The sequence below is a fragment of the Rhodoferax sp. RT5P35 genome (assembly GCF_056521385.1).
The window spans coordinates 1-57,495 of record NZ_JBWMAX010000012.1; the positions used below are offsets into that span (position 1 = coordinate 1).

Genomic DNA, 57,495 nt, shown 5'->3' on the forward strand with positions numbered 1-57,495 from the left:
CCAACCACCTGATTTTTCTGCACAAGGGCTGCATCGAAGAGCAAGGCGTGCCCCGCGAGGTCCTGACCCAGCCCAAGAGCGAGCGGCTGCAGCAGTTTTTGTCGGGTAGCTTGAAGTAAGTTTGCTGCCTGCGCAGAGGTTGCAGGAGCGGCTTCTTATGATTTAATAAAAATCAAGTGAAATTCCATTTTTATTAGTCATAAAAATAATAACCTCCAATGCGTGACATGAAGACCTCCAAGCCGGGCAAGTCCAGCAAGCGCGCCACCATGACCGACATCGCCACCCAGGCGGGGGTGTCGCAGTCCACCGTCTCGCTGGTGCTGAACGCCATGACGGGCACCAAGCTCTCCAAGGAAACCCGGCAACGGGTACTGCGCATTGCCGAAGAACTGGGCTACCAGTTACCCGAGGGCCGCAAAGCCACTGCGGCCGACACGGCCCCTTCGCCCAGCATGCCACCCAAAGACGCACGTCGCCTTATCCTCTACCTGGTGGACGAAATATCCACCAGCCCGCACCCCGTTGTGTCGGTCGATGGTGCCAAAGACGAAGCCTGGAACCAGGACACGCTGGTGGCGGTGTTTGCCACCCGCTCCAATGCCGACATAGAGTCGGCGGTGCTGGCGGCCATGCTGGCCAACCCACTACTGGCAGGCGTGGTGTATTCCACCATCTTCACCCGCCAAACCGTGCCACCTGCAGCCCTTTCGGGCGTGCCCACGGTGTTGCTGAACTGCTATGTCCCCGAGGGCACCGAGCCACACTTCTCCTCGATCGTGCCGTCGGAAGTCGTGGGCGGCACCACGGCCACCGAGTACCTGGTGCACGCGGGCCATAAACGCATTGGCTTCATCAACGGCGAGCCCTGGATGGACGCAGCCAAAGAGCGTCTCAAAGGCTACCGCCGGGCTCTGTCCAGCGCCGACATTGCCTTTGACGAAACCCTGGTGCGCGAAGGCGACTGGCAGGTCACCACCGGCTTTGACTGCACCCTGTCGCTGATGCAAAACGCCCAGCCCCCCAGCGCCATCTTCTGCGCCAACGACCTGATGGCCGTGGGCTGCCTGGAGGCTTTGCACAGCCTGGGCCTGAACGTACCCGCCGATGTCTCGGTGATCGGCTACGACGACCAGGAAATCGCCCGCCACACCCACCCGCCACTGACCACCCTGGTCTTGCCCAACTACGAGATGGGCCGCCTGGCGGTGGAGTTGCTGCTAGACGAAGCCAACGGCATGCCGCACCGCAAACGGCGCATCAAGGTCGAAGCGCAACTGGTGGAACGCGGTACGGTCGGGCCGCCGTCCACCAATTTATAACTTCTTGGAAAATAATTAATAATATTAGTAATAACACTAATGAAACAATGCAGGTTCATTCATACCATGCGTTGTCTTCATTCGATTGACCGTTTGGAGACTCTGTTTAACCACACAAAAAAGAGGCTCCATGCGCTCCAACTACACCCTTCTGGCCCTGGCTCTGGCCGCCACCTATTTCTCTGGCGCAGCCGCTGCAGACGCACCCAAGGTAGCCCAGAAAGCCGCCTACAAAGTCGGCTTTGCCCAAACCGAAAGCAACAACCCCTGGCGCCTGGCCGAAACCAAGAGCTTCCAGGACGTGGCAGCCTCTTGCGGCTGGCAAGTCATCTTTACCGACGCGGGAGGTTCTGCCGCCAAGCAGGTGGCTGACATTGATTCGCTGATTGCCCAAAAGGTCGATCTGCTGGTGTTCCCACCGCGCGAAGACAAGCCGCTGATCCCGGCCGTGATGAAGGCAAAAAAGGCGGGCATCCCGGTGATCCTGGTCGATCGCGATGTGGACCACAAGCTGGCCAAGCCCGGCGTGGACTACATCACTTTCATTGGCTCGGACTTCATCGACCAGGGCCGCCGCGCAGCCGATGCACTGGTGAAAGCCACCGGCGGCAAAGCCAACATCATCGAGCTGGAAGGCAGCACCGGCGCGTCCGCCGCCACCGACCGCAAGAAGGGTTTTGACGCCGAAATCGCCAAGCACCCCGGCATGAAAATCGTGGCCTCGCAGTCTGGCGACTTCAACCGCGACAAGGGCCGCCAACTGGCGCAAACCCTGCTGCAAGCCCACCCAGAAGCCAACGCCGTCTACGGCCACAACGACGAAATGGCCGTGGGCGCCATCACCGCCATCGAAGCCGCAGGCAAGGTACCTGGCAAGGATATTTTTGTGGTCTCCATCGACGGCCAGCGCAACGCCCTGGATGCCATCATCGCGGGCAAGATGGTCGCCACCGTGCAATCCTCGCCCTACTTTGGCGGCATCGGTTGCAAGATCGCCCAGGCCTCGGCCAAGGGTGAAAAGATCCCTGCCTGGGTGAAGGTAGAAGACAAGATCTACGACATCAGCAACGCCGCAAAAGACATCGCCGAAGGCTTCTAACCCCGCCTTGCTCCTAGCCAGTGGGTGCGCGGCGCAATACCGCGCACCCTGCGAAGTTGTCTTCACCCAGGAAGTTGAATCTGTGTCTATCGCCTCTGCGCCGCTGCTGTCCATGCAGGGCATTTCCAAATATTTTGCGGGCGTACCGGCCTTACGCGATGCCTCTCTGGGCCTGCAGGCCGGTGAGGTGCACGCCCTGATCGGCCAGAACGGCGCGGGCAAATCCACCATGATCAAGGTGATGACGGGGGCCTACGCCCTGGACGGCCCGCAGGACGCGGGCCGCATCCAGTTCGAGGGCCGGGACGTCCACTTCAAGTCGCCCAAACAAGCCCGCGAAAACGGCATCAGCACCATCTACCAGGAGATCAACCTGGTGCCCTTTGCCTCGGTGGCGGAAAACATTTTTCTAGGTCGCGAACCCAGGCGCCTGGGCCTGATCGACTGGCCACGCATCCACCGCGAGGCGCAGCAGGCCGTGGCATCGGTCGGCCTGTCGGTCGATGTACGCCAGCCGGTGTCCAGCCTGTCCACCGCCGCCCAGCAAATGGTGGCAATTGCGCGTGCCGTGTCGGTCGATGCCAAGCTGGTCATCATGGACGAGTCCACCTCCAGCCTGGACGACCGCGAAGTCGAGCTGCTGTTTGGCGTGATCCGCCAACTCAAGGCCGATGGCCGCACCGTCGTCTTTGTATCCCACCGGCTGGACGAGCTCTACGCCATTTGCGACCGCGTCACCGTGATGCGCGACGGCCAGACAGTACACGTGTCCCCCATGGCCGCCATCTCCAAGCTGGACCTCGTGACCACCATGCTGGGCAAAGAACTATCGGCCGCGCACGGCTCTGGCGCTGCCCGTACACCCATTGCCCACCAGACCCCGCTGCTGCAAGCCCGGGCCTTGCAAGCCGCCCCCAAACTGCGTGGCATCTCGCTGGATGTGCAGGCGGGCGAAACCGTCGGCCTAGCCGGGCTACTGGGCTCGGGCCGCACGGAAACCATGCGCCTGCTGTTCGGTGCCGACCAGCCCGACGGCGGCACGCTGCGCTTCAACGGCCAGGCCGTGGCTTTCCACGCACCGGCCGATGCCATCGCCCAGGGCATTGCCTACCTCTCGGAAGACCGCAAGATCGAAGGCATCTTCCCTGATCTGTCGGTGCGCGAAAACATGACCATGGTGCTGCTGCCGCAACTGGCCCAGCTGGGCATCGTCAACCGGGCGACGCAGATGCAGGTGGTAGACCGCTTCATCGCCCAGCTCGGCATCAAGACCTCTGGGCCTGAGCAACCCATCAAGGAACTCTCAGGCGGCAACCAACAAAAAGTGCTGCTGGCGCGCTGGCTGGCGCTGTCGCCCCGGCTGCTGCTGCTGGACGAGCCCACGCGCGGCATTGACGTGGGGGCCAAGGCCGATATCGCCAACCTGGTCCACGCACTGGCAGCCAAGGGCATGGGCATCTTGATGTCGGCCAGCGAGCTGGAAGAACTGGTCAGCATGGGCGACCGCGTGGTGGTGCTGCGCGACGGCAGCAGCATTGCCGAGATCAGCGGCGATGCCCTGAGCGAGCAGTCCATCATGGCCGCGATTGCCGAAGGCCGCAGTACCCTGGGGGCCGCCGCCCATGGATAAGCTCAAAACCGGCCTTCAACACGGGCTGAAAAACGGCGGTGCCTTGCTGGCACTGGCACTGCTGGTGGCATTCAACCTGGTGTTCACCGAGAGTTTTCTCTCACTGCAAACCCTGAACGTCAATCTCACCCAGGTCACCACCATCGTGATCGTTGGCGTGGGCATGACGCTGGTGATCGCCACCGGCGGCATCGACCTGTCGGTCGGCGCGCTAATGGCAATTGCGGGCACCCTGGCCCCGTTGATCTTCCAGGCCCTGCCCGGCCCACTGGGTTTGGCGCTGGGCATCGCCGTGCCGATCTTGGTGGCGACGGCCTGCGGCTGCTTCAATGGCTGGCTGGTGACCAGTTTCAACATCCAGCCCATTGTGGCCACCCTGGTGCTTTTCATCGCTGGGCGCGGCGTGGCGCAGGTGCTGACCAATGGCAACTTGCTGGCCTTTGCCAACGACGGTTTTGCCGTGCTGGGCAAGGGCAAGCTGCTAGGCGTGCCGGTGCAGGTGCTGCTGATGCTGGCCATCGTGCTGGCCGCGTCCTGGATGCTGCGGCGCACCGTGTTTGGCCGCTTCATCGTCGCCACCGGGGCCAATGCCCGGGCCGCGCACCTGTCGGGTATACCGGCGGCGCGCATCAAGGTGGCGGTTTACGCCCTGTGCGGTGCGCTGGCCGGGCTGGCCGGGCTGATCACGGTGTCGATCAACGCCTCATCCGATGCCAACCAGAACGGCCTGGGCATGGAGCTGGATGCAATTGCCGCCACCGCCGTGGGCGGCACGCTGCTGGCGGGTGGGCGGGCCAACATCTTTGGCACGCTGGTCGGCGCGCTGATCATCCAGTTGATGCGCTACACCTTGCTGGCGCACGGCGTGCCCGACGCAGCCGCCATGCTGGCCAAGGCCGCCATCATCGTCGTCGCCGTATGGGTGCAAAAGAAATGATAAAAAACAAAGAACTTTTAGGTGTCTCCACCGCCGTCATCCTGCTCATGCTGCTGGGCGCGCTGCGCTACGAGAACTTCTTCAGCGCCTATAACTTGCTGGAATTTGGCCGCTACAACACCATGTTCGCGCTGATCTCCATCGGCATGGCGTTTGTGATCATGGCTGGTGGGATTGACCTGTCGGTGGGCACCGTCGCCGCGCTGGCCTCGGTGGTGTCGGCCCTGGTGTCGCCGTACAACGCGCTGGGCGCGGTGCTGGCCGGCACGCTGGCAGGCACGCTATGCGGCTGCATCAACGGGCTGATGGTGTCGCGCCTGCGCATCCAGCCCTTCATTGCTACCCTGGCTATGACGCTGGCGGCCCACGGCTTGGCGCTGCTGCTGGCGGACAACCAGGCGGTGTCCCCGTCGTACGACACCGGCTTCACCGAGGTCGGCCAGGGCGACCTGCTGGGCGTGCCGGTGCCCATGTGGATTTTGCTAGTGGTGCTGGCGCTGGCCGGGGTGGCGCATGTCTACACCGCGTTTGGCCGCCACACGTTGGCCATCGGCGGCAGCGAAGAAGCCGCCAAATTGATGGGGCTGAACGTGCACAAAAACCTGCTGCTGGTCTACGCGCTGTCGGGCACGCTGGCCGGGCTGGCGGGCGTGCTGCTGGCGGCCCAGGGCTCAGGCCAGCCCAACGAGGGCATGGGCTGGGATCTGTTTGCCATCTCGGCGGTGGTGGTGGGCGGCACGTTGCTCAGTGGCGGCGCGGGCTCCATTGCCGCCACCATGGTCGGCGTGGTGCTGCTGGGGTTGGTGTTCAACCTGCTGAATTTTGAGAACGGGCTAGGCCAGTTCACCCTGTCGTCGTACTGGCAGTCGGTGGTGCGCGGCGTGTTCTTGTTGGTCGTGGTGCTGATCCAGGCCCATGTGTTGAAAAAGAGAGGCCGCTGATGCGCTTGAGCCCCACCGAAATCGACACCCACGTCGAAACCTTCAACCGCGACGGCATGGTCATGCTGCGCGACCACTTTGCCCCCGAGGTGCTAGCCGCCTGGCGCACGGCATTTGCGCCCCTGCTGACCGCGCACATCGAGAGCGAAAAAGATGCCCCCAACCGGGGGAGCCACCGGCACTACGTCACACTGCCCTTCAGCGGTCTGTTTGCCGACCCGGCCATCCACGCCGACCCGGACGTGCTGGCCATCGTGGAGCGCGTTGCCGGGGCCAACCCGGTGCTCTGCCAGCTGGCCACCGACACGCCGCTGCGCGGCTCCGACTACCAGCCCTGGCACCGCGACACCCCGCCGCTGTTCGAGGAATGGGGACGCGAAACCCCGGCCTTTCAGCTGGCCGTCAACTTCGCCCTGTGCGAAGTAACCCCCGACAACGGCCCGCTGGAAACCACGCTGGGCACCCATTTATTAGAAAGAAATCAGGCTCTAGCCCAGATAGAGTCTACACAAGCAGCTATACAAAGTGTAGTAATGCGACTGGGCGACGTGCTGATCCGCGATGTGCGCCAAGTCCACCGGGGCACGCCCAACCGCACCGACCAGCCCCGGCCCATGGTGGTGCTGGGCTACAGCCGCCGGTGGCTGCACCGGCCCGAAGTAAATATCCGCGTACCGCAGCACACCTGGAACCACCTGCCCCCGCGCAGCCAGCAGTTGCTGCGCTTCAACCCCATCGTGGCCGACGGCGATGCACCGCTGGACAACTACCGCCAGTTCGCCTACTAAGCCATGCACGACACCCCCAATCTGGTGTGGCTGCACGCGGGTAACACCCACCTGGCACTGGCCCCGGCCATTGGCGGTGCCATCGCTGCGCTTTACACACTGGACCAGCACAGCCCGCTGACGGACCCGCCCGATGCCTTCCATTGGCTGCGCCCGGCCACCCCCGCGGCCCTGCAGGCCCGCGACCCGCTGCGCATGGCCAGCTTTCCGCTGGTACCCTGGTGCAACCGTATCCGCGACGGCCAGGCGCAGGTGCTGGGGCACCGCCTGGCCCTGCCCAACGCAGGCGGCAAAGAGCACGCCCTGCACGGCCTGGGCTGGCAGGCCGCATGGACGGTGCTGGAGCCCACGGCCAGCACCGTGGCGCTGGAATTTACCCACCCTGGCGGAGCCTGGCCCTGGTCCTTCACGGCGCGGCAGCAGTTCCATTTGACGGCCCAAGGCCTGCACTGCACGCTTTCGCTGCGCAACGACGGCACTGCCCCCATGCCCGCCGCGCTGGGCCACCACCCCTACTTCCCCCACCGTCCCGGCACCCGGCTGCGTTGTGCGGTACAGGCCATGTGGGAGTCGGATGCCGACCTACTGCCGCTACGCCTGGGCAAGCCCGACTTTTTGCCCGCGCTGCGCCAGGGCATGACGCTGGACGCGCTGGACCTGGACAACAACTTCACTGGCTGGGACCGCCGGTTTGCCATCACTTGGACCGCCCAAGCCCGACAGCTAACGCTGGAAGCCGATGCGCCCCTGGATTACTTTGTGCTGTTTTGCCCGCGTGGAGCCGACCACTTTTGCGCCGAGCCGGTCAGCAACTGCACCGACTGGCTGAACCGCGGCAGCGGGCCCGAGGTGGGTGGCAACACGCTGGCAGGCGGAGCCACACTGGCCAGCGGTTTCCGCCTGGCCTGGACCGATCTGGACCCACCTGGATAAAGCACCCGCCCCGCCCTGGGCAATATTTTTCAGGCGAGGGCGGCATCCGACCAGTCCATGATGAACGCGCGGGCATGCGCTGCATCCATCGGCTTGGCAATCCAGTAACCCTGGGCTTGGGCGCAGCCCATGCGGCGCAACAGTTCGAACTGGGCGGCGGTTTCCACGCCCTCGGCGGTGGTCTCCAGGCGCAGGGCCTGAGCCAGTTGGACGATGGTTTGCACAATCGCGGCGGCGCTGCTGTCGCCATCGGCGGCACCCAGAGTGCTGAGAAAAAAGCGGTCGATCTTGAGCTTGTCCAGTGGAAAACTGCGCAAGTAGGCCAGGCTGGAATAGCCAGTGCCAAAGTCGTCCAGCGCCACCCGCACGCCCTTGGCACGCAGCGCATGCAGCACTGCCAGCGCGGCCTGGCTGTCGCACATCAAAGTGGACTCGGTGATCTCCAGTTCCAGCCGGGTGCTGGGCAGGCCGCTGTGCTGCAAGGCGCTGTCCACCACCGCCAGCACATCGGCATTGGCAAACTGCACCGCCGATAGATTCACCGCCACGCGCAAATGCGCAGGCCAGCCCACCGCATCCATGCAAGCTTGGCGCAGCACCCAGGCTCCCAGCGGCACAATCAGCCCGCTTTCTTCGGCCACGGTGATGAACTCCAGCGGGGACACCAGCCCGCGCAGCGGGTGCTGCCAGCGCACCAGCGCCTCAAAGCCCAGCAGCGCACCGCTGGCCAGATCCACCTGCGGCTGGTAGTGCAGCACAAATTCACCGCGTTGCAAGGCCAGACCCAGATCGCTCAGCACGGCCAGCTGCTGCTGGGCGCGCAGGGCCAGGGCCGGGTCAAAAAACCGCAGGGTGCGGCGGCCTGCGGCCTTGGCGGCGTACAAAGCCATGTCGCTCACTTTCAGCAACTGCTCGGCGGTGTCGGCATCGGCGGGCGCAAAGCCCACGCCGATGCTGGCGTGCACCGCGACACGCTGACCGTTGGCCATCCACGGCAGGGCCAGCGCGGCCTGTAGCTGCGCCCCCAGGCGCTCGGCCTCGGGCCGCTCCAGCGCGCCGGGCAGCAGCAGCGCAAATTCATCGCCACCCAGCCGCGCCAACAGCGCCAGTGGGTCCAACACCGACTGCAAGCGCTGGGCCACCTCTTGCAGCAACTGGTCGCCCACAGCGTGGCCCAGCGAATCGTTGACGGTTTTGAAGTTGTCCAGGTCCAGCAGCAACAAGGTGCAGGGCGCGACGGCTGCCGCCGGGGCAAAGTAGCCCGCCAGCCGCTGGCCGAACTGGTAGCGGTTGGCCAGCCCGGTCAGGGTGTCGATATGCGCCAGGCGGGCCATTTCCAGCTCGCGCTGGCGGGCAGCGGTGATGTCCGAGCCCACACCGCGCCAGCCCTGCCACCGGCCCGCACCGTCGTGCAAAGGTTTGGCGGTCAGCGACCACCACTGCAACTGCCCGGCCACCCGCGCGGGTACCACTACGTCGCGAAACGGTTGCCGCTGCGCCAGGCAGTCCTCCAGTGCCCGGAACATTGCGGCATGCGCGGGCACCATCTGCGGAGACAGGGCCGCCAGCCGCCGCACCAGGGGCTGGCCTTGCAGTTCGGCCGACGGCACGCCCATGGCCTGGGCCAGGCGCTGAGACACATGGCGCAGACAGCCTTGGCAATTGGTCTCCCATAGCCAGTCGCTGGCGTGCTCTTCGAAGTCGTTCAGCAGCAGGCCGACAAGTTGCTTCTGGCGTTCGATCTCGGACTCAAACTTTAGCCGGTTCAGAAACATGCGCGAGGTCAGCAGCGTGGTGCTCCACACCATCAGGGCGTAAAACACCAGCAAGCCCATCAGGTAGGTGTACACCGGCTCCACGCGGTTAAAAAACAGCAGCGCCACGCCGCTACACAAGATGCAAGACCACACAATGGCGGCCTGCGGCAGGCAGCTGTACATCCAGCTACCCATCCCGATCAACGCGGCCAGCACGGCGGTGAGCAGCAGGCGACCGTCGCCATCGGTGGCGGCGTACAAATAGCCCGACACCGACACAAGCGCCAGCGCCGACGCCCCAATGCCCGCCACAAACAGCCGTACCGTGCGCAATGACACGGGTGTCGACGGCCGCACTGCCCGGCGGGTCCACCACAGCCAGGCATTGCCCAGCGCGATAACCGCCACCAACAGGGTCCAACCAAGCAGCACCTGGTGGCTTACCTGACCCCAGAAAACACAGGCCAGCACCAGCGTACTGATCAACGTGCCAATGCTGCTCATGGGCAATTGCCGCACCACCACATGGAACTGACGGCCACGGTAGATGGCCGCCTGTTCCGCCGTAGCAGCAGGGTCGCGCCAGCAGGCAACCAGCCAGTCAGTCAACGGAAAGTTAGCCATGTGCAAAGGTCATGATGGCCCAGTGTAAACAGCTACCGGCGAACCAAACCGTCCAAAACCCCGGGCTGAAAATACGTGCCCACATAATCGGCCAGACCGTTAAATACCGCATCCAACGTGGGCACTTCAGCCCCGAAAAGGGCTTGCAGCGCGGCTGGGTCTTCCAGCAGGCCGTGCAGGTACAGGCCCAGCACATTGCCCGCCGCGTTTTGCCAGGCCAGGCCGTCGGACAGCACCGCCCGGGCCACATCGCCGCCCTGGGCCATGGCCACGTGCTGCTGGGTCTGGCCGTGGTGGATTTCATAGCCCGCCACCGCCACGCCGGCCAGCGCTGCCCAGGGACCTGTCATGCCATGCGCAAAAGTAGCACGGCGGTGCTGAACCGTTTTTTGCACTTCAAACTGGGTGACCAGCGGCAGCAGGCCTAAGCCCGGTGCATTACCGTCGATGCCGTGCAGGTCGATCAGCGCCTCGCCCAGCATCTGCAGGCCGCCGCAGATGCCCAGCACCGCGCCGCCACGTGCCGCGTGCGCCGTGATGGCCGCATCCATCCCCTGCTGGCGCAGCCAGGCCAGGTCGCCACTGGTGTGCTTGGAGCCGGGCAGGATGATCCAGTCGGCCCCGGCAAGATCCGCCGGGCTGCGCGCCCAGACCAGGCGCACGCCGGGCACGTTTTTCAGCGGCTGAAATTCGTCCAGGTTGCTGATGCGCGGGTAGGCGATGACGGCCACCGTACGGGTCACGGTGCCGCTGGAACGGCTGCGGTCATCAAAGACTCCATCTTCTTCGGGCAGGCCGTGCTGCCACCATATCGGCAGCGTGGCCACGGTGGGCACGCCGGTCAGGTCTTGCAGCATCTGCGGGGCCGGGGCCAGTAACTTGGCGTCGCCGCGAAACTTGTTCAGCACAAAGCCGTGCAGCAGCGCCCGGTCTTCGGGCGGCAGCAGCGCCCAGGTGCCGTACAGGTGGGCAAACGCACCGCCCCGGTCGATATCGGTGACCAGCAGGCAGCGGGCATCGGCATGGCGGGCCACGCGCATGTTGACGATGTCGCTGCTGCTGAGGTTGATCTCGGCGGGCGAGCCCGCGCCTTCGATCACCACCACATCGTATTCGGCCCGTAGTTCATCCAGCGCTTGGGCCACCACCGGCCAGACCCGGGCACTGCGGCTGCGCCAGTCCATGCCGGTCAGCTCCGAATTCACTTCGCCCAGCAGCACCACCTGGCTGTGCGTGTCGCGCTCGGGCTTGAGCAACAGCGGGTTCATGCGCACCTCGGGTTGGGTACCGGCAGCCAGCGCCTGGAAGTACTGGGCGCTGCCGATCTCGCCGCCGTCCACAACACGCGCGTTGTTGCTCATGTTCTGCGCCTTGAACGGTGCCACCTTCAAGCCCTGGCGGGCGTAGTAGCGACACAGCGCCGTTGTCAGCCAGCTTTTGCCAGCGCCGCTGGTAGTGCCCAGCACCATGGTGCAAGCAGCGAGGGTCATGCCGAGGGGTGGTTCATACAAGCTACCGGAAAGGTTGAAATTTATAAAAAATACGGGTCTAGCGCAATCAATACCTACGCTATTAGCTATTTATTCAATAGCAAAACCGCCGATGGTACAGGCAGGTGCCCAGCGCTTGAACACGATTTTTACAGGCTGACACAGGTCTGCCACAACTAAAGAACAGAATTTCTGTTTATCCCCACCCAAGACAAGGACTTTCCCATGACCTCAATCGACCGCCGTTTCATTCTCAGGGGGGCCGCTGGTGTGGGGCTGACCGCCGTCTTTCCCGATGCCATCCAAAAAGCCCTGGCCATCCCTGCCAACGCGGTGACCGGCACCATCCAGGACGTGCAGCACATCGTGGTGCTGATGCAGGAGAACCGCTCGTTCGACCACTATTTCGGCACGCTGCGCGGCGTGCGCGGCTTCAGCGACCCGCGCGCGGTGCGCCTGTATGGCTCGGGCAACTCAGTGTTCGAACAGCCCAACCAGAACGCTGCGGGCGTGACGCAATCCCCGCCCACCGTGCTGCCCTTCCGCCCCGCCGGTGCCGACCTGGGCCTGGCGTTTCTGGCCGATCTGGCCCACTCCTGGAAGGACGCGCATGGGGCCTGGAACGGTGGCCGGTACGACAAATGGGTGCAGAACAAAACCAGCAAAACCATGGGTTACCTGCAGCGCAGCGACATCCCCTACTACTTTGCGCTGGCCGATGCCTTCACCGTGTGCGATGCCTACCACTGCTCCATCATGGCATCCACCGACCCCAACCGCTACTACCTGTGGAGCGGCTGGTCCGGCCAGAACGGCACCCTGGGCGCCGACGGCGCGGCCACCGGCAGCACCCCCGGCAAGGTAGTGCTGGGCAGCAATGGCAACGGTGCCGCGCCCTACGGCCCGGTGGTGACCAATGCCGAAGCCGGCTACAACTGGCGCACCTACCCTGAGCGGCTGCAAAGCGCCGGGGTCAGCTGGAAGATCTACCAGGACATCGGCGTGGGCCTGACCGCTGCCGGTTACTGGGGCTGGACCGGTCAGCCCTACATCGGCAACTACGGCGACAACTCGTTGCTGTACTTCCAGCAGTACCAGAACGCCGTGCCGGGTGAGCCGCTGTACGACCGCGCCCGCGTCGGCACCAACATCTACAACAACGGCGCGTTCAACAACGGCGCGCTGTTTGACCAACTGCGCAGCGACGTGCTGAACAACACCCTGCCCCAGGTGTCGTGGATTGCCGCGCCCGAGGCCTACACCGAGCACCCCAACTGGCCGACCAACTATGGGGCCTGGTACGTCAACAACGTGCTGGCCGCGCTGACCGCCAACCCCACCGTCTGGGCCAGCACCGTGCTGATCATCTGCTATGACGAGAACGACGGTTTCTTCGACCACGTGGTGCCGCCCACCCCGCCGATGACGGCCGCGCAGGGCCAGTCCACCGTCAGCACCGCCAATGAAATCTATCCCGGCAACGGCAGCGCCACCTACGCCGCAGGCCCGTACGGTCTGGGCGCACGGGTGCCGATGCTGGTAGTGTCACCCTGGAGCAAGGGCGGCTGGGTCAACTCCCAGGTGTTCGACCACACCTCCATCGTCCAGTTCATCGAAAAGCGCTTTGGCGTGACCGAGCCCAACATCACCCCGTGGCGGCGTACCGTCTGCGGCGATTTGAGCTCGGCGCTGGACTTCTCGATTGCCAGCGCCACCGCCTCGCGCCTGCCCAGCACCGCTGCCTACGTGCCCCCGACGGCCGACAGCACCAGCGGCAAAACCTACCCGAATCTGCCGGTCGCCCCGCCCGCCAACCAGAGCATGCCGGTACAGGAACCCGGTTCCCGCCTGGCCCGTGCCCTGCCCTACCAGCTGCAGGCCACCAGCGTGGTGAACGCGGTCAACCAGAGCATTGGCATCAGCTTCAGCAACGCTGGCACGGTGGGCGCGTGGTTCCATGTGCGCACCGCCAATGGCGCGTTGGCTGGTGGCTCGACCGGCCCCTGGGGCTATACGGTCGAGGCGGGCAAATCGTTGTCCGACACATGGACCCCGCCTGCCGGTTCCAGCGCGTACGACCTGGCGGTGTACGGCCCGAATGGCTTTCTGCGCAAGTTTGCGGGCAGTCTGGGCGCAGCGGCGGCCAAGCTCAACGTCCAAAGCCTGTACGACACGACCAGCGGCGGCATCTCGCTGGTAGTGACCAATGTGGGCACCGCGCCCACCACCGTGACCGTGACCGACCAGTACCAGCGCAACGCCTCGCACCAGACCGTCGCCCCCGGTGCCAGCTTCCGCTCGGACTGGACGCTGCAGACCAGCGCCCGCTGGTACGACCTGCTGGTCACCGCCAGCACCGATGCCAGCTTCGCCTGCCAGTGCGCCGGCCACGTGGAAACCGGCAAGCACGGTGTGAGCGACCCGCTGCTGTGAACGTTTCATCCCTCTTATTGCACCTTTTTCACCCAGGACACCCCATGCTTTCCAAACTCCCCACCCTGCTGCGCCAGGCCAGCCTGTGCCTCGCTTTCACCACCCTGTTCGCCACCGCCCTGCCTGCCGCCCAGGCCTCGGTGGTCTACGACAACCTGGGTGCAGCCACCAGCGGCGCCGACCCGCTGTACAGCTATGGCCCCCTGGCCAATTCGTTCAGCACGGGTGCCGATGGCGGCACGCTGCGCGGCGTGCAGGCCCTGCTGATGAACCTGGGGCCCGACATCGTCTCCGACATCCATGTCAGCCTGTTGGCCAGCAACGGCACGCTGCCCGGCACAAGCCTGGTTTCGCTGGGCAGCCTGTCCAGCGCCAGTGTGTCTTCGGCCGGGTTCCAAGCCTACAGCTTCGCGCCGCTGGCGGCATTCAACCTGGCAGCCAACACCCGGTACTGGGTGGAAATCACCGTTGCCGGTATCAACGCCATCGAATGGGCGTTTGCGTCCGACCTGTCGTTGACCGGCGTTGCCAACGAGTTCTCGTACAGCAATGCCTTTGGCGTGAGCCCCAACGCCAGCGCAGCGCTGGACGGCTTCGGCCCCTACCAAATGGCGGTGCAAGTGCCTGAACCCGGGTCGCTGGCCTTGGTCAGTCTGGGGCTGGTCGCGGTGGTGTGGATGCGCCGCCGCCGCGCAAGCCAGTCTTAAAAATTAGACGAAACAGGGCTCTGGCGTAATATCTACTTGCGCTAGTAGCTATAAATAATAGAGCAATCCATCAGCCGTTCGGCAACAAGCCATCTGCCCGGCTGCGGGTTAGTTCCACGGTGTCGGCATTCAGCCGGTCGTTCAAAGCCAGCCGTGCTTCAGCCTGCGCTACGGTAAAGCCCCAGGCGGCCTGGTGGCGAGCCACCAGGCGCTGCATGGCCACGTCCATAGGCACATCCAGGTACCAGCAAACATCCAGCAAGCCTTCCAGGTTCCAGCTGTGGTCGCGGTGCAGCAGGTACAGGCCTTCCACCAGCACCAGCCGGGTGGCCGGGCCGATGGCCACCGCATCTTCTTGCGGGTCGCCCACGCTGTGTTCGAACTCGGGCCACAGCACCGGTGCGGCACCGGCTTGCAAAGAAGCCTGGCGCAGCGCGCCGATACGGGCTGCCAGCGCGGAGGGGTCAAAGGTCCAGGGCGCGCCGCGCCGGGCCAGGGCCGCTGCCGGGTCGGGCATCTGCGCCAGCGCCGCACGGCTCAGGTGGAAGCCATCCATGCCCAGCGCTTGCACCGTGCCCGGCCCGGCCTGGGCGTTGACCTCGGCGGCGAGTTGGGTGGCGATGGTGCTTTTGCCAGAGCCCGGCAAGCCGACGATGCCAACAATGGTGCGGCGGGTGGGGTCGGCTTGCAGTAAAGCCAGAAGTTGGGCGGCGGGTTGCGAGATGGTAGGAACAGTCATGGGGCTGATTTTCGCCGCTGTTCCAGATCGCGCAGCGCGGCTTCAAAGGTGTCGAACCGGAAGCGGAAGCCCTCGGCCAGCAGGCGCTGCGGCACCACCCGCTGCCCGTCGGTTAGCAGCGTGGCCTGCTCGCCCAACAGCAGCTTGAGCACCACCGCAGGCACCGGCACGGCCAGCGGGCGGTGCAGCACTTTGCAGGCGGTGCGGGTGAATTCCCGCTGGGTCACGGGCCGCGGCGCGGTAAGGTTGTAGGCCCCTGTGGCGGGCGCGCTATCGAGCTTGGCCAGCAAAAAGGCCACGGCGGCCAGCACATCGTCCAGGTGCACCCAGCTCAGTACCTGGTCGCCCGCGCCCATCTGCGTGCCCACGCCGAGGCGAAACGGCTGCAGCATCTGCGGCAGCGCGCCCTGCTGGCCCAGCACCACACCCAACCGCACGGTGGCCACGGCCACGCCATAAGCGGCCATGCCCTGGGCCGTGTGTTCCCAGCGCTGGCAGAGTTCGGACATGAAAATCGGCTGCGGCGGCGCACCTTCGCCCAGCGCCCCCGGGTCGTCCACCGCCTGCACGCCATAAAAACCAATTGCCGAGGCCGACAGCAGCCAGCGTGGCTTGTGCGCTGCATGGGCCACCCAGTCCACCAGCGCCTGTGTGACCCCGCTGCGGCTGGCGTGCAGTACCTGCTGGCGGGCGGACGACCAGCGCGGGCCCAGCACCGGCTCACCCGAGAAGTTCAAGATCGCATCCACCGGGGTGTCTTGCAGCTCCGCCAGGTGGGTGATGCAGCGCACCGCCTGGCCGTACATCTTGCGGCCCTTGTCGATGTTGCGCACCCACAGCGTGAGGCTGTGGCCTTGGGCCAGCAGCATGCGGCACAGGGCCTGGCCTAAAAAACCGGTGCCGCCGGTAACGAGAATGTGGAGGGGAGACATAGCGTGCTCAGGGTTAAAAATCCATGGTTGAATCGCCCATATGGACTCTGCATTCTCTGCCAACTACCGCTTTCTCGCCCGCTACAACCGCTGGTTCAACCAGCGCCTCTACGCCGCCTGCGACGGGCTCAGCGACACAGCCCGCCAGCAAGACAGCGGCGCGTTCTTTGGCTCCATCCACCGCACGCTGAACCACCTGTTGGTGGCCGACCAGGCCTGGCTGCGGCGCTTTGTGGATTGCGGCACGGCGCACGGTGCCAGTTGGCCGGTGCTCACCGATGCCATCCGCATGCCGCCCCAGCACCCGCTGAACCAGCCCCTGCACGCCGACTGGACCGCCCTATGCGCCCACCGCGAAGCGCTAGACACCGCCATTGAAGCTTGGCTGGCCGATGCGCCTGCCGGTATGTTGGGCTGGACCATGGCCTACGCCAACTCGCAAGGCACGCCACGCCAGCATCCGCTGTGGCAGGCGCTAACCCACTTCTTCAACCACCAGACCCACCACCGCGGGCAGGTCACCACGCTGCTGTCGCAGCAGGGGGTGGATGTGGGGGTGACGGATTTGATTGCGCTAGTGTAGATTTGAAGAAAATCCGGCTCTGGCGCAAATACTACCTGCGCCACCAGCTACTGATTCGATAGCTCGATGTCCGCCCAACCCAAGCACTGACCCGACCCGCAAGCGATTGGTGTAGCCTGCCAGATCCATGCGCGGGTGGTACACCGCGTCGCCACGCTGACCCTGCACGCCGACCTGCTGGTCTGGGTGCAGTCGGGCAGCAAGACCGTGCACCGCGCACGCGGCAGCTACCAGTGTGTGGCCGGGCAGCTGCTGATGCTGGCCAAAGACAGCGTCTGGGATGTGGTGAACGACCCTGCACCACAACTGCGCTACCAGGCCTGCGTGCTGCAGATCGCACCCGAGATGGCGGTCGACTTCCACCAGCGCTACCCGGCCCTGGCCGGTAGCGCCCGCCCGGTGCTGGCCCAGGTGCTAGCGGTGGACGACACCCTGGGCCTATCTCTGCAAGCCGTGGCCGATTCTGGCCGAACGCGGCTGGATGTTCCCTCCCAACAGCCAGCTGAGCACCGCTGACCGGGTGCGCCGCGTGGTCGCCGGGCGCCTGCATGCAGCCTGGAACGCCGAGGCAATCGCCCAGGCCCAGCACACCAGCCCCAGCACCCTGGCGCGTTAGCTGGCCAAGGAAGACAGCAGCATTGCCGCCACGGTGCGCGAAGCCCGGCTAGAAACCGCACTCGGCATGCTGCAGACCAGCGAACTGCCGGTAGGGGGAATCGCCCAACACTATGGCTACGCGTCACACAGCTGCTTCGGCGCGGCCTTCAAATCGCGCTTCGGATTCGCGCCCTCGCTGTTGCGCGAAACGGCATAAAAGCTGCACGGTTCGGGCTAAACACTTCTGCGGCTTCGGGCGACAGTAGCGCCTTGTTTTCACAAGGAGTTATTTGTTCCCCCGCTTGTTCCACCACGCCGCCACGGCCACCCTGTTGCTCACCAGCCTGGCCGCCCAAGCCGACACTTTCACCCTCACCAGCCCCGACATCGCCGAGGGTCGCAGTCTGCCGGATGCCCAGGTCTTGCAGGGCTTTGGCGCAGCGGCGGCAACCAGTCACCGGCCCTGCAATGGCAAGGTGTGCCCGCCGGCACGCAAAGCCTTGCGCTGACGGTGTACGACCCGGATGCCCCCACCGGCTCGGGCTGGTGGCACTGGGTGGTCTACAACCTGCCAGCCAATACCTTCGGCCTGTCGGCCCAGGCCGGCAGCGGCAAGGGTGGCTTGCCAACTGGCGCGGTGCAAGGCTGTACCGACTTCGGCACACCCGGTTTTGGCGGCGCCTGCCCGATAGGGTCGGCGTGGAAGCCGGAGACGATGTCCAGCTCCACCTCGGGCCAGCGGTGGCCATCCTGGCCTCCCTGAAAACACTGGGTGCCGAATGGGTAGAGATCGACGAGCCCACCCTCGATCTAGACCTGCCCGATGCCTTGCGCCACGCGTTTGAGCCCGCCTACTGGCAACTGGCACGCAGTGGGGCGCAACTGCTGCTGTCCAGCTACTTCTCGCCCCTGCAAGACAACCTGCGCCTGGCCTGCCAGTTGCCCGTGGCCGGGCCGCACGTTGACGCAGTGCGCGCCCCGGAAGAACTGGTCGGCATCACCGACTGGCTGCGCGCGCACAAAGTGCTGTCGGTCGGCCTGGTGGATGGCCGCAACATCTGGCGCACCGACCTGGATGCCGCCCTGGCCCGCCTGCGCCCGGTGGTCGACAAGCACCGCGGCCCGCTGCGGCTGGCGCCGTCGTGTTCCTTGCTGCACGTACCCTACAGCCTGGGGTTGGATGCCACACAAGACGCGGAAGTAGGCACCTGGCTGGCGGACGCAGTAGAAAAGCTGGCCGAGCTGCGCACCCTGCAAGCCGTGCGGGATGGCCAGGATGCCAGCGCAGCACTCGCGGACAACCGCGCCGCCTGCCTGTCACGCCGCACCAGCCCCCGCGTGCACCGCGCAGGCTGGGCGGCGTACCTCGACTGGGCCACCCGCGCCTTTCGCACCACCGCCAGCGGCGTGCGCGACAGCACGCAAATCCACACCCACATGTGCTACGCCGAGTTCAACGACATCCTGCCCGAGATCGCCGCCATGGATGCCGACGTGATCACCATCGAGACCAGCCGCTCGGGCATGGAATTGCTACAGGGCTTTGGCGACTTTGCCTACCCCAATAGCATCGGCCCTGGCGTGTACGACAGCCATTCCCCCCCGCGTGCCCACGGTAGAAGCCATGGTCGCGCTGCTGCGCAAAGCCGCAGCCGTGGTATCCGTGGAGTGCCTATGGATCAACCCCGACTGCGGGTTGAAAACCCGCGGCTGGATTGAGACGCAGGCGGCGCGGGTGCTGCGGTTGCCCATACACACCATCGACACCGGAAGCTGCCACTGCAGAGCAATTCGCTGGAAAGCCGGTATCGGCCTCGCGGCGGACACTGTGTAGTATTGTGTAGAGGCCTAACCTCTTCAGTCCCGATCGGAGTCCACCATGCGTGCATATCTTTTCGCTGCCATCGTCTTCGCAAGCTCACTGGCCCATGGACAGATGACACCGTCACGCCTCAGCGAGGCGGCTCAAGCGGCTCCAGACCTGAAGTTCCCCGAAGCTGCAGCGCTTACTTTTCCTTCCGCGCCAGAAATGGCCATTTACAAGCCTGCAGGCTCTGGCCCCTTTCCCGCAGTAGTGCTGGTGCACCAGTGCCACGGGCTGCGCCTATCGGCCAAAAATTGGTCCAACACGTCCATGCTGACGTGGGCGAAAGAAGCAGTTGCCAGGGGGTTTGTGGTTCTGGTTTTAGACAGCCTCGGGCCCAGGGGTGCCGATATGGTGTGTGCGGGCGCCAAGGGGGGCGTTAATCTGCCGCGAGGCACCCTGGACGCGCTGCAAGCCGCCGAGCATCTTCGCAAGTTTGACTTCGTCGATCCCGATAGAGTCTCGCTCATCGGCTTCTCATGGGGCGGGATAGTCGGCCTTCTCGCTAGCAGCAAGATGTGGGCGGACACATTGTTGCCCGGTCGGCGCTTCGCGGCAGTTGTCGCGCTCTACCCAAAATGCAGCCCGGCAACACCCCCGAATGAAAGGCCGTTTGACCTGGTCAATTCAGACATCGACCGACCGATTGCAGTGCTGGGGGGCGAGAAGGACATTGATCAGCCGGCGAGTGATTGCGTCTCGCGTCTGGAACCACTGAAGGCATCCGGCGCGCCGCTGGAATGGACCCTCTACCCGCAGGCCACGCACTGCTGGGATTGCGAATCGCTCGATGGCTTCAAGTCCCAGACACCACGGGGAGAGTCTGTCATTCGGTACGACCGCAACACCACCCAGAAGTCTATGGACCAGGCATTCGGGTACGTGTCTCGTGCCCATGCATCCAAAGTGCCAGGCTCCTAAAAATCGGCCACCCCAGCTTCGTGCCCGCAGATTGCAATGGGTAGCCCTGCAAAAACGCTATCAAAAAAATAGCTTTCAGCACTTTAGGCTTAAATTTTCTTTAGCGGACATGCATCCACCATTGCGCACTCGGTGCGTAGCGGCATCAGCTTTCCGTGCGTGAACACGCTCTTAAAACGTTTCCCATTCACCGGAGTCCACGTCGCTGGTCTTCTTGGCGGGCTTGGCTGGGGCAGGCAGTCGGGTGGTGGGCGCGGCGGTCTTTTTGGGTGCTGCAACCTTGCTGGCGGGTTCTGGCTTGCGCGCCACGTCCGTGTTGAGAGCGGCGGGTTTTGCGGTGTAGCGCTGCGGCGCGGCGACGGGCTGGGTGCGCGTGGCCGCCCCGGTGTATGCGCCTGGGCTGAGCTTGAAGAAAGCCACCGACTGCACCATGCCATCGGCCTGGCTCTTGAGGCTGCTGGCGGCGGCGGCCATTTCTTCGACCAACGCGGCATTTTGCTGCGTAGCTTGGTCCATCTGGGTCACGGCTTCGCCCACCTGGGCAACGCCCGAACTTTGCTCACTGCTGGCGGCGCTGATCTCGCCCATGATGTCGGTGACGCGGCGGATGGAGCCCACCACTTCCGCCATGGTGGCACCGGCTTTGTCTACCAGCGCCGTGCCATGGTCTACCCGCTCAACGCTAGCGCTGATCAGACCCTTGATTTCTTTGGCGGCATCGGCCGAGCGTCCGGCCAGGCTGCGGACCTCGCTGGCTACCACGGCAAAACCCCGGCCCTGCTCGCCTGCGCGGGCAGCCTCGACAGCGGCATTCAGCGCCAGGATGTTGGTCTGGAAGGCAATGCCGTCGATCACGCCGATGATGTCGGCGATTTTCTTGGAACTTTCGTTGATGCCCTTCATGGTTTCCACCACCTGGCCCACGACTTCACCGCCCTGGATGGCCACCGTGCTCGCGCCTTGCGCCAACTGGTTGGCCTCGCGCGCATTGTCGGCGTTGTGCTTGACTGCGGAACCCAGTTGCTCCATGGAGGCAGCGGTTTCTTCCAGCGCCGAGGCCTGCGACTCGGTACGGCCGGAAAGGTCGTGGTTGCCCTGGGCAATCTGGATGCTGGCTGTGGACACACTCTCGGCATTGCTGCGTACCTGGCCCACGGTCTTCACCAGGCTTTGCTGCATGCGCTGCAGGGAGGCCAACAACTGACCGACTTCGTCGCGGAACTCCACCGCAATGGTCACGCTCAGGTCACCTTCGGCCACCCGGTCAGAGGCCTCCACCGCCTGGCGCAAGGGCTGGGTAATGGAGCGGGTGATGAGGTAAGCGGCAGCGACGCTGGCCATGACCGCCAACACCGCAAAAGTCAGCACCACCCACACGGCATTTTGGTAGATGCTCGTCTCTTCAATGCCACCTTGTTTGATGCTGTCCTCTTGGAAGGCTGTCATTTCCTTGAGTGCGGCAAGGTAGGCCGCCTGCGTCGCGTATTCAGGACCGTACAAAACGGCCTTGCCCTCGTCGTTCTTGTTGACCAGACCGAGCGCGACCACCTTGTCTGTGAAGGCCATGTAAGCCACCCCCGTGCTCTTGACGGCTTTCACCAACTCGCGCTCCTTGTCACTGTCGGCCATCTTCTCGAGCGTGGCAGTCATTTGTTCGACGATCTGCCGGTCCTTGTCCAAAGCGGCCTTGTTGCTGGCTAGCGCCTTCTCGTCGTCCAGAAGAATCGTATTGCGGGTGATGCGGGCGATGTCCATCACGGTGTACGACAAGGTCGATGCTGCTTGCACGTTGGGATAGAGGTTGTCTGTAATGTTGTGCGCACCGGCGTTCAGACTCGCCAGCCGCGTGAGACTGAGTACGGTAGTAACCAGAATGATGAGCACCAACAAACCAAAGCCGAGACCAAGGCGCATACCCAGTTTGAGATTCTTCATAAAATTACGCCTCATTTTTAATGAGTTATGGTGGTTACATCTTATTTCAACTACGCGCTAAAAAATACAAAAATACAGCCACCTTCCAGCTAGGCCAGAGGCTTTTAAGGTTTTAAGGCGTTCAGACAGTAGTGACCAGGCCCAGAAAGCCGGGCCGTTCCAGCTGCCCACGGGATACTGCCAAAATATGCCCTCCAACCACCCCACACAACCCCAGGACAACGCTGGAAAGGCTGCGACCAGAGCAGCGCAGTCCGGGGGCGTGCAACGAAGCTTTCATGCACAACCCATTCAACCGCGCCACCGAAGATGTGGGCAACATCGTCGAATTCGGCCACGTCAACTTGCGCGTGGCCGACCAGCCGCAAGCCATCATCTTCTACGCCATGGGCCTGGGGCTGACCCGCGACCCGTACCAGCGCGTAGGCATTGAAAACGCCTGGATGAATATCGGCAGCAGCCAGTTCCACCTGCCCACCGGCCGCGCCGAAGTGCTACGTGGCACGGTGGGCCTGGTGGTGCCCGATCTGGACGCGCTGCTGGCCCGGCTGGCCCAAATTGCCCCGCTGCTGGCTGGCACGCAGTTCAGCTTCGCTCGCCATGGCGATGTGGTGCTGGCCACCTGCCCCTGGGGCAACCGCATCCGCGTGCACGCGCCCGACCCCGCGCAGTTTGGCCCGCTGCTTCTGGGCATGCCGTATGTGGAAGTGGATTGCGTGCCCGGCACGGCGGCCGGCATTGCGCGGTTTTACGCCGAGATTCTGGGTGCGCCGGGCCGCGTGATTGAGGACGGGCGCGGGGTGTTTGCGCGCATCCCCATGGGCCTGTGGGCTTGCCTGGTGTTTCGCGAAACCGCCCGCCCCCTGCCCGTTTATGACGGCCACCATGTGCAGATCAGCGTGGCCGATTTCTCTGGCCCGCACCAGCGGCTGCTGGCGCGCGGGCTGGTCACCGAAGAAAGCAGCCAGAGCCAATACCGCTTCCAGGACATCGTGTGCCTAGACACCGGCCACGTGCTGGCCACGCTGGAGCACGAGGTGCGCAGCATGCGGCATGCCTCCTTCGCCCGGCCCCTGGTGAACCGCAACCTGACCAACTACGGCGATGCCTACGTGCCGGGCTGGGAAGATGCGGCTTGGCAGCTAGGACCCAAGGCTTAACGGTACTGGGCCCAAGCCCCTATGGGTCGAGAACGAGATTTGCTATTTAATATGTAGCAAGTAGTTCATGTGGAATAAGCGCTAGAGGCTGATTTGATATATTTTTACACCAAGTTCAAGGGTAATCCCTAGTCCGCTAAAAATTAACCAATTGGTACATTTAAGACTTTCGGCACACTGGCCACGCCGCAGTGCCCGTGCGCGCCCCTTTTCAACGTCCAGGAAAACCCATGCAGATCCTCATGCTCCACGGCATCAACCACAATATGTTTGGCAAGCGCGACCCCCAGCAGTACGGCACCATCACCCTGGACGAAATCAACGCCCGCCTGTCGGCCCTGGGCCAGGAGCTGGGCGCGACGGTGGAGGCATTCCAAACCAACCACGAGGGTGCCATGTGCGAGCGCATCCACCAGGCATATGCTGACGGCGTGGACGCCGTGCTGATCAACGCCGGGGCCTGGACACACTACAGCTACGGGCTACGCGATGCGCTGGCCATCCTGACCTGCCCCATCGTCGAAATCCACATGTCCAACATCCACGCCCGTGAAGCCTTCCGCCATGTCTCGGTATTCGCCGAAATCGCCAAGGGCCAAATCTGCGGCTTTGGTGTAGACAGCTACCTGCTAGGCCTGCGCGCAGGCGTGTCGGCAGCGCAGGCGGCAAAAAGCGCCTGAGAACCATTTGCTATATAAAAAATATCTGTTTGCGTAACATGCATAGGCGCTAAAAGCCTTTTTTATATAAATTCTTAATCCACACCCTAGAGCACAGAATGGTCAGCGGCAATACAGAAACCATCGCGCACATCGGCTCTCCCACCACCACCACCATCACGGGGCCGCTGGTCTACAACCCCGACTTCAACCAAGCAGGTATCGACGCGGTGGTGGGCCGGTGTAAGGGCTGAGCCCCATCCCATGTTCCAAATCCTTGCCATCACCGCGCCCATCTACCTGATCATCGCGGCGGGCTATCTGTCTGTGCGCTACGGCCTGTTCAGCAAACCCGACATGCGGGTGCTGGGCCGATTTGTCGTCAACTTCTGCCTGCCCGCACTGATTTTCAACGCCCTGTCCAAACGCCCGCTGGCCGAGGTACTCAACGGCCCCTACCTGCTGGCCTACGCGGGCGGATCGCTGTCGATGGTGCTGCTAGCCATGCTGGTGGGGCGGCGGCTGCGCGGGCAAAGCATGCCGCTGGCCACCATGCAAAGCCTGGGCATGGCGGCCTCCAACAGCGGCTTTGTAGGCTACCCCATCGTGCTGCAACTACTGGGCCCCACGGCGGGGGTGGCGCTGGCGCTGACCATGCTGGTCGAGAACCTGCTCATCCTGCCGCTGTGCTTTGCCATGGCCGACAACGAAGGGCAGGATGCCGCCCGGCGCTGGCACCACACCTTGGTGCTCAGCCTGCGCAATCTGCTGAAAAACCCCCTGGTGCTGGCCATACTGGCTGGCTTCAGCTTCTCGCTGTCGGGCCTGCACCTGCCCGCCGTGCTGGCGCAAACCGTGCAGATCGTGGCCACTGCGTCCAGCCCGGTGGCATTATTCGTTATCGGCGGCAGCCTGGTCGGCCTGAAGCTGGCCGGAGTGCGCCGCGACCTGGCCTGGGTGGCCATGGGCAAGCTCATCCTGCACCCGCTGGCCGTGTTCACCTTGCTGTGGCTGCTGCCGCCCGCACTGGTTGTGGCCCCCGAACTGCGCATCGCCGCCGTGCTGTTTGCCGCCATGCCCATGCTCAGCATCTACCCGGTGGTGGCCCAGAAATACGGGCTGGAAGGCTTCACCGCTGCAGCCCTGCTGGTGACCACCGTGGCCTCGTTTTTCAGCATCAGCACGCTGCTGTGGGCCATGCACCACCTGCTGGGCTGGACGGCTTGAGGTTTTGAATAAGATCAGCCTCTAGCGCATATTCCACATACGCTATTAGCTCTTAATTTAATAGCAATGTGGATTACGTTGCCTGCACTGGGAAGACCGTTCAGCTCGCCTACTCCGCCACACCACGCGACCGCATAAAACCCGCAAAAAAGTCTGCCAGCGCCTGGTGCGCGCCCAGCGGCAGTACATGGGCGATGTACTGGTCGGGGCGGACCACCACCAGGGCACCTTGCGCCCGGTCGATTCCGCGCACATCGAAGATGTCTTGGCGGCTCCTGGCGTGGGGGCAAAAAACCTTCTCATAGTCCCGCAGCCCGTACCGGCCCTTGCACGGAAGCAGCATGGCCGGCATCGTCGCCAGGTCAAGCATGCGGTGGTCCTGCTGAAAAATGCCCCGCAAGTCGAAAACTGCGTCGATGTCCTGGCCTGCAGCGGTGTATTGGCGTACTGGCGAATCGTCAGATGCGTCAAGGAATTTGCACAGCGCACCCAAGCCGGTGTCTGCGTCGCCCGCGGTATCGGTATCGGTGGCAGCGGCAAAGGCGTAAAGACGCCAGCGGCCGTCGGCCTTGGCCACCTGCCCAAGCTCCATCGGCTTGGCATCGAAGGCCCGCAGTACCGGTGCGGAATGGAAGCGTGTGCCGACCACAAAGCCGGTGGCTAAATGCTGGTGGATGGCCGGTCCGCAGATGGACGAAGGCCGGTAGTGCGTGCCCATACCGGCCGTGAACTGCCCGTGTTGCTCGAAGTACTTCTGAAACGCCTTGGGGTCCACGCCCTGGGCATCGCCACCGGCACCCAGCTGCGGGCGGTCGCTGAACATCTGGGCCCAATCGCGGTCAAAGTCGATCAGCTTCTGGGCCACCACCTGGCGCTCTTGTGGCTAGGTGTCAGCAGTTCCGGCCCGCGTTACCGGCCCACCATATTGCCGGGCACTACCCACAGGTCAAACTGCTCAGCCGTCACATGGCCCGAGGCCAGGGCGGCTTCACGCAGGCTGCTGCCTTCCTTGTGCGCCTTTTTAGCGATGTAGGCGGCTTTGTCGTAGCCGATGTGGGTGTTCAGCGCGGTCACCAGCATCAGTGAGCTGTTCACCAGAGCCGTGATGCGCTCAAAGTTCGGCTCAATCCCTACGGCGCAGTGGTCGTTGAAGCTGACCATGCCGTCGGCCAACAGGCGCACGCTTTGCAGGAAGTTGTGCGCAATCATCGGGCGGAACACGTTCAGCTCGAAGTTGCCCGACGCGCCGCCGAAGTTGATGGCCACGTCGTTACCAAACACCTGGGCGGCCAGCATGGTGACCGCCTCGCTCTGCGTGGGGTTGACCTTGCCGGGCATGATGCTCGAGCCGGGTTCGTTTTCGGGAATGCTGAGTTCGCCGATGCCGCTGCGCGGACCGCTGGCCAGCCAGCGCACATCGTTGGCGATCTTCATCAGGCTGGCGGCCAGGGTCTTGAGCGCGCCGTGGGCGTGCACCAGGCCGTCGGCACTGGCCAGGGCTTCGAATTTGTTGGGCGCAGTGATAAACGGCAGGTCGGTCAGGCGGGCCAACTCGGCTGCTGCGGCTTCGGCGTAGCCCTTGGGTGCGTTCAGCCCGGTACCCACCGCCGTGCCGCCCAACGCCAATTCGCATAAATGCGGTAGCGCCGCCTGCACATGTTTGGCACCGTGGTCTAGCTGGGCCACGTAGCCCGAAAACTCCTGGCCCAGCGTCAGGGGCGTGGCATCTTGCAAATGGGTGCGGCCGATTTTCACGATGCCGTCGAAGTCGCTGGACTTTTGCGCCAACGTGGCACGCAGTTTGGCAATGGCGGGCAGCAGCTTATGGGTCATGGCGTCCACCGCTGCCACATGCATGGCGGTGGGAAACACGTCGTTGCTGGACTGACTGCGGTTCACATCGTCGTTGGGGTGGACCAGCCGCCCCTCTCCGCGTTCGCCGCCCAGCAGCTCGCTGGCGCGGTTGGCCAGCACCTCGTTGACATTCATATTGCTCTGCGTACCCGAGCCGGTTTGCCAGACCACCAGCGGAAATTCGTCCGGGTGGTGGCCCGCGATCACCTCGTCAGCGGCAGTGGCGATGGCCTGGGTTTTTTCTGCATCCTGCAAGCCCAGCGCGTGGTTGACCACGGCCGAAGCCCGCTTCACCAGCGCCAGCGCCCGGATAATTTCACGCGGCTGCTGCTCGCCAGAGATGTCAAAGTTTTGCAGCGAGCGCTGGGTCTGTGCGCCCCAGAGCTTGTCGGCAGGCACCTCGATGGGGCCAAAAGTGTCGCGTTCGGTACGGGTGGTCATAGGTAAGAAAAGTGGAATGAGATCTGTCAAATAGTAGCAATTCTCATTAAAACCCTGCATGCAGCATGGGACTTGCGGCCAGTGCCGGTCACAGTCCCTGCTCCATGGCGTCCAGCAGCGTGCTTGCCTCTTGCGTCACGGATAATGCCTTCAATACTCTTCTCGCAACGCCATGACATCTGCAAACCCATCCACACCCTTGACCTACGACCAAACTGGAGTCGATTACGGTCTGATTGACCCGTTGAAAGTGGCGGCGCAACGCGCAGCAGCCCAAACAGGTGAGCACCTGGGAAGCCATGGGTTTAGCGAAGTTACCGCATCGCGAGGCGAGTCGGCTTACGTGGTCGATATCGGACCAATGTACCTTGCCAGCATCGTCGAATGTTTGGGCACCAAGGCACTATTGGCCGATGAAATGGCCAAGCTCACAGGCAAAAGCTATTACGACGGAATAGCCCAGGACACCATTGCCATGGCAGTCAACGATTTGATCACCGTCGGCGCTACGCCCCTGGTGGTGCAAGCCTATTGGGCTGCGGGCGGCTCTGACTGGTTTAGCGACTCCAACCGTTCACAGGCTCTGGTCGCAGGCTGGAAACGCGCTTGCGACACGTGCAAAGTAGCATGGGGCGGCGGCGAAACACCGGCTTTGGCTGGCGTGGTGGCCGATGGCCGGGTGGACCTGGCGGCTTCCTGTACCGGCATCATTAGCCCCAAAATCCGCCTTTCGGTCGGAGACAAACTGGGTGCCGGTGATGCCATCGTCTTACTGGCCTCCAGCGGCATCCACGCCAACGGTGTGTCCTTGGCCCGCAAATTGGCCGAACGGCTACCGCAGGGCTACCTGACAGACATTGGCAATGGGCAGACCTTTGGCGATGCACTTCTGGCTCCAACGGTGCTGTATTCACCGGTGACAGAAGCCCTTGCTGCCGATGGCATTTATCCCCATTACTGCGCCAATATCACCGGACATGGATGGCGCAAACTTTTACGCCACCCGAAACCCCTCACCTACCGCATCCAGCAGGTGCCGGAAGTCAGCCCCGTACTGGCCTTTATGCAGAAAGAATGCCAGCTTGACGACCGCGAAGCCTATGGCACGCTCAATATGGGGGCCGGTTTTGCACTTTTTGTTCCCGCCACCGAGGCCCAACGCGTGGTTGAAATATCACAGAACTTGGGTGTCCCTGCGCACATTGCTGGGTATGTGGAAGACGGCCCCAAGCAAGTTGTGATCGAGCCATTGCACGTGGTCTATGCGGCAGATGAGCTGCAGCTTCGCTAACAGCACCGTACCAGGCCGCAATCCAGGCGGTGGCTACCGCAGTTTACGTAAAGAACTGCAAGGCTGCCGTATGGCAAGGCGCTCGGGCAAGGCCCATGCTAGGATAAATTGGGCTGCTTACAGCCAGTGTGAATCCTATTTTCAAGGAGTAAACCATGGGTTTGTTGAATGAAATTATCGGTGCCGTCGTGGCGGAGGAAGCCGTTGAAAAGTTGGACCCGAACGCGTCCTTTCTGAGCAAAAGTATCGCAGCTATTGCGGGCTTCGAAGGCGTCAAGGCGGTGACGGAGCATGTGGACGCAACGCAGACGCAAGCTGCCGCGCAACCCGACCCGGCTGCGTAAATCGGCCTACGCGATAGCGTGTTGTGCGCCGGGCGACCGGAATGCTGTGCAGACAGCATTCCGGTCGCTTTTCTTTGGGCCAGCATACTGGTGCATGAGCCAGTCGATACGCCAAGGTTCAACATGAAATTTTTAAGATTTTTAAGCCGCTACCGCATACTTTAACTATCCAATATGCTATTTAAACTATAGCAAACAATCTGCATAAACACTTTAGATTCAAGCCCAGCACCCAGTTCACTACGGTACAGTTGGGGCAAAATACCTTACATATGCAACAAGTTGTTTGTTTACCCCCTCTGGAGATATGCGTTTGAACGACTTGAAAATTGGTACCCGTCTGGGTTTGGGTATCGCCTTGTCTGCCGCGCTCATGGCGGGCATGGTCTGGGTTGGTGCATCGAATATGGGGGCGATCCAGGCCGCCCTGGATACGGCAAACAATGACCGCCTGCCCAAAATCATTGTCGGCAAAGACATCAAAGACAATTTGCGCGCGCGGGCCATTCTGGTACGCAATATCGTGCTGCTGGAAGATGCTGCAGAGATGCAGAAAGTCGCCGACCGCCTGGCCGAGGTGCGAACCAACTACACCAAGCTCGACAAACAACTGCAAGACACCATCATCAGCCCGCAAGGCAAAGTATCTCTGAGCAAAATGCAGGCCGCCATCAGCGCGCTGCGTGCGCCTACCGACCAGGTGGTGCAGCTCGGCATTGCCAATAACAATGCCGAAGCAACCAAACTGCTGTTGAGCACCGTAGCCCCGCTGCAAACCACCGCGACCGAGGCTGCGGACGAGTTTGTGAACGTCATCATTGGCAACGGGCAAGTGGCACAAACCAATGCGCAAGCAGCCTACAGTTCCGCACTGGCTCTGTTGATCGGTCTGGGCATGGCCGCTATCGCACTGCTATGTCTGTTCGGCTGGCTGCTGGTGCGCTCGATCACCGGGCCGCTGAACCTGGCAGTAGAGGTGTCGCGTGCCGTCGCCGCTGGCGACCTGAGCCTGCAGTTCGAGGCCAAAGGTAAAAACGAAACCGCCCAGTTGCTGCTTGCACTCAAGGCCATGCAGGCCAGCCTGGCCCAGGTGGTAGGCAATGTGCGCCAGAACGCCGAAGGCGTGGCTACCGCCAGTGCAGAGATTTCACAGGGCAACAACGATTTGTCGGCCCGCACCGAGCAGCAGGCGAGCGCCTTGGAAGAAACCGCGGCCTCCATGGAGGAGCTGTCCAGCACGGTCAAGCAAAACGCCGACAACGCCCGCCAGGCCAACCAGTTGGCACAGAGTGCGTCCACTGTGGCCGTGCGCGGCGGTGACGTGGTCGGCCGGGTGGTGCAGACCATGAAGGGCATCAACGACAGCAGTAAGAAGATTGCCGACATCATCAGCGTGATCGACAGCATCGCCTTTCAAACCAATATCCTGGCGCTGAATGCCGCCGTGGAAGCGGCCCGGGCCGGGGAGCAAGGCCGTGGCTTTGCCGTAGTGGCCAGCGAAGTGCGCAGCCTGGCGCAGCGCAGCGCCGAGGCCGCCAAGGAGATCAAAAACCTGATCTCTGCCAGTGTGGAGCGGGTAGACCAAGGCACCGCCCTGGTGGACCAGGCGGGCACCACCATGCAAGAGGTGGTCAGCGCCATCCGCCGCGTGACCGACATCGTGGGCGAAATCAGCGCCGCCAGTTCCGAGCAGTCCGCCGGTGTCAGCCAAGTCGGTGAAGCCGTGACGCAGATGGACCAAGCCACGCAACAGAACGCAGCGCTGGTAGAAGAAAGCGCTGCCGCCGCCAGCAGCCTGAAAGTGCAGGCCGAACAGCTGGTGGACGCGGTTGCCGTGTTCAAACTGGCTTAGAACGTGTTCACGGTCTTATAAAAAAACCCAAAGGCCGCCCATAGTGGCTTATTCGGCCACAGCCTGCAACGGTTCATCGCTCTCGAAACACACCACGCGGTTGCGCCCGGCCTGTTTGGCACGGTACAAGGCCAGGTCGGCGCAGGCCACCAGCTTGTCGCTGTCCGCCCCATGCCGGGGGTAGGCCGCGATACCCGCGGAAAAGGTCACGTAAAAGCGGGCATCGCCAAAATGGATGGGGGTTTGGGCAAACTCAAGCCGCCACGCGTTCACCTTTTGTCGGGCTTGGTCAAGTGACATTTTGGGCAACGCGATGACGAACTCCTCGCCACCAAAACGGCAAATCGTGTCGCTCTGGCGCGCGTCTTTGAGCAGCAGCGTGGACAAGGTTTTGAGCACCTGGTCGCCCGCCATATGGCCATAGGTGTCATTCACCTGTTTAAAGCCGTCCAGATCCAGCAGGGTCAGCGCCAGCGCATGGCCCTCGCGCTTGGCCCGGGACAGGTCGCGGGCCAGCGTTTCGTCCAGATAGCGGCGGTTAAACAGGCCGGTGAGCGGGTCCCGGATGGCCTGCTCTTGCAGCAAGGCCTGCAGGGTCGAAATCTTGGCCAACTGGGCTTCTAACAGGCGCTGGTGTTTCTCGGTTTGCTGCAGCGCGCGCAACAAGAAAACCCCCAGCAGCAACGACAGCAGCAAAAAACTGCCCACCATCACCACGCTGCGGTAGACCTCCAGGTTCCAGCCCACCAGATAATCGCGCTGGGCCGTGGTAACGACCACCAGCATGGGGGCCTTTTGCAGCCAGTGGAAAGTGGATATGCGCTCCAACCCGTCGGCGCTGGCTGCCGTAAAGTAGGTGGCAGTGCGGGCACCCGACTGGAATATCTGGCGAAACTCTTTGGACACCGCACTGTTGCCCAACTGCCCTGCCGGTTTGTCGGCAATCGCGGGCACCCGGGTGATCAGGCCCACATCAATGTCGCGCAAGATGAGTGAGCCGTTGGGCCCCAGGTCAAACTGGGACAGAATCTGCGAAAAATGGCTGATGGCGATGGGGGCCGCCACCACGCCGGCAAACCGACCGTCCGGGTGGTTGTAGCGCCGCGCAAATGAAATCACATACTGCCGAGACACCCGCCCCACCAGCGGCTTGGAGATGTGCAAGCCGGTTTCCGGGTGGTCACGCAGTGCCACAAAAAAGTCGCGGTCTGACCAGCTGTTGCGTTCGGCCTTGTTCAACCCCCGGCCCAGCACCACCATGCCATCTGCCTGCGCCACGCGAACCGCTTCCACCTGGGGCAAGCGCTGTTCCAGCCGCAGCAAAAAAGCCTGCATGGGTGCTTCGTCCAAGCCCTTGTCGGCCAGCTGGCGCTCCAGTTCATCGGCCACGGCGTGCAAGGCCAGATCGACCTTTTCGATGTCGCTGGACACGGCTTGGTCCAGCGCGCTGGCGATGTTCTGGGTCTGGGTTTCGGCCCGCTGCTCAGCGTGCTGGCGACTGCGGTAGAGCGAATCCCCCGACAGCACCAACACCAGCAGGTTGGCGCATACCAGCCCCACCACCAGCCCGAAACGCAGGCGCCGGGCGGTTGCCATCGAGATGCTGGAGGGTGCAGGGCCGTGGTCTTCGGACGGTATCGACAGGGCCATATCTATTCGCAGGTTTTTCCCACGGACGCGGGATATCGATTACTGCCGATCTTAGTCTTTTCAAGAAATTACGTTACAAATTTTCACAAAACAAGTGCATCCAAAAAATAAGAGTATTTTAGGGCTCTAGCGCATATAGATAATACGCTAGTTGCTATTTAATAAATAGCATTCAAGTGCCCGGCCCAGCCGCTGCCGCCCACTCAGTGCAATGCCAGCAAAAACACCAGCCCGCCCACCGCCAGCATCAGCAACGGACTAACCCGCGTCCACACCAGCGCTAGCGTAGACAACGCCGCCACGGCCCAGGCCCATACCCCGCCCTCGGCCGCGCGCAGCACGGTGCAAGACGCGGCCAGCACCATGCCCGCCGCCACCGGGGCCAAGCCCAACTCGATGGCGCGGATGGCGGACCGGTCGCGGTAGCGCGACCACACATGCGCCAGGCCAAACACCAGCAAAGAGGTGGGCACAAAGATCGCCGCCGATGCCACCAGCGCGCCCCAGAAGCCCGCCACGTGCCAGCCCACTAGAGTAACCAGCAGCGAACCCGGCCCCGGCGTGATGCGCGACAGGGCGTACAGGTCCAGAAACTGCGCGTCCGTCATCCAACCGTGCACGCCCACCGCCTGCCGGTGGATGTCCGCTAATATGCTTTGGCTGCCGCCCACGCTCAAAAAAGACAGCGGCACAAACACCGCCAGTAAGTCGCCCAGAAGCCGAAAGTTCATGTCTGCGTTTCCTCGGTCCGCACGCGGCTCCAGGCCAGCGCAATCGACAACGGAGCCATGGTGCCCACTACCCACAGCAGCGGCAGCCGCCACACAAAGATGGCGGCAAAGGTGGCCACGACGATCAGCGTGCGGGCTAGGCCCCGTGCCGCATGGCGGGCCGCACGCAGCCCGGTTTGCAACGACAGGCCCACGGCAGCCGCCGCCACGCCCGCCAGCGCAATGTGCACGCGGTGCGAGTTCGGTGCCTGGGAAAACAGCGCCACCAGCAGCATCGCTACGGCCATGGCGGGCACCACCATGCCCAGTGCCGCCACCACTGCACCCGGCCCGGCGCGCAGCCGAAAGCCGATCCAGATCGCCAGATTCACCACATTGACACCCGGAAACGCCTGCGCCAGGGCCAGGCCACTCAAAAACTCCTGCTCGGTCAGCCAAGCCCGGCCTGCACGAATTCACGCAGCAGCCAGCCGGTTAACCCGCCGCCAAAGCTGGTTAACCCGATCTTGGAAAAAGCTAAAAAGATACTGTGTAGCGACGGTGCGGCGATCGATGCCATGACCGGCTTCAGAGCGTGCGGCGCAGGGCTTCGAAGAACAAAGTGGACTGCAGCCGCTCGCTGGCCATCTGGCGGCACACCTGCTCGGCCAGCATTTCGTTGCTGGGGGCCAGCGGCCGCCCGGTGGACTGGGCCAGCACCTGGGCCTGGCAGGCACGCTCCAGGTAATACAGATCGTCGTAGGCGTAGTCCAGCCGGTCACCGCAGACCACCAGGCCGTGGTTGCCCAAAAACCCGATGTCGGCGGCACCCATGGCGCGGGCAATACGCTCGCCTTCACGGTAGTCCAACGCCAGGCCGTTGTACGCAGTGTCGATGGCCGTACGGCCGTGGTAGCGCATGGCGTTTTGCGACAGGGTGGTGTCTAGCGCCCGGTCGGTGGTGAGCGTCAGCGCCGTGGCATACGGCATGTGGGTGTGCAGCACGCAGGCCTTGGCGCACAGCCGGTGGATGGCGGCGTGGATGAACATGGCGCTGGACTCCACCTCGTGGCGGCCCACCAGCTTCAGGCCCTGGGTGTCGACCATCACGATATCGTCAGCCTGTATTTCGCTCCATAGCAGGCCGCGCGGATTCAGCAAAAAGCGCCCGGACTGGTCGGGCAGCTCTTGGCTGAAATGGTTGCACACCCCTTCGCCCAGGCCATGGTGTGCGGCCGCGCGCAGCGCCAGGGCCAGGTCGGCGCGCAAGCGGCTAACGGGTTCGGATGCGTAATCTTCTGCGTGCATAACGGGTCCTTGGGCAGGCACTGAAAGGGTCGGGTGTGTGGGTACTAGGCTTTCACGCAGTCGGCAAAGTAATGGTGCTTGCCTGCGTCATCAACCTCTTCCACTAGGCCGTGGATGTCCGTCTCGAAGCCGGGGCACTGGGTGTTGAATTCGCGCGAGAACTTCAGGTAGTCCACGATCTTCTTGTTGAACACTTCACCCGGAATCAACAGCGGGATACCCGGTGGATACGGCGTGACCAGGCCTACGGTGATGCGGCCTTCCAGGTCGTCGATGGCCACGCGCTCGGTCTTGCGCAGGGCGATGTGGGCGTAGGCATCGCTGGGCTTCATGGCTGGCGTGAGGTCGCTCAGGTACATATCGGTGGTGAGGCGGGCAATATCGTACTTGGCATACAGCGCGTGCAGGTGCTGGCACAGGTCGGCGAGGCCCATCTTTTCGTAGCGCGGGTACTTCTGGCAGAACTCGGGCAGGATGCGCCACATCGGCATGTTCTTGTCGTAATCGTCCTTGAACTGCTGCAGCGCGGTCAGCATGCTGTTCCAGCGGCCCTTGGTGATGCCGATGGTGAACATGATGAAAAAGCTGTACAGGCCGGTCTTTTCGACTACCACGCCATGCTCAGCCAAGAACTTGGTGACGATGCTGGCCGGGATGCCGGTTTTGGCGAACTTACCGTTCAAATCCATGCCGGGCGTGACGATGGTGGACTTGATCGGGTCCAGCATGTTGAAGCCGGTGGCCATCTTTCCAAAGCCGTGCCAGTTGGCCTTGGCGTTGGTTTTGGATTCTCCCTTGATGATCCAGTCGGTGGCGCGGCCAATGCCCTCCTCCACCAGCTTATCGGGTCCCCAGACCTTGAACCACCAGTCCGCACCGTACTCCTCGTCCACCTTGCGCATGGCGCGGCGGAAGTCCAACGCTTCGGCAATGCTTTCCTCCACCAAGGCCGTGCCGCCGGGTGGCTCCATCATGGCGGCGGCGACGTCGCAGCTGGCGATGATGCTGTACTGCGGGCTGGTGCTGGTGTGCATCAGATAGGCTTCGTTGAAAAGATGGCGGTCCAGCTTGACGTTTTGCGAGTCCTGGATTAACACATGGCTGGCCTGGCTGATACCGGCCAGCAGCTTGTGGATGCTTTGTGTGGCATACACCACCGCATGTTTGGGGCGGATGCGCTTTTTGCCCATCGAATGGTAGCTGCCGTAGAACGGGTGGAAGGCAGCGTGCGGCAGCCAGGCTTCGTCGAAATGCAAGTTTTCCACGTAGCCATCGAGCATGTTCTTGATAGTTTCGGTGTTGTACAGCACGCCGTCGTAGGTGCTTTGGGTGAGCGTGAGGATGCGCGGCTTGATGGTGTCGGCATCGACGTGTTGCAGCAGCGGGTTGGCGCGGATCTTGGCCTTGATGGCGGCGGGTTCGAACTCGCTCTTGGGGATCGGGCCAATGATGCCGAAGTGGTTGCGCGTAGGCTTCAAAAATACCGGGATCGCACCGGTCATGATGATGGCGTGCAGGTTGGATTTGTGGCAGTTGCGGTCCACCACCACCACATCGCCCGGCGCCACCGTGTGGTGCCAGACCATCTTGTTGCTGGTGCTGGTGCCGTTGGTCACGAAGAAGCAGTGGTCGGCATTGAAGATGCGCGCGGCATTGCGTTCGCTGGCGGCGATGGGGCCGGTGTGGTCCAACAACTGGCCGAGCTCTTCTACCGCATTGCACACGTCGGCGCGCAGCATGTTTTCACCAAAAAACTGGTGAAACATCTGGCCCACCGGGCTCTTCAGAAACGCCACGCCACCCGAATGGCCGGGGCAGTGCCAACTGTACGAGCCGTCTTCGGCGTAGTCCAGCAAGGCCTTGAAGAAGGGCGGCTGCACGCCTTCGAGATAGCTTTTGGCCTCGCGGATGATGTGGCGCGCCACAAATTCGGGGGTGTCCTCGAACATGTGGATGAAGCCGTGCAACTCGCGCAGGATGTCGTTGGGCATGTGGCGCGAAGTTTTGGTCTCGCCGTACACATAAATGGGTACATCCAGGTTCTTGCGGCGCACTTCTTCGATGAAATGCCGCAGGTTCAAAACCGCCGGGTCCAGGTCCGGGCCAGGGCTGAACTCTTCGTCGTCGATCGACAAAATGAATGCGCTGGCGCGGCTTTGCTGCTGGGCGAATTGCGACAGATCGCCGTAACTGGTCACGCCTAGCACCTCAAACCCCTCCGTCTCAATCGCCTGGGCCAGGGCACGGATGCCCAGACCCGAGGTATTCTCAGAGCGGAAATCTTCATCGATGATGACGATAGGGAAACGAAACTTCATGCCGGCCTCCAGCCAAATTAACGCAGGTAAATGTGGACTCGCGTAAGTCCTGTAAATATCAAAACAGGCGCGAAGTGTAAGGACTTCGTATGAAGCTGCTGGGGCCATGCCCTGATTTGGTCCCAAAATGTGGCGATACCCATACAACTAAAGGCATGCAATGGCGGAATCGACTTTATGGTGGCTACTGGCAGGGGGCGCCATCGTGGCAGAACTGGTCACCGGCACCTTCTATTTGCTGATGCTGGCGCTGGGCTTTGCTGCTGCCGCTTTGGCTGCCTATGCAGGTGGCAGCACCGTGCTGCAGACCCTGGTGGCCAGCGTGGTGGGCGGTGGTGCCGTCATCGTGTGGCACCTTGTCCGCAGCAAGCACCCCAAGAACTTGCCCGCCAGCGCTAACCCCGATGTGAACTTGGACATTGGCGAAACCGTGCAGGTCGATGCCTGGAATGCCGACGGCACGGCCCAGGTGCACTACCGGGGGGCCAATTGGACGGTGCTGCACCGCCCCGGCAACCTGCCCACCGCAGGCCTGCACCGGGTGGCCGAAGTCATCGGAAACCGCCTGCTGGTCGACAAACTATGAAACACTCGGACACTTAACCTGGATGGACTCGGGTGCAGAGCAACCCGAGTCCATCCAGGTTGTTTTACACCCACCGGAGCCTCCATGGAAATTGCCATCGTCGTACTTGTCATCGCCATCATCTTCATCAGTCGCACCCTGAAAGTGGTGCCCCAGCAGCACGCCTGGGTCATAGAACGCCTGGGCAAATACCACGGCACGCTGACCCCGGGCCTGAATTTTCTGGTGCCGTTTGTAGACCGCGTGGCATACAAGCATGTATTGAAAGAAATTCCACTCGACATCCCCAGCCAGGTCTGCATCACCCGCGACAACACCCAGCTGCAGGTCGATGGCATTTTGTATTTCCAGGTGACGGATGCCATGCGCGCCAGCTACGGCTCCAGCAACTACATCATGGCGATCAGCCAGTTAGCGCAAACCTCGCTGCGTAGCGTGATCGGCAAACTGGAGCTGGACAAAACCTTTGAAGAGCGCGACATCATCAACGCCCAGGTAGTGGCCGCCATCGATGAAGCCGCCCTGAACTGGGGCGTGAAGGTGCTGCGCTATGAGATCAAAGATCTGACACCGCCCAAAGAAATCTTGCACGCCATGCAGGCGCAGATCACTGCCGAGCGGGAAAAACGTGCGCTGATTGCCGCGTCCGAAGGCCGTCGCCAGGAACAGATCAACATCGCCACCGGCGAGCGCGAGGCCTTCATCGCCCGCTCCGAAGGGGCTAAGCAGGCCGCAATCAACAATGCACAAGGTGAAGCTGCATCCATCACCGCTGTCGCCCAAGCCAATGCCCATGCTATTGAATTGGTAGCCGCAGCGATACGCCAACCAGGCGGCGAGCAGGCAGTACAGCTCAAAGTCGCCGAAAAGGCCGTAGAGGCCTACGCCAAGGTAGCAGCCAATGCCCACACCACACTGATCGTACCCAGCAACATGACCGAGGTGTCGGCCCTGATCGGCTCCGCCATGAAAATGGTCAACACGGTGAAAACACAGTAAGACGGCCATGGATACACCCGCCATCGAACACAACGTACTGGGAAATGAACTGGTGCCCTGCTCTTACGACCCGTTGACGGGCTACTTCCGCGACGGCTGCTGCAGCACCGACGAGAGCGATAGCGGCTCGCATGTCATCTGCACCAAGGTCACTGCCGAGTTTTTGGCCTTCTCGCTAGCCCGCGGCAACAACCTCACCACGCCCCGTCCGCAATGGCGCTTTGTCGGCCTGCGCCCCGGCGACCGTTGGTGCCTGTGTGCCAACCGCTGGAAAGAAGCCTTCGAGGCGGGCGTGGCCCCGCCCGTGGTACTGGAATCCACCCACATACGCGCCCTGGAGTTCGTCTTGCTGGAAGACCTGGAAAAACACGCCGTCCCTGGCAGAAACGCTGCACACTGAAAATACGTCGTCAATAGCATGCTAGAATTTGAGGCTTAGGAACGGTGGATGAGCGGTTTAAGTCGCACGCCTGGAAAGCGTGTGAGGGTTAATAGCCCTCCGCGGGTTCGAATCCCGCCTGTTCCGCCAATTTGAGGCCCGCTGCTTTATGCAGTGGGCCTTTTTTGTTAGATCAACAAATTGTATACAAAAATTTTCTCTTTCTAAAAGTGTTTCAGCAAGCGAAAACTAAAATTCAAGCAATATTCTGTGAAAACGGTCACAAAAACCTACTGATCTACATGAATAAGCCAAACAGACTATGGACTAGGGTTAACACTATATGTAATATCCTTTTGAAGTTGGGTTACAAGTGTTTAGCCAACTTGTTGCCTAGCCTAAGTAAACCTTGATAGGAGTTAAAATGCGTAGATTCATGATTGCTGTTGGTACAGCCACTTTGCTTGCCTGCGGCCTTACAGCCAATGCTGCAACAAATGCGGGTGACCTGGTCCCCCTTGGCGAAGCTGGTTTTAGTACGCTCACATACTATTCCCCTGGCAGCTTCAATGAAGTTTTTTCATTTGACATTACCAGCCCAAGCGATTCGTTTAGCGCACTTGCATACAAAACTAGCCTAAACTCATTCAGCTTGATCAGCAGCTTCAAGGCCGTTCTGACTGGTGACAACGGTTTTTCCACCTTCTTGGCCTACTCTGCAGGCGCAGCAGGAAACACTTACACCCAATCACTTGATTACGCGAGCAACTTGGCAGCAGGCCACTACGACCTCACTTTTACTGGAACTGCGTCCAAAGCAGGCAATTTTGTGGTGTCACTAGCGGCTCCAGTGCCAGAGCCTGAAACCTATGCCATGTTGCTCATGGGTTTAGGTATGGTAGGAATGATTGCTCGGAGACGAAGTAAACAACTTAAGGCATGATGAGCCTCCTATTAAAAAGGGATTGCGCTGGAATCCTTTTTTTCTCTGCAATAGACTTTTTACACACTCAACACTTTATCCATAGGTGTCCAAGTCAATATGCGGGACTACCGACTTGAAGAGCTGCATTGAATTGTTGACAGATAAGGATAGCGTTACACCTGTGATGCTGTGTAGCTCATGATTTATCTCAAGTACATTAACCAATGGCTTTTTTCCGTCATAGCTAGCCTCACTTTCCTAACGTGATAACTGTTTGCGCACTAGATGAAATTTGGTACTGAGCCATTTGAACAGTGTCGTACAGATGACGGGGCTTTGCTAAAAGATGTAACTTGAAGTAATGTTTTAGCAACTAAAAGTATGGAGTCCACAATCGTGCATAGAACATGTGTCCACGATGCTTCTCTCTACTGTCTGAATGCCACATTAATCACCCAAGACTGTTTTATAACAACAAGACGCAGGGTAATCGCAGTTGTGCTACCACATAGCGTAATAGCACTACGCCAATCGATCTCGGCCAGCAGTTCTCCCCGTTACACAAAGCAGCCGCCAAAGTCAAGCAACGTTTCAAATAAAAACCATGACTTGACTGAGCGCGAGATCGAAATGCTATCTTCACGGGCCAAATACCAGACCGACTCAAGATCGGCAACATCTGTCGATAAGTGAGTTCATAGTAAAAAACCACATCCAGCGCATTTTTAAGAAACTGGAGGTAGGCGATAAGAAGCTGGTTGCAGGTAAATTTGAGGCACTTTTTAAACATGCATAATGGAGCGCAATTAGGTTAAACCCGATACATAAAATCAGCAGAACTCACAACGCATGCTTGCAAACCGCCTACTTCGACTGGCCACCATGCCTTTTTTTTACTGCTCGCTGACGGCTTTGGCACAAGTTGAAGACACACTCCAGCTCAGAGCAGGGTGTGAGTTGCAGACAGACAGCAATCTTTTCAGGCTTCCAGCCAGCCGATTGGCCCTCGGCGGAGTGCCCAGTGAAACAGAACACATCAATGTTTCAACCTTAGGCCTCAGCATCAACAAGCCTTACAGCCTGCAACGCTTCGCTCTAGACCTAGGCCTCATCAATTCACAATACCAAAACTCAAGCTACCTCGATTTCGTCGCACGCAACGCCAGCGCTGGCTGGTTTTGGAGCGTTACACCCCGGCTACACGGTAATGCGACCACTATACGTACGGAATCACTAAGTAGCTTTGCAGACAATCAGACGGTCAACGTTCGCAACATACAAAAAAATACCAGTAGCCGCTTTGATGCAACCTATGACCTTAACGGGGCATGGAGCGTGCTGGGCGGAATTTCGCACACTGCTCAAAGCAGCGTACAGCCTGTTGCGGCCGAGGGTGAAACATCGTCGATGCAAAGTGATGCTGGGCTGAGCTATTCTTGGGCATCGGGCACCAAGCTGACTTACGCATTCAAAAACACAGTCGGCAAATACACCAACCGCTCCCTGGATCCGACACTTCTGTTTGACGATGGCTTTAACCAACATGACAACGAACTCAGACTGCGCTGGATAGTAACTGGCAAAAGCACAGTCGATATCAAATCGACGTATGTAAGCCGTACCCACCCACACTTTGCCGAACGTAATTACAGTGGATTTAACACTGGGGTAGGACTTAATTGGGCTATTTCGGGTAAGTCTGGACTTACTACTTCCTGGGCGCGGGACTTATCCAGTTACCAAGACAACAGAACCAACTTCACGCGTACGGATAGCCTATCGCTGACCCCTTCTTGGCAGATAAGCACCAAAACAGCCATCAAAGCCAGCTACTCCATAGCCAGACGAGATTACCTTGATTCCCCGTCAGGCTTTGGATCGAACTCACGCAGTGACGTAACGCGTGACGCAAGCATTTCGTTTGAATGGCTTCCCTACCAAAACATCGTCCTTAGCACCTCATTACAAAGCGCTAAGCGCTCCTCCAACCAAGCAGGCCTAGACTACAAAAGCAAGATGGCCTCATTAAAAGTCCAGTACAGCTACTAGCCCGCAGAAAACTATGTCTAATCAACTACGTTTTACGCTTCGCTTGTTGGCAATAGCTCTCAGCCTGGGGCTATCTGCCTGCAGCAACGGCGAAGACCCCAAAGTGGCAACCCAGGTAGCCGCCAAAATAGACTCTGAAGAAATATCAGTTCATCAAATAAACCAAGTACTAAGCCACACCAATTTGGCCGATGCCTCGCCGCAGGCAGCGCAACATATGGGCAGGGAGATACTTGAAAAACTAATTGACCAGCAACTTGCTATCAACCAAGCGACAGATAACAAGCTTAACCGAAGCCCTGAAGTCATTGCAGAAATAGAAGCAGCCCGCAGAGATGTGCTCGCTAAGGCCTACTATCGTCAAGTAACTAGCGGCTTGGTGAAACCTACCCAAGAAGAAGTAAATAGGTACTACGCAGAGCACCCCCAGCTATTCTCGGCCCGGCGCATATTTAACGTGCAAGAAATTACCACACCGGCGGCTACAGGCTTGGCAGAAAAATTACGCAACTATGTTGCAGATGGCAAAACCTCTGAAGAAGTTTCAGTTTGGTTAAAAAGCAAAAATATCCATACTGGTATTAGTAGCACAATCCGCGCCGCCGAACAAATTTCACTCGACGTTTTAGAAAAAATCCAGCCCCTTAAAGATGGACAAGGTATCGTCATAGAAAATGCCAATATGATTACTTTTTTACGCATCGCGTCTTCCCAACCTGCCCCCCTAACTGAGAATATCGCGCTGCTACGTATTGAACAGTTTCTGACCAATAAACGTGCTGGAGATGCCATATCGACCAAACTGAAAGAATTGCGTGCCAATTCGCACATAACGTACATGGGCGAATTTTCGAAAACTGCATCCACTAAAAATATACTATCTGCACCCCCTCCCCTTGCAGTAAATACTGAGAAAAGTGTGGATGGGTTTAAGTAGTATGCGTACTTCAAATATCTCAATCTATAAGGCAACCGGAAAACCCCCATGACACACCGTCTACTTCGACTAGCACAGCTTACGCTAGCGACTTTTTTATTATTTTATGGCCCAAATACGTGGGCGCAATCGCAACCCGATTATTCCCTAGGTGCCGGTGACTCCATCCGCGTGCAAGTATTTCAAAACCCCGACCTGACTGTAGAAACCCGTGTTTCTGAAAACGGCGAAATTACTTATCCTTTAATCGGTACCGTTGCATTAGGCAGTCTATCCATCGCGGTAGCTGAGAAAAAGATTGCCGATGCCTTGCAAAACGGAGGCTTCATCAAAAAGCCCCAGGTCAATATCGTATTGGTGCAGATCCGCGGTAACCAGGTTGCAGTGCTAGGCCAGGTTACGCGTCCAGGACGTTTTGCGCTAGAAACAGCAAACACCCGGCTCAGCGACATGCTGGCAATGGCCGGCGGTGCTACACCCATAGGCGATGACATTGCAGTTGTTACAGGCCTGCGTAACGGCAAGCCTTTTCGAAAACAGATCAACATCCCCTCTATTTTTCTAACAGACAAAATACAAGACGATATCGTCTTACAAGGTGGCGACAGCATCTACGTCGACAAGGCCCCGGTTTTTTATATCTATGGTGAAGCACAGCGCCCCGGTGCCTACAGAATTGAAAGAAACATGACTGTCATGCAAGCCCTGGCTTTAGGCGGCGGCATAACAGCGCGCGGCACCGAAAAGCGCCTGCGCCTAGATCGTAGCGCCACCGATGGAACCATCCAGCATATCGATCCCAAATTGACCGATACCATACAGCCGAATGACGTAATTTACGTCAAAGAAAGCCTGTTCTAAACCGAGCATCCATGCCATGACGTTTCAACAATTTTTGATAATTCTGCGTGCGCGCTACAAAATAGTGTTGCTTATTTTTGTATTTACTGTGGTGGCAACAGTTGTTATCAGCCTGCTGCAAGCAAAGCAATACACCTCAAGTGCAGCGGTAGTGGTAGATGTGAAATCACCAGACCCCATGAGCGGCCAAATACTTCAAGGCTTGGCGGCACCAGGCTACATGTCAACCCAAATTGACATTATCAACAGCGACCGGACGGCTAAAGCGGTTGTGAAATTGTTGCGCATGGAAGAGAGCCCCGCGATTCGCCAGCAGTGGCTAGAGGCCACCAAAGGCAAAGGCCAACTCGCTGATTGGCTGGCAACAGCTTTACAGAAGAGTCTGGACGTAAAGCCTTCAAGAGACAGCAATGTAATCAACATCACCTACACAGGGACCGACCCTGACTTCATCGCTACGACAGCCAACGCCTTTGCCCAAGCCTACATAGACGTTAACCTCGATCTCCGCTTGGCCCCAGCTCGGCAATACGCGGTATTCTTTGAAGAACAAACCAAAACCGCACGCGAAAAATTGGAAACAGCCCAGCGCGCACTGTCTGACTACCTGCAAAAGAACGGTATTACATCAGCCGAGCAACAAGTTGATTTTGAGACCACCAAGCTAAACGAAACCTCCAGCCAGCTTACAGGTGTACAAGGCCAAACCACCGATAGCCAAAGTAAACGCCAAAGCACCAAGACAGATACTTTGGCGGAGGTAATGCAAAGCCCTCTCATCAATGGACTAAAAGCAGATATTGCAAGACTCGAAGCTACGCTGATGCAAAACAATATCAACCTAGGTAAAAACCATCCCCAAACGTTGCGCTCTGAAGCAGAACTGGCCACCCTCAAGGGCCAGTTAGATAGCGAGACACGCAAGATCACCACGTCGATCGAAACAGCTTACCAAGTCAGCAAACAGCGTGAGCAACAGCTACAAGGCGCACTGGCAAACCAGAAAGCCCGTGTACTGGTACTGAATAAGCAACGCGACGAGCTCAACGTACTGCGCCGCGATATTGAGTCTGCCCAGCGCACCTTTGAAGCTGTCAGCCAACGCGCCTCGCAAACCAATATGGAAAGCCAAGCCAACCAGACCAATATTGCCATGCTGAACCCTGCAGTAGCCCCCACAAAACCATCCTCACCACGCTTGGCATTTAATGCACTCGTTTCGATATTTTTGGGTATTTTGCTGGGTGTGGGTACCGCGTTAGTGCTGGAGCTCACACATCGCCGCGTGCGCTCTTCAGATGACCTTTCGGAAGCGCTTGGCCTGCCAATGCTGGGAACGATTGCATCTGCAGCTGGCATGCTTAAACACGCCAAAGGAGCCAGTGCATGAACACCCTTGTTAACGACGCGACCCGCTCAATAGGCGATATTCTGGTAGCAACAGGTCGTCTGTCTATTGCAGATGCCGCGCGCATTACGCAGCACCAGCAAAAAGAGAATCTCAAATTCGGCGATGCTGCCATTGCGTTGAAATTGCTCACCAAAGAACACATTGACTTCGCGCTCTCTCTGCAATTCGACTACGCCTACCTGTCGGACAACGACACCAGCCTCAGCCCTGAACTGGTAGCTGCCTACAAACCTTTTAGCCGCGTTGGTGAAAACCTGCGAGCCGTGCGCAGCCAATTGATGCTGCGCTGGTTCAACACCGACCCCGCCCGTAAAGTACTTACAGTGGTCAGCCCCGACAAAGGCGAAGGTCGCAGTTTTATTGCAGCCAACCTAGCCATCGTGTTTGCCCAGCAAGGTGCACGCACGCTACTGATTGATGGCGACCTGCGCGGCCCATACCAACACATACTGTTCAAATTGGTAAAGAATGCAGGCCTGTCGGGCATTTTGGCTGGTCGTGTAGGGCTAGAGGTAGCGCGCCCAATACCTAGTCTGCAAGGTTTGTGCGTTCTACCAGCGGGTGCTACCCCCCCTAACCCACAAGAACTTTTGGGTCGTACGGCCTTTGCCAGCCTATTACAGGTAGCGGCAGAAGCGTTTGACATCATCATCATTGACACACCCGCAGGTGCCATTTATGCGGATGCAGAAATCATCGCTGCACGCACTGGCGCTGCCTTGGTAGTTACGCGCAAAAACCAGAGTTTGCTAACCAACACAGTAAAACTCACCCGCCGACTCCAAGATGGCGGTGTAGCAATGGTGGGGGCAGTGCTCAATGATGACTAAACGCCCTGCAGCCCAAGCACGACCAGACGCGTACCAGTGAGTCCACTCCTACCCCAAGTACATGCCATCCACATCCCCAAACCTCTGCGTGCAGAGTTGGTGGAATGGATGCCTGTCATTATGGGATTGGCGGTGCTATACATACCCAGCCTTATAGACCTGTTCTCCGGCGTATGGAGCCAAGCCGAACAAAAACACGGCCCCATCGTTCTCGGTATCGCTATATGGCTGATTTACCGTAATTGGTCCAAGATGCAGCATGCCAGCCACAACAAAGCAGCTAACCATTGGGGGTGGCTAGTGGCCATTACCGGCCTACTGTTATACACACTTGGCAGGTCTCAAGACATATTGATGTTTGAAGTAGGCTCGATGGTGTGGCTACTGGTCGGCAGTATCCTGCTTATGCGCGGAACTGCTGCACTCAAAGCCCAATGGTTCGGGCTGTTTTTCATGCTTTTTATGGTGCCACTGCCCGCTGCTGTGGTCGATACCGTAACCATGCCCATGAAAATGGCCGTGTCGTACGTTGCGGAGCACATTTTGTTTTGGGCCGGCTACCCCATAGGCCGCTCAGGTGTCATATTACAAATTGGCCAGTACATGTTGCTGGTAGCAGATGCTTGCGCAGGCTTGCACACCTTGCTCACGCTGGAAGCTCTGGGCTTGCTGTATCTGAATCTAGTGCGCCGCGACTCCGCATTCCGCAACCTGGGCCTCGCCATTTTGATAGTGCCCATCTCATTCACTGCCAACGTCATCCGCGTCATGGCGTTAACACTGATTACTTACCATTTAGGTGATGCGGCAGGCCAAGGTTTCCTGCATGGCTTTGCGGGCATGGTGCTGTTTGTCAGCGCCCTGCTGCTCATCATCGGATTCGATACGCTGCTACATGCAGCCGAAGCCTATTATCCGCAGCGTAATACCTCTACAGGTATAGCCTGATGAGCATCCCCCTCAAAAGCCTCGCTTTATTGGGTTTGATGCTGATTAGCGCTGGCCTAGCAGCAGCACTGCATCCTAAACAAAGCATGGCCGACCTGCGTCCGCCCATTGCCCTGCAATCTATAGTGCCCACCTTATTTGGAGATTGGAAACAGCTACCCGAAGGTCTGATCCCCATTGTTGATCCACTACAAAAAACGGTGGCTAAAACCAGTTACGACCAAACACTGGCACGCACTTACACTAACAGCCAAGGCTACCGCATCATGCTGTCTGTCGCCTACGGCAAACGCCAACGGGGTGAGTCTCAACTGCACCACCCAGAACTGTGCTATCCCGCACAAGGTTTTGAAGTGCAATCCAACAACATTGGCAGCTTGGCCACGCCCTATGGCTTGGTGCCTGTTCGACGTCTTGAGACGCAACTTAACCAGATCCGTATCGAACCCGTGACCTACTGGGCAATGGTGGGCAACCAAGTCGTGCTGGACAGCGTGCAACGTAAGCTGGTCGAAATGCGTTACGGGCTACAAGGAATGGTCACTGACGGTCTGCTTTTTCGCGTATCCAGCATAGACACTTCGCCCCGCAACGGCTTTGACCAGCAAGCTGCATTTGTTGCTGCGTTACTAGCTGTGCTACCCCCCACAGACCGCCAACGCATTGCAGGCATCTAGCTGAAATATGCATTCGCCATCTTCCGGGTATCCATATATGACCCCAAACAAACACCAACTTTTGTCTCCAGACCCAACACCAGCCTATCCAGCACGGCTCGTAACCTGCATTTTGATCGCGTCGGTTTGCTATCTTTCGTTTTTGAGCTTCCTAAATGCTAGAGGGATTACTGCATCTGCTGCACTGGTGGGTGCTACCGAAGCACTTATTTACGCTAGCTGCCTTTACGTAATACGGCACCACTTGCCACTGTCTACCATAGCATTTAGTTTTTGCGCATTTTCTTGGTTACTTCTCGCTTGGTTAATACGGCAAGCGCCAGACCTTAAAGGTGTTCGAGATTTAATCATTCCCATTCTATTCTTTAGCCTCGGGCGATACGTGGCAGATCGAGATTTTGCAGACCGTCTTTTAAAAATGATCACCTGTGTCTTGATGGCCGTAGGGTTATTTGAAGCCTTTTTTGAAGATGCCTACGCCAACTTGTTCAACACATTTTCTTTTTATAACAAGACTGGTGGTATCAGCGAAAATGCAGCCATGTTTGGCGGACAAATGTTAACACTAAACGGTTACCGACCTGAAGGTATTGGCCGAACCATTCTTCCACTCCTTCTAGGTCCACACCGGGTCTCTTCGCTTTTGATGGAGCCAGTTGGACTGGGAAATTTTTCTGTCATCCTTATAGCTTGGGCACTGAGCAAACCATGGGCAGAAAATCGTAAAAACCCTATCTTCATTATCGCTGCAACATTCCTCATTGCCCTTAGCGACTCGCGCTTTGGCCTCATGATGGCAGGCATATTAATAATAATGCGTCTATTCCCCATACGTATGCTAAGCAAAATTTCACCGGCCATTCCTTTTATTATTCTAGTATTTGTACTTGGCGTGGCTTCTACCAACCGTTTGGACGGCGATAATTTTTTGGGGCGCATAACTTGGAGTGGCTTAGAAATATTAAATTTTGATTGGAAGCTTTTAATGGGTCTGTATGGGAAAATGTTGAACTATGGTGATATGGGTTACGCCTACTTTATATCTCGATTTGGTGCCCCGTTATCGATAGGCTTTATCGCTGTCATTTTTTTGATTCCAATGACTAACCAACGCGGCACGTGGTTTCGAACCCTAGTTGTGCTGTACATATTTTCTAATTTAGCCATCAGTGGCACGTCTATTTTTGCCCTAAAAACCGCTGGACTAGTATGGTTCTTGATGGGTGTGCTGGTCGATCCTCCTCTACCAGCTAAGCCTAAACATAATGCGCTTCGCCCTATGTCACCTTACACGCCCAACGTGTACAAACCACCTTATGGGTTGGCAGCAATCAATAACCCAAACAACCTTTCGCCAGTTAATGGGAATCGTGTATGAAAGTCGCTCACGTCGTTCGCCAGTACCTGCCATCTATCGGCGGCATGGAAGAAGTGGTGCGCAATCTGGTGCAACACCAGCACACTCAAACTGTCTATAAACCTTACGTCGTAACGCTAGACCGGGTGTTTCGCGAGCCCAACCAGACCGTTCCAGCGCATGAAACATTGGACGGCATACCGGTACACCGCCTTCCCTATAGCGGGTCTGAACGCTACCCCTGGTGCCCGCAGGTGCTAAAAGCCCTGCGCGAAGCAGACTTGGTACACGTGCACGGAGTGGACTTCTTTTTTGACTTTTTGGCGTTGACCCGTCCCTTGCACTGCAAGCCCTTGGTGGCATCGACCCACGGCGGGTTTTTCCATACGGCATTTGCCCAGCGGCTCAAACGCTTGTTTTTTCATAGCATCACACGCACTTCTGCCAGAGCTTACAGCCGTGTTATTGCCACCAGCGAAAACGATGGCGACATATTCGGTCAGATACTGAAGGCACCCCGGCTCCAGGTCATTGAAAACGGCGTGGATATACAAAAATTTGACAACACGGCCTCGCCCACGCTGCAGCCCGCACTGATTTACTTTGGCCGTTGGTCGGTTAATAAAGGGCTGATGGAAACCCTTGATCTGCTGGCTGCCTTGTGTGCAGATCAGCCCAAAATCCCTTGGCATCTGACGATTGCCGGTCGTGAATACGACCTTACAGCCGAGGCCATGCTCGACTACGCCATTCGAAAAGGTGTAGCTGATCGGGTCAGCATTGTCCCCGGCCCCACGAACCAAGACCTGCGCATGCTGATATCTCAGGCCAGCTACTTCATCTGCATGTCGCACCATGAAGGCTTCGGGATTGCACCCATTGAGGCCATGAGCGCCGGACTGGTGCCCATCTTGAGCGCTATTCCTCCATTTAAACGTCTTGTCAGTAGTAGCGGTATCGGCCTGATACTTTCCGCTACTAACGCGGCCACCCAGGCTCGACACGTAGGCGAATGGCATGCCATGCATATGCAGGAGCTAAACAATGGCAGAGACCACCGTACTGCGACACGCAGCGCTGCAAAGGCTTACTCCTGGAAAGATGTTGCCGAACGCTACACACTGCAATACGACCAAGTACTGGAGGCGGCTCGATGACACCATACGTCACATTTTTGCTCGGCCATATCTCCAAACGCCTTGTGCCCATTCTCTGCACGCTATGGATAGTGCTTGGTAATGCACAGGCGAGCTGCTTAGACCAGAAACGTCTGCTCGGTGTCAATCTGTCAGGTGCGGAATTTGGACACGACCGCATACCAGGTATCGTGAATAAAGACTACATCTATCCGTCACGCAAAGACTTAGCCCACTTCAAAAGCCAAGGTATGAACATCGTGCGCGTACCCTTTCTCTGGGAGCGCATACAACGGCAGACCAACGGGCCACTAGAGGCTGCAGAAGTTGAGCAACTGCGCACAGTGATCAAGTGGGCACAAGACATGGACGTTTGTGTGCTGCTGGACATGCACAACTACGGTGGCTACCAAGGCCGGGTACTTGGCAGTGCCAACCTGCCGGCCAGTGCCTTTACGGACGTATGGCTAAGGCTGCACCAAGCATTTGACAACCCAGAAGAAACCGCTTTTGGGCTGATGAACGAACCTTCTGCCCTGCCTGTATCTCAATGGATGCAAATAGCCCAACAAACCGTGCTGGCCCTGCGCGAAGCAGGAACACGCAACCTGCTGCTAGTGCCCAGCGGACGTTGGAGTGGTGCACATGAATGGGATAAGTCTTTTGACGGCGTTAGTGCTGCAAATGGTTTTCGCAATTTTCATGACCCATTGAATAACTTTGCGATTGAACTGCACCAGTATGCAGATACAAACTATTCTGGCCAGAGTTCAAAATGTATTGATCCAGCACGCTTACGCGAAATCATGCTCCGGGTCACAACTTGGGCAAAACAAGAAAAGAAACGTTTTTTTCTAGGTGAGTTCGGTGTAGCCCCATCAACTGACTGCCTTGCCATACTAAAGACTATGCTGGAGTCCATGCAAGACAGCGATGCATGGCTAGGTTGGACTTACTGGGCGGCAGGACCATGGTGGGGAGATTATCCCTTTAGCATCCAACCCAAAGAAGACCGAGCAAGTGCGCAGTTGTCTATTCTTCGTTTATTTTTACCAAAAGAATAAAAATACGAAAAACCAGAATATCAATAAAAATATTAATTAAAATATAGCCATGCCTAAATCAATATTATCACTCATCACCTGCACACTTGGACGTCAGGATAAACTTGAACGCCTCCTAAAATCTCTTTCCTTGCAAAATCCAGAATTATTTGAACTGGTATTAGTCGACCAAAATCCGCCAACTTTTCTAGATAAAACCATTGCACCCTATTTATCAAAATTTACAATTAATCACTTTCACACAGCAAAGGGTTTATCGCTTGGCAGAAATGCAGGTCTTGATGCAGCTCAAGGTAACTTCGTTGGATTTCCTGATGACGACTGCTGGTATCGACCTGGCACAATAGAAAAAGTAATAGAACTTTTTAATAACTCTAAAAACGCAGAATTTATCACAGGTCGAACTTTTGACAAGGATAATATACAGTCAGTAAGCCCTACATTTGAAGAAGAAACAAAAATAACACGATCTAATTATCTCTCATGTGGTAACTCTAACGCTATTTTTGCAAAAACTGAAGCAGTACGCCGATTAAATGGATTTGACGAACAATTTGGAGTAGGTGCAAAGACCCCCTTTCAGAGTGGAGAAGAAGCGGATCTACTGCTGCGCGCGGTCGATAAAAATATGAAACTCATATATACACCAAATTTAATTATTCACCATGATCAAGTACAAAAAATTGATCCCGTAGCTTATATAGAAAGAGCTGAAAAATATGGTGCAGGTTTCGGTGCATTAATGAAAAAGCATGATTTTGGTCTAATAACGGTGAGTTCGCGAGTTTCCCGTAGTGCGGCACGTGGGTTTCTGTATTTCTGTTTACTTCAGTTTACGGAAGGTCGTTACAAGTTAGCATGGGCCAAAGGAATAGCACATGGCTATCGCCTCTGGCCGTTACCAGATGAATCATTAGAAAATAAAAGGGGGAAATAAATTGCGCTATTTGGTTATTACTGCACACCATGACTACCGGACGCCCCGAAGGTCGAGTATTCACTTTATTACAGATGAATTGGCCAAGCGTGGTAAAGTTAATTTTTTCTCGCTACGGTACAGTTTCCTCTCAAAATATAAAAACGATATACGCACAGCCATTAATCACAATGCAAATAAAATAGAATTGTACAATGGCGTAGAGTGCTATTTATGGAAGACGCTACTTCATCCATTCAATTTAAAATATAAATTTTTTCGACCACTTGAAAATATTTTATTTTTCATTTACGAAAAATTTCCTAACAATACTTTAGTAAATTGGATTTTGCAGGCTGACATAGTAATTTACGAAAGTGGGATTGCCCCCATTTATTTTGAACTAGCAAAAAAAATAAACCCAAAAGCCAAACACATATATCGTGGATCAGATGATTTGGCAACAATCAACATTTCTAGCTATGGGCATAGAAAGTTTTTAAAAGTATCCCCTAAAATGGATGCACTTTGCCTTCTGTCAAGTTTAATGGCAGAAAATATACCCAGTAAAAATAACGTTTATCTGGTCCCAAACGGACTTGATCTAAATTTAAATGAACAAGGTGATCCTTCACCTTATGGAGAAGGAATACACGCTATTTCTATGGGCTCAATGCTTTTTGATCCCTCATTTTTCGAATATGCCAGTCATGCGTTCCCTAAAATTATCTTTCACGTCGTGGGCTCCGGCCATGCACGATCAGAAAGCTATGGAGAAAATGTTAGAGTTTATGGCGATATGAAATATTCGGAAACCATCAGATATATCAAGCATGCCCACTTTGGCATAGCACCCTATATTTCTGAAGATGTACCCGTTTATTTGGCGGATAGTTCATTAAAAATGTTGCAATACGATTTTTTTGGATTACCCACTGTTTGCCCTAAAACGGTAACAGGAAAATACAAGTCTCGCGTTGGATATACCCCAGGAAATAACAACTCGATCAAGGCGGCCATTGATGCCGCGATGAAAATGCCCCATGAGCGCTCACGAAAAATTCTTTCCTGGTCTGAGGTTACAGATCGCCTAATAAATCCAACGACCTTCAAAGACACAAAAATCTAAATTTCAAAATTAATAACTCAATCAGTATTAATAAGACTTCTATGTCAATAAAAAAGCAATTAGGTAGTAGTACGGCATGGATGAGTCTTGCGGCAAGTAGCAACAGTATCGTTAGTTTTGTTATTTTTATATTTTTATCGAGAATTCTCTCTCCTAAAGATATTGGTCTCATGGCACTTGCACTTATTATTGTAGATATGGGAAGATTTGTTGTAACAGGAGGGATGACCCAGGCAATAATACAAAAAGAAAAATGGGATCAAATTTATGCATCAACATGTTTTTATATGAACTTAGCCTATGCGTTCATAGTGTCAGGGATTGTTATCTTTATTGTCGCACCACTTGCGTCTATACATTACGACCCCCATGCCGGCCCGGTAATTAAGCTTTTATCTATTGTTTTATTTGCAGAAGGTTTTAAAGCAATTTCAGAGGGTAAATTGAAACGCGTGTTTGCATATCGTTCTATCGCCTACAGAAGTATAATAAGTGGCTTTATATCAGGAGTAGTAGGAATACATCTCGCCATTAATAATTACGGGGTATATTCTCTTGTATGGCAGCAAGTAACCAACCATACACTCGTAATGCTGATTACGATAGTATCTGCAAAATGGATTCCTTCATTAAAATTCTCAATACCGCAAGCAAAAATAATATCAAAATTTGCAACCCCATTAATGTTAGCACAAGTCATTGGAAGTTTCAGTTTTAATATTTTTGAGATACTAATAGGAATTATCATTGGTCCGCTTGCACTAGGGTTCTATAGAGTTGGGGGTAGAGCCTTATTTATTCTACAAGATATAATATTAAAACCATTTGAGTATACCGCTTTGTCTGCGCTATCTAGAATATCTGGAATAGAAGCTCAAGCCCAAGCTTCAATGCGGATGATTCGAATTAGTACATATATTATATTTCCTATATTTTTTGGAGCTGCTGCAATAAGTTCTCAATTCATTGTTCTTGCATTTGGGGAAAAATGGTCGGCAAGCGGTAGTATTATGACAATATTGGCACTTGGCGTAGCGCCAACGGTAATTTCATACAACATTGAAGCCGCTTTAACCGCATGTGGGAAATCCCAACTTGTAATGAAAATTTCTATTATTGGGTTGATCGTTAATTGTATTGTGGCATTCATTAGCATTTCATTCGGCTTAACCGCTGCCGCATGTGGATTTTTATTAAAAAACTATATATTAGCTATATTTAATTTGTTTTTCTTTAAAAATACATTTGGGAAAACATATGTTCAATTATTTAAAATAATAATTCCAAATCTAGCGGCTTCTATTTTAATGTTTATTATTGTAATAATTTTTCAAAACCAAACGGAAATTTTTTTCTCGGGATTTTTTGAAATAATAGTAGCATGCACTATTGGTATACTTTCCCATATAGCGTTATCAATTTTTATTTTCAAAGATGAAACAAGGAATTTTATAAATGAAAGTTCCGACTTTATTCCTGCGAAATTTGGTTTATTATTAAAAACGCTTAAAAAAATAATTGCATGATTAAATCATACTTGATAAATTTGGACAGAAATAAAGATCGTCTTGATTTTTTTATTTCAAATTTTAAAAAAATAGGTCTCGAATTTTCTAGAATTTCGGGAATCGATGGAAGTAAATTTTCTAAAGAGGAGTTCGATAATTTTTCCAAATTGCGTCCTAGAAGAAAAATTCCGTGGTTACCTGGTCAAATGGGTTGTTTTCTCAGCCACTATCATGCTTGGGAAAAAATTGCTTCGAGTAACGAGCGATTTTGTGCAGTTTTTGAAGATGATATTCACATATCAAATGATTTAAAAAATATCTTAGATAGCGATCAATGGATCCCTGATAATTTTGATATTATTCGGCTAGAAACATCTACAAATAAAGTTTTATTAACAAAAGAGCCCGTTCTTAAGTATGGTGGTCGTAACATATATGGTGTCAAATCTACTAGTTGGTGTGCTGGAGGATACATACTAAGTCGAAATGCTGCGCAGAAACTAATAAGCCTGCCAACAGAAGTTCATGATTCATCTGATGCTCTTTTATACAATTTCGAAAATTCAGCAATAGCGAAAAAATTAAATATATTTCAATTTAATCCTGCGCCATGCACGCAAGACAAATATTTATTAAGCGGATCGATTAAATTTAAAAGTAATATTGAGTCGCCTCCTTCCAAAATATTAAAAATAAAAGAAAAAATTAAAATGACATCTCCATCAAAAGTTATTACCGGAATAATAAAGATTATTAAGGGTTATAAAAGAATAGATTTTATGTAATTTTATATATTTAAAATAATTAATGCCTAATTCTACTGAAGACCAACTGTTATCCTTGGCCAATTACCCGATACGCTCTACTACATCTGCCAAACTAAGTATTTTCTTACAGAATCGATTGAGCTTTTCTAGGAAATCAGTCCTTTTGTTCGTTAACACCAATTTTGTATTAAAGTGTCGAGCATTACGGGATTGGCTAAGCAGTGAAGATGTTATATTGGTGAATGATGGTATTGGTTTAAATATTGCGTGCAAACTAGTTCACGGAAAATACTACCAGGACAATCTAAATGGGACGGATTTCCTACCTTATTTATTAAAAAATCTGCCTACTCCACATAAGATTTTTCTATTTGGTGGGAAACCTGGTATTGCCGAGAGAGCAGCTGCAATTATCGAACAAGATTCGGCACAAGAAGTAGTAGGCTGCCTGAATGGATATTCAAGCTTATCGCCAACCCAGCAGTGCGACTTGATTAATCAGTCTGGGGCGGATATTATTTTGGTGGCTATGGGTAATCCACTCCAAGAAGCCTGGATACACGCTAATATTAATTCATTAAATGCCAAGTTGTTCGTGGGAGTAGGTGCTTTATTTGATTTTCTCGGTGGTGGCGTACGACGTGCCCCAAGCTGGGTCCAGCGCATTCGATGTGAGTGGTTATTCAGATTATGCCAAGAGCCTACGCGACTATTGCGCCGCTACACAGTGGATATAGTACATTTTCTCTTTGTATGTTTATGTAAAAAATAGCTCTTTAAATTATAATAAAATTACCTTTACAGGTGTAAAAATGAATAATCCATTAGTAAGCATTCTGATAAACAATTACAATTATGGTAGATTTCTTGACGATGCAATTCAAAGCTCGTTATCGCAAACCTATAAAAATATAGAAATAATTGTGGTTGATGATGGCTCTACAGATAATTCCAGAGATGTTCTCGAAAAATACAGTGACCAACTTACTATTATTTTTAAGAAAAATGGTGGGCAGGCTTCCGCATTTAATGTGGGTGTATCACACAGTAAAGGACAAATAATTTCATTTTTGGATGCGGACGATACATTTAGTTTCCAAAAAATAGCTCGTATCGTTGAGGAATTCAATAGACATTCTGACGTTGATTGGTGTTTTGATAAAATAGTGCATTGCGATGAAAAAATGCATCCATTGAATAATAATATTCGATCAAATAGTTTCTTTTATTCAGATTATCGACGTGAAATACTTGCCGGGTCACTTGGAAAACATCTTGTTATGGAGATACCAGCAACATCTGGATTAAGCTTTAAGGCAACTCTAATCTCAAAGATATTTCCGATGCCAGAATCCGAAAGTTGCTCCATGTGTGAAAATTACATGAAATATATTGCCGTAGGTTTAGGCAAAGGAACCTTCCTGGATACATCATTGACGCTACAGCGAATCCATGGCAATAATCTTTTTACACGTACGGATCGTGATGCATCAATGACAGTACGCATAAGTATATTGACAGGTTATTGGTTAAACAAGAATTTTCCTCAACTAGCAAAATTCTCTGACACACAAATAGCGCTAGGTTTGTCAGAAATAAAAAATTCAACAAAAATTGATTCAAAATACATCCAACTTGTGAAAGAACACTTTCAGACACGGGGTTATATTTCAATGTTAAGAATTAGAGTTCGTTCAATATATTATATTCTTCAAAAGAAATTTCGACCAAAACCACCGGTTTCTTTAGGGTAGCCCCGTCACATTAGACAACCAAAAATTAAGTCAATTATTTTTTATAATGTACCACATTTTTTCCTGAGTTACCCTCCTCGTATTTAAGAAACCACTCTTTATTCAATAATTTCAAATAAAATATTTTATATTTGAATAGTGCGGAATTATCAATTTATTAATATGTATTTCTCGGGAATTAACTTATGAAAATTACGGTTATAGGCACCGGCTACG

At 57.0% G+C, this 57,495-nt stretch carries 57 protein-coding genes, 1 tRNA gene and 2 pseudogenes (1 of these 60 only partly in view); 47 read left to right on the forward strand and 13 right to left on the reverse strand.

Features of this window, described 5'->3' with window-relative positions:
• The 8 genes and pseudogenes from AC097L_RS17920 to AC097L_RS17955 form a co-directional block, all read left to right on the forward strand.
• A pseudogene (locus tag AC097L_RS17920) lies at positions 1-119 on the forward strand (histidine/lysine/arginine/ornithine ABC transporter ATP-binding protein); the annotation flags it as partial.
• A gap of 150 nt (positions 120-269) precedes the next feature.
• Entirely contained in the window at positions 270-1,322 is a 1,053-nt protein-coding gene (locus AC097L_RS17925) for a LacI family DNA-binding transcriptional regulator (RefSeq protein WP_479588165.1), read from the forward strand.
• A 130-nt stretch (positions 1,323-1,452) separates the two neighbouring features.
• Positions 1,453-2,421 (forward strand): ABC transporter substrate-binding protein, encoded by a 969-nt coding sequence (locus AC097L_RS17930; protein WP_479587905.1) that lies wholly within the window; start codon positions 1,453-1,455, stop codon positions 2,419-2,421.
• Positions 2,422-2,533: 112 nt separating this feature from the next.
• A complete protein-coding gene (locus tag AC097L_RS17935) occupies positions 2,534-4,051 on the forward strand; it encodes a sugar ABC transporter ATP-binding protein (RefSeq protein WP_479588167.1) in 1,518 nt (505 codons plus the stop codon).
• Positions 4,044-4,988, forward strand: a complete 945-nt coding sequence (locus AC097L_RS17940; RefSeq protein ID WP_479587907.1) for an ABC transporter permease — start codon at positions 4,044-4,046, stop codon at positions 4,986-4,988. The genes AC097L_RS17935 and AC097L_RS17940 overlap by 8 nt, the downstream gene beginning before the upstream one ends.
• Positions 4,985-5,929: an ABC transporter permease gene (locus tag AC097L_RS17945; RefSeq protein ID WP_479587908.1), complete on the forward strand. Its 945-nt coding sequence runs from the start codon at positions 4,985-4,987 to the stop codon at positions 5,927-5,929. The genes AC097L_RS17940 and AC097L_RS17945 overlap by 4 nt, the downstream gene beginning before the upstream one ends.
• Positions 5,929-6,717: a phytanoyl-CoA dioxygenase family protein gene (locus tag AC097L_RS17950; RefSeq protein ID WP_479587909.1), complete on the forward strand. Its 789-nt coding sequence runs from the start codon at positions 5,929-5,931 to the stop codon at positions 6,715-6,717. Before AC097L_RS17945 ends, AC097L_RS17950 begins: the two co-directional genes overlap by 1 nt.
• Positions 6,718-6,720: 3 nt before the next feature.
• Positions 6,721-7,650 carry an aldose 1-epimerase gene (locus AC097L_RS17955; protein ID WP_479587910.1) on the forward strand — a complete coding sequence of 310 codons (930 nt, stop codon included), beginning with the start codon at positions 6,721-6,723 and terminating at the stop codon, positions 7,648-7,650.
• A 29-nt stretch (positions 7,651-7,679) separates the two neighbouring features.
• On the opposite strand, the gene AC097L_RS17960 is transcribed toward AC097L_RS17955, so the two are convergent.
• Together AC097L_RS17960 and AC097L_RS17965 are read right to left on the reverse strand one after the other, a co-directional pair.
• Positions 7,680-10,031, reverse strand: coding sequence for a putative bifunctional diguanylate cyclase/phosphodiesterase (locus tag AC097L_RS17960; protein ID WP_479587911.1), 2,352 nt, complete (start codon positions 10,029-10,031; stop codon positions 7,680-7,682).
• A 32-nt stretch (positions 10,032-10,063) separates the two neighbouring features.
• Positions 10,064-11,521, reverse strand: coding sequence for a cobyric acid synthase (locus tag AC097L_RS17965; protein WP_479587912.1), 1,458 nt, complete (start codon positions 11,519-11,521; stop codon positions 10,064-10,066).
• 225 nt (positions 11,522-11,746) lie between these two features.
• On the opposite strand from AC097L_RS17965, the gene AC097L_RS17970 reads away from it, so the two are divergent.
• Both AC097L_RS17970 and AC097L_RS17975 read left to right on the forward strand, forming a co-directional pair.
• Positions 11,747-13,954: a phosphocholine-specific phospholipase C gene (locus AC097L_RS17970; protein WP_479587913.1), complete on the forward strand. Its 2,208-nt coding sequence runs from the start codon at positions 11,747-11,749 to the stop codon at positions 13,952-13,954.
• 44 nt (positions 13,955-13,998) lie between these two features.
• On the forward strand, positions 13,999-14,661 hold the full coding sequence (locus AC097L_RS17975; protein ID WP_479587914.1) for a choice-of-anchor R domain-containing protein: 663 nt from the start codon (positions 13,999-14,001) through the stop codon (positions 14,659-14,661).
• A 70-nt stretch (positions 14,662-14,731) separates the two neighbouring features.
• Here the strand turns inward: AC097L_RS17975 and AC097L_RS17980 are convergent, their stop codons facing one another.
• Both AC097L_RS17980 and AC097L_RS17985 read right to left on the reverse strand, forming a co-directional pair.
• Entirely contained in the window at positions 14,732-15,400 is a 669-nt protein-coding gene (locus tag AC097L_RS17980) for a nucleoside/nucleotide kinase family protein (protein WP_479587915.1), read from the reverse strand.
• Entirely contained in the window at positions 15,397-16,332 is a 936-nt protein-coding gene (locus AC097L_RS17985; protein ID WP_479587916.1) for a TIGR01777 family oxidoreductase, read from the reverse strand. The genes AC097L_RS17980 and AC097L_RS17985 overlap by 4 nt, the downstream gene beginning before the upstream one ends.
• 40 nt (positions 16,333-16,372) lie before the next feature.
• Between AC097L_RS17985 and AC097L_RS17990 the strand changes: the two genes are divergently transcribed.
• The 8 genes and pseudogenes from AC097L_RS17990 (at position 16,373) to AC097L_RS18025 (ending at position 20,297) form a co-directional block, all read left to right on the forward strand.
• Complete coding sequence (locus AC097L_RS17990; RefSeq protein ID WP_479587917.1) at positions 16,373-16,915, forward strand: DinB family protein; 543 nt, start codon at positions 16,373-16,375, stop codon at positions 16,913-16,915.
• 135 nt (positions 16,916-17,050) lie between these two features.
• Entirely contained in the window at positions 17,051-17,431 is a 381-nt protein-coding gene (locus AC097L_RS17995; protein WP_479587919.1) for a hypothetical protein, read from the forward strand.
• Entirely contained in the window at positions 17,397-17,531 is a 135-nt protein-coding gene (locus AC097L_RS18000) for a hypothetical protein (protein ID WP_479587921.1), read from the forward strand. The genes AC097L_RS17995 and AC097L_RS18000 overlap by 35 nt, the downstream gene beginning before the upstream one ends.
• A gap of 21 nt (positions 17,532-17,552) precedes the next feature.
• Positions 17,553-17,729, forward strand: a complete 177-nt coding sequence (locus AC097L_RS18005) for a helix-turn-helix domain-containing protein (protein WP_479588170.1) — start codon at positions 17,553-17,555, stop codon at positions 17,727-17,729.
• 73 nt (positions 17,730-17,802) lie between these two features.
• Entirely contained in the window at positions 17,803-18,021 is a 219-nt protein-coding gene (locus AC097L_RS18010; protein ID WP_479587922.1) for a hypothetical protein, read from the forward strand.
• The gene (locus tag AC097L_RS18015; RefSeq protein WP_479587923.1) at positions 17,991-18,275 is read left to right on the forward strand and encodes a YbhB/YbcL family Raf kinase inhibitor-like protein; all 285 of its coding nucleotides are present in this window, start codon (positions 17,991-17,993) and stop codon (positions 18,273-18,275) included. The genes AC097L_RS18010 and AC097L_RS18015 overlap by 31 nt, the downstream gene beginning before the upstream one ends.
• Positions 18,260-19,346 (forward strand): annotated as a pseudogene (locus AC097L_RS18020) (hypothetical protein); the annotation flags it as partial. The gene AC097L_RS18015 and the pseudogene AC097L_RS18020, both read left to right, overlap by 16 nt.
• A 45-nt stretch (positions 19,347-19,391) precedes the next feature.
• Complete coding sequence (locus AC097L_RS18025) at positions 19,392-20,297, forward strand: dienelactone hydrolase family protein (protein WP_479587924.1); 906 nt, start codon at positions 19,392-19,394, stop codon at positions 20,295-20,297.
• Between the two features lie 171 nt (positions 20,298-20,468).
• Here the strand turns inward: AC097L_RS18025 and AC097L_RS18030 are convergent, their stop codons facing one another.
• A complete protein-coding gene (locus AC097L_RS18030) occupies positions 20,469-22,232 on the reverse strand; it encodes a methyl-accepting chemotaxis protein (protein ID WP_479587925.1) in 1,764 nt (587 codons plus the stop codon).
• Between the two features lie 278 nt (positions 22,233-22,510).
• On the opposite strand from AC097L_RS18030, the gene AC097L_RS18035 reads away from it, so the two are divergent.
• From AC097L_RS18035 to AC097L_RS18050, 4 genes are all read left to right on the forward strand, one after another.
• Complete coding sequence (locus tag AC097L_RS18035) at positions 22,511-23,392, forward strand: VOC family protein (RefSeq protein ID WP_479587927.1); 882 nt, start codon at positions 22,511-22,513, stop codon at positions 23,390-23,392.
• Positions 23,393-23,622: 230 nt separating this feature from the next.
• Positions 23,623-24,072 carry a type II 3-dehydroquinate dehydratase gene (gene aroQ, locus AC097L_RS18040; RefSeq protein ID WP_479587928.1) on the forward strand — a complete coding sequence of 150 codons (450 nt, stop codon included), beginning with the start codon at positions 23,623-23,625 and terminating at the stop codon, positions 24,070-24,072.
• A 98-nt stretch (positions 24,073-24,170) separates the two neighbouring features.
• Positions 24,171-24,305: a hypothetical protein gene (locus AC097L_RS18045; protein WP_479587930.1), complete on the forward strand. Its 135-nt coding sequence runs from the start codon at positions 24,171-24,173 to the stop codon at positions 24,303-24,305.
• A 10-nt stretch (positions 24,306-24,315) separates the two neighbouring features.
• Positions 24,316-25,278 carry an AEC family transporter gene (locus AC097L_RS18050; RefSeq protein ID WP_479587932.1) on the forward strand — a complete coding sequence of 321 codons (963 nt, stop codon included), beginning with the start codon at positions 24,316-24,318 and terminating at the stop codon, positions 25,276-25,278.
• 109 nt (positions 25,279-25,387) lie between these two features.
• On the opposite strand, the gene AC097L_RS18055 is transcribed toward AC097L_RS18050, so the two are convergent.
• Positions 25,388-26,146: an FAD-dependent phenol hydoxylase family protein gene (locus AC097L_RS18055; RefSeq protein ID WP_479587934.1), complete on the reverse strand. Its 759-nt coding sequence runs from the start codon at positions 26,144-26,146 to the stop codon at positions 25,388-25,390.
• Between the two features lie 41 nt (positions 26,147-26,187).
• Positions 26,188-27,573: a class II fumarate hydratase gene (gene fumC, locus AC097L_RS18060; protein ID WP_479587937.1), complete on the reverse strand. Its 1,386-nt coding sequence runs from the start codon at positions 27,571-27,573 to the stop codon at positions 26,188-26,190.
• A gap of 199 nt (positions 27,574-27,772) precedes the next feature.
• Between fumC and AC097L_RS18065 the strand changes: the two genes are divergently transcribed.
• The 3 genes from AC097L_RS18065 to AC097L_RS18075 all read left to right on the forward strand — a co-directional run bounded on the left by AC097L_RS18065 (position 27,773) and on the right by AC097L_RS18075 (position 31,060).
• Positions 27,773-28,864, forward strand: coding sequence for an AIR synthase-related protein (locus tag AC097L_RS18065; RefSeq protein WP_479587939.1), 1,092 nt, complete (start codon positions 27,773-27,775; stop codon positions 28,862-28,864).
• Positions 28,865-29,019: 155 nt separating this feature from the next.
• Entirely contained in the window at positions 29,020-29,208 is a 189-nt protein-coding gene (locus AC097L_RS18070; RefSeq protein ID WP_479587941.1) for a hypothetical protein, read from the forward strand.
• Between the two features lie 313 nt (positions 29,209-29,521).
• Complete coding sequence (locus AC097L_RS18075) at positions 29,522-31,060, forward strand: methyl-accepting chemotaxis protein (RefSeq protein WP_479587943.1); 1,539 nt, start codon at positions 29,522-29,524, stop codon at positions 31,058-31,060.
• A gap of 48 nt (positions 31,061-31,108) precedes the next feature.
• Here AC097L_RS18075 and AC097L_RS18080 read toward each other — a convergent pair whose 3' ends face one another.
• The 6 genes from AC097L_RS18080 to AC097L_RS18105 form a co-directional block, all read right to left on the reverse strand.
• The gene (locus AC097L_RS18080) at positions 31,109-32,710 is read right to left on the reverse strand and encodes a sensor domain-containing diguanylate cyclase (RefSeq protein ID WP_479587945.1); all 1,602 of its coding nucleotides are present in this window, start codon (positions 32,708-32,710) and stop codon (positions 31,109-31,111) included.
• A 203-nt stretch (positions 32,711-32,913) separates the two neighbouring features.
• Positions 32,914-33,441 carry a chromate transporter gene (locus tag AC097L_RS18085; protein ID WP_479587947.1) on the reverse strand — a complete coding sequence of 176 codons (528 nt, stop codon included), beginning with the start codon at positions 33,439-33,441 and terminating at the stop codon, positions 32,914-32,916.
• Positions 33,438-33,857, reverse strand: a complete 420-nt coding sequence (locus AC097L_RS18090; protein WP_479587949.1) for a chromate transporter — start codon at positions 33,855-33,857, stop codon at positions 33,438-33,440. The genes AC097L_RS18085 and AC097L_RS18090 overlap by 4 nt, the downstream gene beginning before the upstream one ends.
• A 14-nt stretch (positions 33,858-33,871) precedes the next feature.
• Positions 33,872-34,000, reverse strand: a complete 129-nt coding sequence (locus tag AC097L_RS18095; protein WP_479587952.1) for a hypothetical protein — start codon at positions 33,998-34,000, stop codon at positions 33,872-33,874.
• Between the two features lie 8 nt (positions 34,001-34,008).
• Positions 34,009-34,728, reverse strand: a complete 720-nt coding sequence (locus tag AC097L_RS18100) for an aldolase (protein ID WP_479587954.1) — start codon at positions 34,726-34,728, stop codon at positions 34,009-34,011.
• 44 nt (positions 34,729-34,772) lie between these two features.
• Positions 34,773-37,046 carry an Orn/Lys/Arg family decarboxylase gene (locus AC097L_RS18105; RefSeq protein WP_479587956.1) on the reverse strand — a complete coding sequence of 758 codons (2,274 nt, stop codon included), beginning with the start codon at positions 37,044-37,046 and terminating at the stop codon, positions 34,773-34,775.
• A gap of 160 nt (positions 37,047-37,206) precedes the next feature.
• On the opposite strand from AC097L_RS18105, the gene AC097L_RS18110 reads away from it, so the two are divergent.
• From AC097L_RS18110 to AC097L_RS18215, 22 genes are all read left to right on the forward strand, one after another.
• Positions 37,207-37,632, forward strand: coding sequence for an NfeD family protein (locus AC097L_RS18110; RefSeq protein ID WP_479587958.1), 426 nt, complete (start codon positions 37,207-37,209; stop codon positions 37,630-37,632).
• Positions 37,633-37,716: 84 nt separating this feature from the next.
• The gene (locus AC097L_RS18115; RefSeq protein WP_348005867.1) at positions 37,717-38,631 is read left to right on the forward strand and encodes an SPFH domain-containing protein; all 915 of its coding nucleotides are present in this window, start codon (positions 37,717-37,719) and stop codon (positions 38,629-38,631) included.
• A 7-nt stretch (positions 38,632-38,638) separates the two neighbouring features.
• A complete protein-coding gene (locus tag AC097L_RS18120; RefSeq protein ID WP_479587961.1) occupies positions 38,639-39,031 on the forward strand; it encodes a DUF2237 family protein in 393 nt (130 codons plus the stop codon).
• Between the two features lie 38 nt (positions 39,032-39,069).
• Positions 39,070-39,160 (forward strand) — tRNA-Ser (locus AC097L_RS18125).
• A gap of 274 nt (positions 39,161-39,434) precedes the next feature.
• Entirely contained in the window at positions 39,435-39,953 is a 519-nt protein-coding gene (locus AC097L_RS18130; protein ID WP_479587963.1) for an FxDxF family PEP-CTERM protein, read from the forward strand.
• Between the two features lie 864 nt (positions 39,954-40,817).
• Positions 40,818-41,984, forward strand: a complete 1,167-nt coding sequence (epsL, locus tag AC097L_RS18135; protein ID WP_479587965.1) for an XrtB/PEP-CTERM-associated polysaccharide biosynthesis outer membrane protein EpsL — start codon at positions 40,818-40,820, stop codon at positions 41,982-41,984.
• A 13-nt stretch (positions 41,985-41,997) separates the two neighbouring features.
• Positions 41,998-42,921 (forward strand): EpsD family peptidyl-prolyl cis-trans isomerase, encoded by a 924-nt coding sequence (locus AC097L_RS18140; protein WP_479587967.1) that lies wholly within the window; start codon positions 41,998-42,000, stop codon positions 42,919-42,921.
• A gap of 48 nt (positions 42,922-42,969) precedes the next feature.
• Entirely contained in the window at positions 42,970-43,782 is an 813-nt protein-coding gene (epsE, locus tag AC097L_RS18145) for a polysaccharide export protein EpsE (RefSeq protein ID WP_479587969.1), read from the forward strand.
• 16 nt (positions 43,783-43,798) lie between these two features.
• Positions 43,799-45,172, forward strand: coding sequence for a chain length determinant protein EpsF (epsF, locus tag AC097L_RS18150; protein ID WP_479587971.1), 1,374 nt, complete (start codon positions 43,799-43,801; stop codon positions 45,170-45,172).
• A complete protein-coding gene (gene epsG / locus AC097L_RS18155) occupies positions 45,169-46,023 on the forward strand; it encodes a chain length determinant protein tyrosine kinase EpsG (protein ID WP_479587973.1) in 855 nt (284 codons plus the stop codon). Before epsF ends, epsG begins: the two co-directional genes overlap by 4 nt.
• Positions 46,024-46,131: 108 nt before the next feature.
• Positions 46,132-46,971: an exosortase B gene (xrtB, locus tag AC097L_RS18160; RefSeq protein ID WP_479587974.1), complete on the forward strand. Its 840-nt coding sequence runs from the start codon at positions 46,132-46,134 to the stop codon at positions 46,969-46,971.
• Positions 46,971-47,648 carry an exosortase-associated protein EpsI, B-type gene (gene epsI, locus AC097L_RS18165; protein WP_479587976.1) on the forward strand — a complete coding sequence of 226 codons (678 nt, stop codon included), beginning with the start codon at positions 46,971-46,973 and terminating at the stop codon, positions 47,646-47,648. Before xrtB ends, epsI begins: the two co-directional genes overlap by 1 nt.
• 37 nt (positions 47,649-47,685) lie before the next feature.
• The gene (locus tag AC097L_RS18170; RefSeq protein WP_479587978.1) at positions 47,686-49,026 is read left to right on the forward strand and encodes a polysaccharide polymerase; all 1,341 of its coding nucleotides are present in this window, start codon (positions 47,686-47,688) and stop codon (positions 49,024-49,026) included.
• Entirely contained in the window at positions 49,023-50,162 is a 1,140-nt protein-coding gene (locus tag AC097L_RS18175; protein WP_479587981.1) for a glycosyltransferase family 4 protein, read from the forward strand. The genes AC097L_RS18170 and AC097L_RS18175 overlap by 4 nt, the downstream gene beginning before the upstream one ends.
• Positions 50,159-51,205 (forward strand): glycoside hydrolase family 5 protein, encoded by a 1,047-nt coding sequence (locus tag AC097L_RS18180; RefSeq protein ID WP_479587983.1) that lies wholly within the window; start codon positions 50,159-50,161, stop codon positions 51,203-51,205. The genes AC097L_RS18175 and AC097L_RS18180 overlap by 4 nt, the downstream gene beginning before the upstream one ends.
• Before the next feature lie 49 nt (positions 51,206-51,254).
• Complete coding sequence (locus AC097L_RS18185) at positions 51,255-52,142, forward strand: glycosyltransferase family 2 protein (protein WP_479587985.1); 888 nt, start codon at positions 51,255-51,257, stop codon at positions 52,140-52,142.
• 10 nt (positions 52,143-52,152) lie between these two features.
• Positions 52,153-53,250 (forward strand): GumK N-terminal domain-containing glycosyltransferase, encoded by a 1,098-nt coding sequence (locus AC097L_RS18190; RefSeq protein ID WP_479588173.1) that lies wholly within the window; start codon positions 52,153-52,155, stop codon positions 53,248-53,250.
• Positions 53,251-53,291: 41 nt separating this feature from the next.
• The gene (locus tag AC097L_RS18195) at positions 53,292-54,776 is read left to right on the forward strand and encodes an oligosaccharide flippase family protein (protein WP_479587987.1); all 1,485 of its coding nucleotides are present in this window, start codon (positions 53,292-53,294) and stop codon (positions 54,774-54,776) included.
• Positions 54,773-55,543 (forward strand): glycosyltransferase family 25 protein, encoded by a 771-nt coding sequence (locus tag AC097L_RS18200; RefSeq protein WP_479587989.1) that lies wholly within the window; start codon positions 54,773-54,775, stop codon positions 55,541-55,543. Before AC097L_RS18195 ends, AC097L_RS18200 begins: the two co-directional genes overlap by 4 nt.
• A gap of 145 nt (positions 55,544-55,688) precedes the next feature.
• Positions 55,689-56,297, forward strand: coding sequence for a WecB/TagA/CpsF family glycosyltransferase (locus AC097L_RS18205; protein WP_479587991.1), 609 nt, complete (start codon positions 55,689-55,691; stop codon positions 56,295-56,297).
• A 40-nt stretch (positions 56,298-56,337) separates the two neighbouring features.
• Entirely contained in the window at positions 56,338-57,279 is a 942-nt protein-coding gene (locus tag AC097L_RS18210) for a glycosyltransferase family 2 protein (protein ID WP_479587993.1), read from the forward strand.
• 185 nt (positions 57,280-57,464) lie between these two features.
• Positions 57,465-57,495 carry the 5' end (the start) of a UDP-glucose dehydrogenase family protein gene (locus tag AC097L_RS18215; RefSeq protein ID WP_479587995.1) on the forward strand. Its footprint extends 1,292 nt past the window's final position, so the window shows 31 of its 1,323 coding nt (coding positions 1-31); its start codon is at positions 57,465-57,467; the stop codon falls past the right edge of the window.

Bases quoted from the DNA above. Each gene is read 5' to 3' on its own strand.
- AC097L_RS17925 (WP_479588165.1), top strand. From the start codon at position 270: ATGACCGACATCGCCACCCAGGCGGGGGTGTCGCAGTCCACCGTCTCG.
- AC097L_RS17930 (WP_479587905.1), top strand. From the start codon at position 1,453: ATGCGCTCCAACTACACCCTTCTGGCCCTGGCTCTGGCCGCCACCTAT.
- AC097L_RS17935 (WP_479588167.1), top strand. From the start codon at position 2,534: ATGCAGGGCATTTCCAAATATTTTGCGGGCGTACCGGCCTTACGCGAT.
- AC097L_RS17940 (WP_479587907.1), top strand. From the start codon at position 4,044: ATGGATAAGCTCAAAACCGGCCTTCAACACGGGCTGAAAAACGGCGGT.
- AC097L_RS17945 (WP_479587908.1), top strand. From the start codon at position 4,985: ATGATAAAAAACAAAGAACTTTTAGGTGTCTCCACCGCCGTCATCCTG.
- AC097L_RS17950 (WP_479587909.1), top strand. From the start codon at position 5,929: ATGCGCTTGAGCCCCACCGAAATCGACACCCACGTCGAAACCTTCAAC.
- AC097L_RS17955 (WP_479587910.1), top strand. From the start codon at position 6,721: ATGCACGACACCCCCAATCTGGTGTGGCTGCACGCGGGTAACACCCAC.
- AC097L_RS17960 (WP_479587911.1), bottom strand. From the start codon at position 10,031: ATGGCTAACTTTCCGTTGACTGACTGGCTGGTTGCCTGCTGGCGCGAC.
- AC097L_RS17965 (WP_479587912.1), bottom strand. From the start codon at position 11,521: ATGACCCTCGCTGCTTGCACCATGGTGCTGGGCACTACCAGCGGCGCT.
- AC097L_RS17970 (WP_479587913.1), top strand. From the start codon at position 11,747: ATGACCTCAATCGACCGCCGTTTCATTCTCAGGGGGGCCGCTGGTGTG.
- AC097L_RS17975 (WP_479587914.1), top strand. From the start codon at position 13,999: ATGCTTTCCAAACTCCCCACCCTGCTGCGCCAGGCCAGCCTGTGCCTC.
- AC097L_RS17980 (WP_479587915.1), bottom strand. From the start codon at position 15,400: ATGACTGTTCCTACCATCTCGCAACCCGCCGCCCAACTTCTGGCTTTA.
- AC097L_RS17985 (WP_479587916.1), bottom strand. From the start codon at position 16,332: ATGTCTCCCCTCCACATTCTCGTTACCGGCGGCACCGGTTTTTTAGGC.
- AC097L_RS17990 (WP_479587917.1), top strand. From the start codon at position 16,373: ATGGACTCTGCATTCTCTGCCAACTACCGCTTTCTCGCCCGCTACAAC.
- AC097L_RS18000 (WP_479587921.1), top strand. From the start codon at position 17,397: ATGTTCCCTCCCAACAGCCAGCTGAGCACCGCTGACCGGGTGCGCCGC.
- AC097L_RS18025 (WP_479587924.1), top strand. From the start codon at position 19,392: ATGCGTGCATATCTTTTCGCTGCCATCGTCTTCGCAAGCTCACTGGCC.
- AC097L_RS18030 (WP_479587925.1), bottom strand. From the start codon at position 22,232: ATGAAGAATCTCAAACTGGGTATGCGCCTTGGTCTCGGCTTTGGTTTG.
- AC097L_RS18035 (WP_479587927.1), top strand. From the start codon at position 22,511: ATGCACAACCCATTCAACCGCGCCACCGAAGATGTGGGCAACATCGTC.
- aroQ (WP_479587928.1), top strand. From the start codon at position 23,623: ATGCAGATCCTCATGCTCCACGGCATCAACCACAATATGTTTGGCAAG.
- AC097L_RS18045 (WP_479587930.1), top strand. From the start codon at position 24,171: ATGGTCAGCGGCAATACAGAAACCATCGCGCACATCGGCTCTCCCACC.
- AC097L_RS18050 (WP_479587932.1), top strand. From the start codon at position 24,316: ATGTTCCAAATCCTTGCCATCACCGCGCCCATCTACCTGATCATCGCG.
- fumC (WP_479587937.1), bottom strand. From the start codon at position 27,573: ATGACCACCCGTACCGAACGCGACACTTTTGGCCCCATCGAGGTGCCT.
- AC097L_RS18070 (WP_479587941.1), top strand. From the start codon at position 29,020: ATGGGTTTGTTGAATGAAATTATCGGTGCCGTCGTGGCGGAGGAAGCC.
- AC097L_RS18080 (WP_479587945.1), bottom strand. From the start codon at position 32,710: ATGGCCCTGTCGATACCGTCCGAAGACCACGGCCCTGCACCCTCCAGC.
- AC097L_RS18085 (WP_479587947.1), bottom strand. From the start codon at position 33,441: ATGAACTTTCGGCTTCTGGGCGACTTACTGGCGGTGTTTGTGCCGCTG.
- AC097L_RS18095 (WP_479587952.1), bottom strand. From the start codon at position 34,000: ATGGCATCGATCGCCGCACCGTCGCTACACAGTATCTTTTTAGCTTTT.
- AC097L_RS18100 (WP_479587954.1), bottom strand. From the start codon at position 34,728: ATGCACGCAGAAGATTACGCATCCGAACCCGTTAGCCGCTTGCGCGCC.
- AC097L_RS18105 (WP_479587956.1), bottom strand. From the start codon at position 37,046: ATGAAGTTTCGTTTCCCTATCGTCATCATCGATGAAGATTTCCGCTCT.
- AC097L_RS18110 (WP_479587958.1), top strand. From the start codon at position 37,207: ATGGCGGAATCGACTTTATGGTGGCTACTGGCAGGGGGCGCCATCGTG.
- AC097L_RS18115 (WP_348005867.1), top strand. From the start codon at position 37,717: ATGGAAATTGCCATCGTCGTACTTGTCATCGCCATCATCTTCATCAGT.
- AC097L_RS18120 (WP_479587961.1), top strand. From the start codon at position 38,639: ATGGATACACCCGCCATCGAACACAACGTACTGGGAAATGAACTGGTG.
- AC097L_RS18130 (WP_479587963.1), top strand. From the start codon at position 39,435: ATGCGTAGATTCATGATTGCTGTTGGTACAGCCACTTTGCTTGCCTGC.
- epsL (WP_479587965.1), top strand. From the start codon at position 40,818: ATGCCTTTTTTTTACTGCTCGCTGACGGCTTTGGCACAAGTTGAAGAC.
- AC097L_RS18140 (WP_479587967.1), top strand. From the start codon at position 41,998: ATGTCTAATCAACTACGTTTTACGCTTCGCTTGTTGGCAATAGCTCTC.
- epsE (WP_479587969.1), top strand. From the start codon at position 42,970: ATGACACACCGTCTACTTCGACTAGCACAGCTTACGCTAGCGACTTTT.
- epsF (WP_479587971.1), top strand. From the start codon at position 43,799: ATGACGTTTCAACAATTTTTGATAATTCTGCGTGCGCGCTACAAAATA.
- epsG (WP_479587973.1), top strand. From the start codon at position 45,169: ATGAACACCCTTGTTAACGACGCGACCCGCTCAATAGGCGATATTCTG.
- xrtB (WP_479587974.1), top strand. From the start codon at position 46,132: ATGCCTGTCATTATGGGATTGGCGGTGCTATACATACCCAGCCTTATA.
- epsI (WP_479587976.1), top strand. From the start codon at position 46,971: ATGAGCATCCCCCTCAAAAGCCTCGCTTTATTGGGTTTGATGCTGATT.
- AC097L_RS18170 (WP_479587978.1), top strand. From the start codon at position 47,686: ATGACCCCAAACAAACACCAACTTTTGTCTCCAGACCCAACACCAGCC.
- AC097L_RS18175 (WP_479587981.1), top strand. From the start codon at position 49,023: ATGAAAGTCGCTCACGTCGTTCGCCAGTACCTGCCATCTATCGGCGGC.
- AC097L_RS18180 (WP_479587983.1), top strand. From the start codon at position 50,159: ATGACACCATACGTCACATTTTTGCTCGGCCATATCTCCAAACGCCTT.
- AC097L_RS18185 (WP_479587985.1), top strand. From the start codon at position 51,255: ATGCCTAAATCAATATTATCACTCATCACCTGCACACTTGGACGTCAG.
- AC097L_RS18195 (WP_479587987.1), top strand. From the start codon at position 53,292: ATGTCAATAAAAAAGCAATTAGGTAGTAGTACGGCATGGATGAGTCTT.
- AC097L_RS18200 (WP_479587989.1), top strand. From the start codon at position 54,773: ATGATTAAATCATACTTGATAAATTTGGACAGAAATAAAGATCGTCTT.
- AC097L_RS18210 (WP_479587993.1), top strand. From the start codon at position 56,338: ATGAATAATCCATTAGTAAGCATTCTGATAAACAATTACAATTATGGT.